Below are 57,671 nucleotides of genomic sequence, written 5' to 3' on the forward strand. Positions count from 1 at the left end.
GCATTATGCTAACCAGGCTACCCGGGGCCCGCTGATTTTGCTCAATGCCATGCCCGATGACCCTGGCCCACTGTGGGTGTTGATGTCGGCATTGATGGCCAGCGAGCAAGGCTACCGAGTACAGATGCTTGACCACTCGCTGCCACTTGAGGATCTCCCTCAGGCAGTCGCGCGGCTACACTCGTCGATGGTACTGCTGTCTAGCGGCCAGCGCGAAAGTGACAGCTATATTCGCCAAGCGCTGCCTAAAGCCGCCGAGACGCTTAATGTGCCCATCGGCGTGTGTGGTGAAGTGGCGCGCCTGCGCGAAGCCGACCTGCGCGATAGCCCGGTTCACATGCTAGGTGATGACCTGCCCCAGGCGATTGCTCGCTTGCGTCCTCTCTTACGCGAGTCTGGCGTACTGTAACCAGCCCGCTCTTACCCTGGCCGTTCGCCCTCTGGCGACCGGCCATTTTTTTGTGCCGCAGGAGCCCCTATGACAGAAAAGCCTATGAAACGTCAATTGGTTTGGCTGCGCAGCGACTTGCGTATTGATGACAACAGTGCCCTGGCTGCCGCAGCGGCCAAAGGGCCTGTCATCGCGGTTTTTTTGCGCAGTATTCCCCAGTGGCAAGAGCACGGGCACGGTGCCAACAAGCTGGACTTTTGGGCTCGCGGCGTTGCCGCCGTTAAGGCAGCTCTCAACGGTTTGAATATTCCGCTGCTTCATCGCGATATTGACCACTATAACCAAGCGCCAGACGTACTGCTTGAGATTGCTCGCGAACATGATGTTGAGCAGTTGCACTTCAATCACGAGTACGCGCTCAATGAGCGCCACCGCGACCAGGCTGTGCAAGACGCCTTCAAACAGGCCGGGATTACCGCACATGGCTACCACGATGCCATAGCGTTTGCCCCCGGCAGCCTGCTAACCGGGAAGGGCGACTACTACGGGGTGTTTACACCGTTCTCCAAGGCGTGGCACAAGCAGGTCAGCGCTGATCAGTTGGCGCTACGCGCGACGCCACAGGTACAAGCGGCGCTGGATATTCAAAGCGACCCGCTGCCTGAACTTCCCAAGCTTGATAGCTCCCCTATCGATGGACAGCTGTGGCCAGCCGGTGAAAATGCCGCGGCGGATAACTTAGCGCGTTTCCTGCGCTTTCGTGGCCGCCACTATAAAGACCAGCGCGACCTGCCCAAGGTACGTGGTACCAGCGAACTCTCACCCTATCTGGCGCTAGGCATGATCTCCCATCGCCAATGTTTACAAGCCGTGATGAGCGAAAACGACGGTCACTTAGCCGATGGCGATATCGGTCTTACTACTTGGGTCAACGAACTGGTCTGGCGCGAATTTTATCAGCATGTCGCGGTGGGGTTTCCCGAGGTGTGCCGCTATCAACCCTTCCAGGAACACACCAAGCAGTTGCAGTGGCGCGATGATGATGAAGGCTTTCAAGCCTGGTGCGAAGGGCGTACCGGCTACCCTATCGTCGATGCTGCAATGCGCCAGTTAGTCGCCACCGGCTGGATGCACAATCGGCTGCGCATGGTGACCGCAATGTTTTTAAGCAAGCACCTGCTGATTGATTGGCGACGCGGTGAAGCCTTTTTTATGCGCCACTTGGTCGACGGTGAATTCTGCGCCAACAACGGCGGTTGGCAATGGGCAGCCTCTACGGGTACCGATGCCGCGCCCTACTTCCGCATTTTTAATCCCACCACCCAATCCACCCGTTTTGATGCTGACGGTGAGTTTATTGCTCACTGGCTGCCTGAGCTTGCTGATCTTCCTGCGAAAGCACGCCACGCACCGCCCCAGGACCTGCTTACCGATGTGCCGTATCCCGCGCCGATCGTTGATCACAAAGCAGCACGTCAACGTGCACTGGACGCGTTTAAATCACTCACTAAATAATCGCTTCTGTCCCCGTTTCCTTAAGCCATTATAGTTACAAAGCTAATCAAGGAGACCGTCATGGCTGAGCCTGCGGCGCTGGAGGCGTTCTGCGCCTTTTTCAATAAACTAGACAACACCTGTACAGAAAAGCTATACGAGGTATATACTGAAAATATAATTTTTAACGACCCGCTGCACCATATTGAAGGTCGCGAAGCGTTAGCGCGTTATTTTTCAGCCATGTATGAAAATGTCGAGCAGTGCCACTTCACTTACCACACTCGGCAGTTACAGGGGCAACAAGCGTTTGTTACCTGGACCATGACGTTTATGCATCCCCGATTGGCAGGTGGCCGAGCTGTCAAGGTCGAAGGCTGTAGCGCACTCACCTTTGCCACCGATGGGCGCGTTGAACGTCATCGCGATTATTTTGATGCTGGCGCCATGCTTTACGAACATTTACCGCTGATGGGAAGCGTCATTCGCTGGTTAAAAAAACGCCTTGCCTAAGCAGTAACATCACGGCGGGGCGCACGAGGAGGCTTAATGAGTACATGGGAAACGCCCCAGCGTATTTGGTTAACCGGTGCCACGTCCGGCATTGGTGAAGCGCTTGCCCGTAAATTCATCGCCCAAGGCCACCAGGTGGTACTCAGTGCCCGCAACGCTGAGTCACTTGAAGCGCTGTGCCAAGGCCACCCCAATGCCCATCCGCTCCCGCTAGATGTTAGTGACCGCCAAGCCGTGCTTAACGCTGGCGAGACCATTGCCGAGCGCCTGGGGGCATTAGATTTAGCGCTATTCAATGCTGGCACTTGCGAATACCTGAAAGCTCAGCAGTTCGACATGGATTTAGTCGAGCGCGTTTTTAAGCCCAACTTATTTGGCACTTTGTACGGTGTCGAAGCCGCTCTGCCGCTGCTGCGGGCAGCACGGCAGCAGGGTCTGCCCGCCCGACTAGCGGCCACCTCCAGCGCCTCGGCCTATTTACCGCTACCCCGCGCAGAAGTCTATGGCGCTTCTAAAGCCGCCGTCAGCTACTTTCTGGAATCGCTGCGCTTGGATCTCGATCAGGAAGGCATTGATGTCAGCCTTATCCACCCCGGCTTTGTGAAAACGCCACTCACCGAGCGAAACGACTTCCCGATGCCCATGCAGGTCACCGCCGAGCAAGCGGCCGATGCCATTATCGCAGGCCTGGTAAAGGGTCGTCTGGATATCCATTTTCCACGCCGGTTCACCTATCTGGTCAAATTGCTGGGCATTTTGCCTCCTGCCTTGCGCCGTCAGATTGGCCTGCGCATGACCCGCGCCCAAAAGGAGTCGTCATGAGTACCGTGGTATCAAATAGTGCTGGGGCATCTCAGCGTATTGCCATTGTCGGCAGCGGCATTAGCGGCATGGCGGCTGGCTGGTACCTTTCCGCTCAGCATGAAGTCACGCTGTTCGAGGCGGATTCGCGGCTGGGTGGCCATACCGCCACGATGGACGTGGACGTAAAAGGGCAGACGTATGCGATCGACACCGGCTTTATTGTCTTTAACGACTGGACCTATCCGCACTTTCAGCGCTTGATGGCGACCCTGGGCGTTGCCTCACAAGCCACCGAGATGAGTTTCTCGGTGCATGAAACGGCAAGGGACTTTGAGTACAACGGGCACACGTTAGGATCGATGTTTGCCCAACGACGCAATTTATTTAACCCCTCTTTTTATCGCCTGCTGCGCGATATCCTACGTTTTAACAAGCAGGCCACTAAAGCGCTTGATCGCAACGAACTCCCCGAACAGATGACCCTAGGGGAATACCTGGATCGCCACCATTACAACCGCGATTTCCAGCAGCGTTACTTACTGCCCATGGGAGCCGCCATTTGGTCGGCTAGCATCAGCGATTTACGCGCCTTTCCGCTGGCGTTTTTTGTGCGTTTTTTCCGCAATCACGGCTTGCTATCGGTTAATCACCGCCCCCAGTGGTACACCCTGGTGGGCGGTTCGAAAAGCTATATCCCTAACCTAACGGCCCCCTACGCATCACGCATTCACCTCAACACACCGGTGACCAAGATTATTCGCGAACGTGCTGGAGAGCGTGCTGGCGTTACGATTACCACTCCCGCTGGCAGCCAGCACTTTGACCAAGTGGTGCTGGCCTGCCACGCCGACCAAGCCTTGGCGATACTGGGTGACGCCAGCGAGGACGAGAAAGCGGTACTCGGTGCCATGCCGTATCAGGATAACGAGGTGGTACTGCATACCGACACCTCGCTGCTGCCGCGGCGCAAACGTGCCTGGGCGAGCTGGAATTACCGCTTGGATCAGCGCGATAGCGAGGCACGGGTATCGGTCACTTACGACATGAATATTCTTCAGCGGATAGAGAGTGACACTACGTTTTGCGTGACCCTGAACGACAGCGCCAGCATTGATACCGATAAAGTACTGGGGCGTTATACCTACGCGCACCCGCAGTTCACCTTGGCTGGCCAGGCGGCACAGGCGCGCCACGCTGAGATATCGTCGACGGCGCAGCGTACGCATTTTTGCGGCGCCTATTGGCGCAACGGTTTTCACGAAGACGGGGTGTGGAGCGCCCTGCGCGTCGCCCAGGCCTTGGGCTGTGACGAAGCTGCCCTGCCTCCCGCGGAGCCGCTGGCGCTACCTGCTCATGAGCTGCTGACACCGCAAGGTGTCGAGGGACTGGGATGATTGCCGCACCGCGTTCGCGTATCTATCGTGGCACCCTGCGCCACCGCCGCTTCACGCCCAAGTCCCACGCATTCAGCTATCAGGTATGGATGGCGTGGTTGGATCTGGACGAGCTGCCCGACCTGTTCGACAAGGTGCCCGGCTTTAGCGCCCGCAGGCCTGCCCTGGCGCGTTTTCGGCGGGAGGATTACCTAGGCCCGGTGGATCGCCCGCTTAAAACCGCCGTGCGCGAAGAGCTCGTTCGTCAATTAGGCAGCGCCCCCACGGGGCGGATTTGCGTGCTTACTCAACTGCGCACGCTGGGCTGCATGTTTAACCCCATTTCCGTCTACTACGCCTATGACCATTTGGGTAGATTGGCAGCCGTATTGAGCGAAGTCACCAATATGCCTTGGCGTGAGCGTACCCGTTACGCCAGCGCGGTGGACCCTTCACGTCACAGCCACCAGGCCCGTTTCGACAAAGACCTCCACGTTTCGCCTTTCAATCCCATGGATATGACCTATCGGTGGAAATTTAACGCCCCCGGCGAAACGCTCTTTTTGCATATGGAGAACTGGCGGGAACAGCAGTGCCATTTTGATGCCACCCTGACCCTGAACGCCTCCCCCGCTACTCGTGGCGCGCTGATAAAAGCCCTGGCGCGCCAGCCATGGATGAGCCTGAAAACCGTCGCGGGCATTCATTTTGAAGCGTTACGCCTGTGGCTGAAGCGCGTCCCCGTTTATAACCACCCCAAGCAGCGCAAGGAGACTTCAAAGTGACGACCCTGCGTTCTACGCCGCCAAATATTCAACCGGTTGCCCAAGACCGTTTAACCAAGTGGCTTAAACCGCGCCTAGTGGCCCAACTGGATACCTTTCGCGGTGGTCGTATTACCCTCATTGAAGGCGACCAGTGCCACCACTTAGGTCAGGGAGGACCGCTGCAGGTAACCGTGGTAATCCGCCACTCGCGCGCCTGGAAGCGGCTGGCCTTCGGCGGTACCGTCGGTGCTGCCGAGTCTTATATGGATGCTGATTGGGACGCCGACGACCTGGTCGCCCTGGTCCGCCTGTTTGCCGCCAACCTGGAACAGGTCAATACCAAAATGGAGAACGGCAGTGCCCGCATTGCCCGTTGGTTATTGGGTGCCGCCTACCGTTTTCAGCGCAACAGCCTAAGCGGCTCTAAGCGCAACATTGCAGCCCACTACGATATTGGTAACGACCTGTTTTCGACGTTTTTGGATCGCCACCACTGGATGTACTCCAGCGCCGTTTTCCCCTACCCGGAAGCTAGTCTGGAAGAGGCCTCAACCTACAAACTGGATTTGATGCTTGAAAAGCTTGATGTCCGGCCAGAGCATCACCTGTTAGAGATTGGCACCGGCTGGGGTGGTCTGGCGATTCATGCGGCAAAAACTCGTGGTTGCCGTGTCACCACCACGACCATTTCCGATGAACAGCACGCTCATACTGCTCAGCGCATCAAAGAAGAGGGGTTGGAAGACAGAATTACCCTGCTCAAACAGGATTACCGTGAATTAACCGGCCGCTACGACCGGCTTATTTCGGTCGAGATGATCGAGGCCGTGGGGCACCAATACCTCGATACCTACCTCAACAAGCTGGATAGCCTGTTAACCGACGACGGGCAGGCCATGCTGCAAGCCATCACCATCCGCGACCAACGCTTTGAAGAGGCTAAGCGCGACATGGATTTTATCAAGCGCTACATTTTCCCCGGCGGTTTTCTACCCTCGCACCATGCCATGTTAAGCAGCGTAATGCGTAAAACGTCGCTGAACGTGGTCGCGCTGGATGAAATAGGCCCGCATTATGCCCGCACTCTGCGTGAGTGGCGCCATCGCTTTGAAGCAAGCTTGGAGCAGGTACGCACGCTGGGGTACGACGAGCGTTTTATCCGTATGTGGCGCTACTATTTATGCTACTGCGAAGGCGGTTTCATCGAGCGCTCTATCGGTACCTGCCATCTGCTGTTGGCGAAACCAGCGGCGAAACCCATACCGCTCACCGGCGCGCTCTAAATGGCATCACGCAAGTGGCAGACGCTGCTGTTCAATGCCCTGCGTTTTGAAGCTGGCTGGCTGCTATGCGTAGTAGGTGGTTCAAGCGTTGCCGCGCTGGCGGGCGGAAGCTTGCTAGCCTGGCATCTATGGCGCTGCGCCCTACCTGGAGAGTGGCGGTTTATCGCGGGGTTTGCACTGCTCGGGCTGGTGATTGATGGTGGCTTGCAGCAGTTGGGAGGCTTTGATTTTAACGATCAGGCACTGGTGCTGGGGTTATTACCCCTTTGGCTATGGATGCTCTGGCCGCTGTTTGCCACGCTGGTCTATCATTCGCTGGCGTGGCTGTGGCGTTATCCGCTGCTAGCCGCGCTGTGTGGCGCTATAAGCGGCCCGCTCTCTTATTATGGCGGCGCGCTACTCGCCGAGGTGACGCTTGCCCCTTGGCTGCTGCCAGCCCAGGCGCTGATATGGGCGGTACTGTGTGTAGGCATTAGCCGTTTTTATAAGTGTTAAGAAGCGACAGAGGCAGTGGCTGGCTCAGGCAGCAAACGCATTTCCAACTCCGCGGCGGGGAGCGGTCTGGCAAAGTAGAAACCTTGTACGGACGTACACCCGGCATCCACCAAAAACTGACACTGCTCTTTGGTTTCAACGCCTTCTGCAATCACTCCTAGTCCCATGCCTTCCGCCATCGCTAAGACCGCCTTCACGATCGAGGCATCCGCCTGATCATGTGGCAATTCTTTAATGAATGCCCGGTCGAGCTTAATTTTATCTACTGGCAAGCGCTTCAAATAACCGAGTGACGAATAGCCTGTCCCAAAGTCATCGATGGCAATCGCAAAACCTTGGTCGCGCAGCGCTTGTAGGCGTGGCCCCATATCGCCAGCGCGTTCGTCAAGCAGCACTGACTCGGTCAGCTCTAAACCAATTTGCGAAGGTTTCAACTGATAGCGCTTTAGACAGGTCGTCAACTGGCTTTCTAGGTCCCCTTGAAAGAGCTGCAGTGCCGAAATATTGACCCATATCGTCATTTTTGGCATGCCGCCAGTGCGCCTGTTGGGCACAGGCTTTTTCGATCACCCAGGTGCCCAGCTGGCTCATTAAACCGTGCCGCTCGGCCAACGGAATAAATTCGCCAGGGGAAATCATGCCATCAGTGGGATGACGCCAGCGCAGCAGTGCCTCCATACCCACCAACTCGCCGCTAGCAGGCTCATGCTGGGTTTGATAGTGCAGCTCCAATTGGTCACCTGAAATAAGCGCGGCGCGTAAATCACTGACCAGCGCCAGTTGAGGATTGTCCTGCTTATCCAGCGCCGGACGAAAGCGCTGGCTTAAGTTACGCCCCAGCCGTTTAGCGCTGTAAAGCGCCGACTCTAAGCGCTGGAAGAGCACGCCTGAGTCGTTACCATCCTCGGGCACTCGGCAACTACCGATCGACAGTCCTAAGCGCAGCGATTGGTCGTTAATTTCAAATGGCCGACTCATATGCTCACGCAGGGTGGCAACCCACTGGTCATGATCGTCAAAAGTGGTGGTGCGGATCACCATAAACTCATCGCCGCCCAAGCGACCCACAATACTGCCCGCCACATAGCTGGTTAAACGTTGACCAAAGCGCGCCAACAAACGGTCACCCTGTTCCACCCCCAAACTATCATTGACGGATTTCAACCCATCAATATCGACCAGCGCCATATCCAAGCTCTCTCCAGCGCGCAGATGGCGCAGCCGGGAAGCCAGCAGATCGTGAAGGCGACGACGATTGGGTAGCCCTGTGAGCGGATCTTCATAGCCGATACGGCGCAAATCACGCTCGCGGGCTTTTTGTGCCGAAATATCGGTAAACAGATTAATAAAATGAGTAATGTTGCCTCGTTTGTCGGTCACGGCGCGTACTTTTAACCACTCAGGATACTCATCGCCGTGCTTACGGCGGCTCCACATTTCACCTTCCCAGCGGCCGGTACTTTTCAGCGTGCTCCAAAACGTTTGATAAAAGTTTTTATCGTGCCGTGGCGCTGCCAGCGTCTCCAGTTTCAGCCCCTGAATCTCTTGGCTCGAGTAACCGGTCACTTCGGTGAAGGCGGGATTAACCACGATGACGTGATTTTGCGCATCGGTAATCACCATGGCATCGCTGGTGAGCCCTAACGTATCTTGGGACAGACGCAGGCGTAGCCGTTGCTGACGCACTTGGTTCCAGGCATCCCATAGCCCTAACGTGACCAACGTCGCGGCAACTAGACGCAGCGTCGCATCGGGTATCCAAACACAGGCAGGGAGCGCCGTCAGCGCGACCCAAACTAACGGACGATTGAGAGAAACAGGAAGCCACATGGCAATTCGCTATACCCTATACAAATTAATCTAGATAAAAAATTTAGCGCTAGGAGCCATGTTGATCATGCCGCCTAATCAAAAACTTGGATACTCTATATTACGGCAATGCGACATTTATTGTGCATAAACGACAGCTTTTGAATAAAGTCTTCGACTATAGTGCTATCGGCCAAAATGCTAAAATCTTCAGATATAAGCGATAAATAGCCAGTTACGTGCATTCAGCGGTTTCGGGAAGTAGACTAGCCTAACAACCATTTTGATATTCGGAACGATTCAGTGACCAAGCAACACTCCTTTGATCGCGAAGAACTGCTGGCCTGCTCACGCGGCGAGCTATTCGGCCCCGGTAATGCACAGCTCCCAGCGCCTAATATGCTGATGCTTGATCGCATTAAGCACATTCATGAAGAAGGCGGAGAGCATGGCAAGGGCGAACTGATCGCCGAGCTGGATATCAGCTCTAACTTGTGGTTCTTTGACTGCCACTTCCCTGGAGACCCCGTTATGCCTGGGTGTTTAGGTCTAGATGCCATGTGGCAGCTAGTCGGCTTCTATCTGGGCTGGTTAGGCCACCCAGGGCGCGGACGTGCACTCGGCTGTGGCGAGGTCAAGTTCAGCGGGCAGATCCTGCCGGATGCACAAAAAGTGACCTATAGTATTAATATTAAGCGTATTATTACCCGACGACTCATCTTGGGTATCGCCGACGGCACAGTATCCGTCGACGGACGCGACATTTATCAGGCTAATGATCTGCGCGTTGGCCTATTCACCTCCACTGCGAATTTCTGAACAGGAGGCTCCCATGCGACGAGTGGTAGTCACCGGCCTTGGCATCGTATCGTGCCTTGGCAACGACCAACGACAGGTCCTGGACGCGCTCAAAACTGGGCGTAGCGGTATTCGTTTTAAGGAAGAGTACGCCGAGCGTGGCTTCCGTAGCCATGTGGCTGGCAGCGTCGATATCGATCTTGACGCACTCATCGACCGCAAACTGCGCCGCTTTATGGGCGATGCAGCTGCCTACGCCTATGTTTCAATGACCCAGGCCATTGAAGATGCGGGGCTCTCTGAGGAGCAAGTCTCCAACGAGAGAACAGGGCTTATTGCTGGCTCCGGCGGTGCTTCAAGCGCCAACCAAGTTGAAGCTGCCGACATACTGCGTGAAAAAGGCCTGCGTCGCGTGGGCCCTTATCGCGTGACGCGGACAATGGGCAGCACTGTTTCCGCCTGTTTGGCGACACCCTTTAAAATCAAGGGCGTGAATTACTCTATCTCCTCTGCCTGCGCTACCTCAGCGCACTGTATTGGTAGCGCGATGGAGCAGATTCAGCTTAATAAGCAGGATGTAGTGTTTGCAGGTGGCGGTGAAGAGGAACACTGGACGCTCTCCTGCCTGTTTGATGCCATGGGCGCGCTCTCAACGCACTATAACGATACGCCAGAGCAAGCCTCGCGCCCTTACGACAACGCCCGCGACGGTTTCGTGATTGCAGGCGGTGGCGGCATGCTGGTGTTGGAAGAGCTTGAGCACGCTAAAGCGCGTGGTGCCAAGATCTACGGCGAGTTAGTTGGCTACGGCGCCACCTCTGACGGCCACGATATGGTGGCTCCTTCAGGTGAAGGTGCTATGCGCTGCATGCATCAGGCAATGGCCACCGTAGAGGGTAAGATCGATTACATTAATACGCACGGTACCTCTACCCCCGTGGGCGATGTGGCCGAGCTAAAAGCAATACGTGAAGTGTTTGGTAATACGACACCCGCGATGAGCTCAACCAAATCGCTGACCGGTCACTCCCTTGGCGCTACCGGCGTCCAGGAAGCGATCTATTCGCTGCTGATGATGCAACATAACTTTGTCGCTGCATCGGCGAATATCGCCAACTTGGATGAGCAGGCCGATGGCTTTGATATTGTCACCAAACGTCGAGATAACGTGACAATAGAGCGTGCCTTGTCTAATAGCTTCGGCTTTGGCGGCACTAATGCATGTTTAGTCTTCCAGCGCTTTAACGATTAACGCTGATAAGACAACAGGCATGCTGAAGACAACAATGGCGCCCAGTGGGCGCCATTGTTGCTTAATAGTCTAACTAGCTCGGTATATCGCGTCAGCTTTGACGAGTGGTAGGCCGCGGCACATCAGAAATTTCCTGTAACTGCGCTTCGATCCACACTTCCACTTCTGCGAGCACTTCATCGGGCATGCGCCCCGCCGTCTCAATAGGCTTACCGATACGCACCCGCAATACGCCTGGCCGCTTAACCCAATGACGCCCTGGCCAACGCTCACCAGCGTTGTGAGCTACCGGCAATACCGGCACCCCCGCACGACACGCCACTACGCTACCGCTCTTGTTATAGCGTTTGCGAATGCCTGGGTCCACCCGCGTTCCTTCTGGAAAAATCAGTACCGACAAGCCGGTACCAAGACGCTCTACACCTTGCGTAAGCACTTGTTTCATCGCCCGCGCCGGTTTAGAGCGGTCCAAGCTGATCGGGCGTAGCAAACGTAATCCCCAACCGAAGATGGGCAGGCGCAGTAACTCTCGCTTCAGTACGGTACACACAGGCGGCTTCATCACCTGCAGAAACACCGTTTCCCATTCACACTGGTGATTGGCTTGAATGACACAGGGGCCGCTGGGTAGATTTTCACGCCCTTGAATGTCATAGCGGACGCCACAGGCGATACGAAACCACACCATCAAAAAGTAGTTATACAGATTGAGTAAGCGGTAGCGGCCAGAAAGCGGAAGAAACGGCGCAATGGGTAGAAACAAAATGCCAATCATCAGCATGGCAAAAAAATAGCCAGCATAAAATACCAGGCTGCGAACCACATTTATCAAGCCGATGCTCCTGTATCGCTGACACGATTATTCTCACGGATTAAACACCACGCATCCAACATACGCCCAGCCTCTAACCGCCATGGCTTTTGATGGACACCAAAGACATCCAACACACGGCGACAATTTAAGACGCGCCGAAGCTTGGCATCATGATGGTGCTTAAGCGGCTGGACCTCACCGAGAGTAATCTGCTCACCGCGGCCTTCAAGATGGGTTAACAGCTGGGTCCGCACCATGGAGGTAAAGGTAAAGGCGCTGACCGGCTCGGTGCCAGCGAGATGATAGGCGCCCCATGCACCCGCGCCGCTGGCCTGCTGCTGTAACATACCAATCAGCGCCATGGCGACGGCATCCGCCGATGTCGGGCAAAAGATCACGTCTTCTGCAGCCCGCACTGGCTTCCCGAGTACTAAGTTACCGATGATGTCATTGAGCCACGCATGACTACCTTCCAAAGCAAACAGCGGGCCTAGACGCACAATCAAATGCCGCTGATACTCCGCCCGTATACGGTCACCGGTTTGTACCAGACGGCGCAGGCTGTCGTCTCGTGGTGCAGGCACTACATGCTCATCAATAGGGACTTCCAGGCCATCTTCGTAGAGCTGATCAGACACACACCATACCAACGCTACATTTTGAGATAGGCAAGCATCTAAGCAGCTATCGACTGCATCCGCATGAGCAGTGACATCCGCTGGCGCCATATTTAAGGGATGTGCCAACGGTGGAATAACCACTGCGTCAGGCGCAATCGCTTCAAGGCGCGACGGCGTGATGGTTGTCCCTTGCTCAATGACTAATTCTGTATCGGCGCGACGGCTTGCTTCCCGGGCCAGTGCCAAGCTTAAGCAGTGTCCGGCATCCAATATAAGCAATTTCAAGACGCTTTCCCCTTACTCACGCTCAGCTCTACACTATTGGGTGAATAGTGCACTTAAAACGGTATCTCATCGTCAAAGTCGTCGAAGTTACCCGGGTCAGGCGCACCGTAGCTGCTGTTCTGCTGGTTGGGCGGCGGTGCTTGGTTGCCCTGCTGGGGCGCTGGCTGTGCGGGGCGAGGCTGCTGTGGGCTCTGCCCGCCTGAGTAGTTTCCGCCCTGAGGAGCACCACCCTGCTGCGGATAACCGCCGCCTTGGTTATTGGGGGCCGGCGCATTTTGGGGCGCATTCTGAGGAGCGTTCTGGGGATAGCTGTTTTGCCCAGCGCCAGCGCCTTGGAAATCACCGCTGCGACCATCAAGCATCTGCATATCGTTGGCGACAATCTCTGTCGAATAGCGATCCTGGCCGTTTTGATCCTGCCACTTACGTGTTTGCAGGCGCCCTTCAATATAAACCTTGGAGCCTTTTTTCAGGTACTGCTGGGCAATTTCGGCGGTCTTATTGAACATCACCACGCGGTGCCATTCGGTGCGCTCTTGGCGCTGACCGCTCTGGCGATCCATCCAGGTATCGGTGGTCGCCAAGTTCAAGTTGGCCACGGCGGTACCGCTGGGTGTGAAACGCACCTCTGGATCCTGCCCGAGGTTGCCAATCAATATGACCTTGTTAATGCCGCGAGCCATAAGACGCTCCTTTAATAGCTGTCATGTAGAGTTTATTGCCAACCACCGTCACGCTTTTATCGGCCGGGCTGGGTTAAGATTTGGGTGGCGCCATCAGACGAGTTAACGCTGCCTGATCAAGCTGTTGACGGTTCACCTTTAAATAGACTAAACGCTCTTCCGGCACCACCATGACGTCTTCTACACCGACCACATCGGCTAAATGTTCCATCAATAGGTCGAGTGCGTCTGCCTGTGTCTCGTGCAGTGCCACCACTTCGCTGGAGAGCGGGGGTGGTGAAGGCATCCGCCACATGGCGATCCACCAGCATAGCGCAAGCCCTGCACAGCCAATAAAAACCGCGTTGAGGCCACCATAATGCGCCAGTAAACCGCCTAGTGTACCGCCTAAAAAAGCGCCTAAAAATTGACTGGTGGAATACACGCCCATGGCGGTTCCTTTCGCGCCCGCTGGGGCCAGCTTACTGAGCATGGAAGGTAGCGTGGCTTCCAGCAAGTTAAAGCCGGTGAAGAACACAAACAACCAGACAAATAGCCAATAGCCCGGCGACAGTGGCAACCCCAGCCCCGCTAAGCTAATCACAATAGCGCCGATCGCCCCCAGGCACATCAACCGCATGCGTTGCTGCTTCTCGGCCACAATAATCAGCGGCACCATCGCCACAAACGATAGCGCCATAATGCCAAGATACGCCAGCCCGTGATACTCAATCACCACGCCAGCGTTCAATAGCCGAAAAGGCACCGCGACAAATATCGCCATCAGCACCAGATGCAGGGCAAAAATCGATAAATCCAACCGCCATAAATCGGGGCGGGTGATCACGCTTTTAAACTGCTGGCGATCCATACCTACATCACGGTGACGACGCCGCCGCGGCGCGGCAGGCACCCAGCGCCACAGTACCAGCAACCCTACCAGCGTCAGCAGCGCGGTAAACCAGAACACGCCAGCCAGCCCCGCCCAGGCGGCAAGCCATGGCCCCAGCACCATGGCAATGGCAAACGAAACGCCAATTGAAAGCCCAATGGTGGCCATGGCGGCAGTGCGGATTTCCTCACGGGTTTGGTCCGCGAGCAGGGCCATGATCGCTGCCGCTACGGCGCCGCCGCCCTGCAACGCTCGCCCGGCGATTACGCCAGCAATGCTATCGGAGAGCGCCGCGACCACGCTGCCGAGTGCAAAAATGACCAGCCCCATAGCAATCACCCGCTTGCGGCCAATGCGGTCAGAGAGTAAGCCAAACGGGATTTGCAGCGTCGCTTGGGTTAACCCATAGATGCCCAGTGCAACGCCCACCAATAGCGGTGTCGCCCCCGCCAGCGTATCAGCGTAGAGCGCCAGCACGGGCAGCACCATGAACAGGCCCAGCATGCGAGACGCATAGAGCCCGGCCAAACCGCTGATCGCACGGCGTTCAGAAGCCAGCAATAGTGCGGAAACCTTGCGCATAATGCCCTTTTATATGGTGGATAAGCATGGGGTGAGTCAGCATGGATCGAGACAATCTGCCTATTCTAGCGGTTTGGGCTTGCGCTGGAAACGGCACGAGTTGCCGCAGGTTATGAAAGCCGTTTTGCCGGGAGGGGGCTTGCAAACGTATAATCGCGCTTTTGCCGCGCGATTCGAGGTGTTGATGGACAGCATTCTGGTCAGGGGTGCCCGCACCCACAACCTCAAGCAGATCGATGTGGAGCTGCCCCGTAACAAGCTAATTGTGATTACCGGCCTATCCGGCTCGGGAAAATCATCATTAGCGTTTGACACTCTTTATGCCGAGGGGCAGCGCCGCTACGTGGAATCACTTTCCACCTATGCGCGCCAATTCCTGTCGATGATGGAAAAGCCCGATGTGGATCACATCGAAGGGCTGTCACCTGCGATCTCTATTGAGCAGAAGTCCACCTCCCACAACCCGCGCTCGACCGTGGGCACCATTACTGAAATTTACGACTACCTGCGCCTGCTGTTTGCCCGTGCCGGGACGCCCCGCTGCCCGGAGCACGGTGAAGACTTGGAAGCCCAGACCATCTCGCAGATGGTCGATCAGGTGATGAATCTCGCCGAAGGCACCAAACTGATGCTGCTGGCGCCGGTAGTCAAAGGCCGCAAAGGCGAACATTTACAGCTATTAGCCGAGCTACGCGCCCAGGGCTTCGTACGCGCGCTGATCGATGGCCAAGTGCTGGAACTGGACGACATCGCACCGCTGGATAAGCGCAAAAAACACGATATCAGCGTTGTCGTTGATCGCTTCAAAGTGCGCGACGATCTTGCCCAACGTTTGGCGGAGTCCTTTGAAACGGCGCTGAACCTCGCCGACGGCACCGCCATGATTCACTTTATGGACGGCGAGCGCGACGATATTGCTTTTTCGTCGCGCTTTGCCTGCCCGGTATGTGGCTACTCGCTGGCAGAACTTGAGCCACGCATGTTCTCGTTCAACAACCCGGCGGGCGCCTGCCCCACTTGCGATGGGCTGGGCGTTCAGCAGTACTTCGACCCGGACAAGCTGATCAGCCACCCAGAGCTTTCGCTTGCCGAAGGCGTCATCAAAGGCTGGGATCGGCGCAATATTTACTACTTTACCCAGCTCCAGGCACTGGCCAAGCACTATCGCTTTGAGCTGGAAACGCCCTGGCAAGAGCTTGCCCGCCACGAGCGGGAGGTTATCTTAAACGGCAGCGGCGACGAGCAGATTCCGTTTGTCTACGTGGGCGACCGCGGCCGTAAAGTAACCCGCGAACATGCCTTTGAGGGCGTGCTGCCTAATATGCAGCGCCGCTATCGGGAAACCGAATCCAACATGGTGCGCGATGACCTGGTCAAATACATCGCGGTGCAGCCTTGTGCCACCTGTAATGGCTCGCGACTGCGCAAAGAGTCACGCCATGTTTATGTGGATGATCACAACATCGCCGACATCGTCCGCTTCCCAATTGGCGAGGCGTGGCGCTACTTTGCCGATCTAACACTACCCGGCCGTAAAGGCGAAATTGCCGATAAAATCGTTCATGAAATTCACGCTCGGCTAGAGTTTTTGGTCAATGTGGGGCTGGATTACCTTAATCTGGAGCGCAGCGCCGACACGCTTTCTGGCGGCGAGGCCCAGCGTATCCGTCTGGCCAGCCAGATAGGCGCAGGCTTAGTCGGGGTCATGTACATTCTTGATGAGCCGTCGATTGGCTTGCACCAGCGCGATAACGACCGGCTGTTGAAAACCCTTGAGCGGCTGCGCGATTTGGGCAATACCGTGATTGTGGTAGAGCACGATGAAGATGCTATTCGTGCCGCCGACCACGTGCTGGATATCGGCCCCGGTGCAGGCGTGCATGGCGGTGAAATCGTCGCTCAGGGCACGCCCCAAGACATAATGGATCACGCCAACTCGTTGACCGGCCAGTACCTTTCCGGCACACGGGAAATCGCCGTACCGCCTTACCGCATTCCCGGCAACCCAGAAAAGCAATTAGTGCTACGCGGCGCCACCGGCAATAACCTGCAGGACGTGACGCTAACGTTGCCGCTGGGGCTGTTTATCGCCATTACCGGCGTTTCCGGCTCGGGTAAATCGACATTGATTAACGGCACACTAATGCCGATTGCGGCTCGCGAGCTAAACCGCGCGACCACGCTGACCGCCGCGCCTTATGAAAAAATCGAAGGGCTCGATCAACTCGATAAAGTGATCGATATTGATCAAAGCCCGATTGGGCGTACACCGCGCTCCAACCCGGCCACCTATACCGGTATTTTCACGCCGATTCGCGAGCTGTTTGCGGGCACCCAGGAAGCGCGGTCGCGGGGCTACAAGCCAGGCCGTTTCAGCTTTAACGTGAAGGGCGGTCGCTGTGAGGCGTGCCAGGGCGAAGGCATGATCAAGGTGGAGATGCACTTTCTGCCCGATATCTATGTGCCCTGCGATGTCTGTAAAGGTAAGCGCTATAACCGTGAAACGCTGGATATTCACTACAAAGGCAAAACGATCCACGAAGTGCTGACCATGACCGTGGAAGATGCGCTGGAATTCTTTAGCCCGGTGCCCGCTATTGCCCGTCGCTTGCAAACCTTGCTCGATGTAGGACTCTCCTATATCCGCCTGGGGCAAAGCGCTACCACCCTGTCGGGTGGCGAAGCGCAGCGGGTCAAACTCGCCCGTGAGTTAGCCAAGCGCGATACCGGCAAAACGCTGTATATTCTCGATGAGCCAACCACCGGCCTGCATTTTGAAGATATTCGCCAATTGCTGACGGTGCTCCACCGCCTGCGTGATCATGGCAATACTATCGTAGTGATTGAGCACAATCTGGATGTGATCAAAACGGCCGATTGGATTGTTGATCTCGGCCCCGAAGGCGGCTCAGGTGGCGGGCAGATTATCGCTGAAGGCACGCCGGAGCAGCTCGCAAAACAGAAAGTCTCGCATACCGGGCATTTCTTGGCACCATTGCTAGCGCGCGGTAAACGAGCAACCAAGCGCTAACCTTTAGGTCTTTTTTCGGAGATGGGCGCGCACGCGCCCCTGACTAAAGGAGCCCACTGCCTTACGCATTGAACAACGCAGTACGCCGCCTTATTGTGTAGTGCGGCGAGCAGATAATAGTTAGTTACATTAAGTAAACCTCTCTTAGAGGGATAGGCCATGAACGAAGAAAAAAGCTGTATTATCAAGCACTTCAGTCACTATTGCTCGTTGACGGAGGAGGAGAAAAAATTACTTCTCTCGCTTGAAGAGAGTCCAAGCAATATAAAATCCGGCACGATCCTATGGGAAATGGGCGATGCGGCTAATGAGTTCTGCACGCTGAAAAGCGGCTGGGCCTATTCCTACCGCCACTTAGAAAATGGTGATCGGCAGATTCTGGAAGTGTTTTTGCCTGGTGACATTATTGGCCTGCGCGAGTTTGCTTTCTCCGAGCGCCTCGAGAATGTGCGCATGATTGATGACGGCGTGGTTTGTCACTTCCCGCATAAACGTATGCTGGATATTTTCCGCCAGTCACTTCCCCTTACATCAGTAATGTTTGCTATTGGTAGTCGCCAACAGGCGCTGATGACCGAGCGGCTGGTCACCTTGGCAAGGCGCAGTGCCCGCCAGAAAATGGCGCATTTTCTCTACGAGATGTATTTGCGGCTACGCCAAACTAATCCCGATATTAGCAATCAGTTTCGCCTTCCCCTCTCTCAAGAACAGTTGGCCGATATACTTGGCCTCAGTCCCGTTCACGTGAGCCGAACGTTTACCGCACTCAGTGAAAGCGAGTTAGTATTCCGTGATCGTCATCACCTCACCATTCCGGACTTAGCGGCGTTATGCGCCGAAGGCCAATTTGATGACTGTTATCTTACCGACAACGTCCGCCCCCTGTTAGGTGATACTGCATAAGTTAGCCTTCCCTAAATAAAAAACCGCGTGCTAACTAAATAGCACGCGGTTTTTTAAATAACGCCTAAGGCCAACTTAACCGCACTTGGACCAGCCGCAGCCTGCGTAACAGGTGGGGCAACCATCCATCATGATCAGCTCACCGCGGCACTCAGGGCAGTTACCCACCGTGGCTGGGCCGCTGCCTTCAGGCTTTTTTTCCGCGGTAGCCTTTTCACCGATCGGCTCTACTGCCCCCGTTTCAACGGGTGCGTCGGCCGTCTCCTCGTCCGGCTGCCACGCATGGCCATGGGTCATGCGGTGGGCGTAGCGCTCGACCAACTGCTCAACCGGCACTTGGTTGCCATCCCGATCCAGAAAACCACGACGATAAAGAATCTGCTGAATCGACCAGGCAATCGCCGCCACTTCCGAATCGTGGAACATCGGCTTGTTCCAACGGTTCATGCCACAGCGCACCAAGCCTTTGTCCCACGCCACTTTACGCAGATCCGCCACTGCCTGGGTAACGTAACCACCGCGGGCCGCCAGCGAGAGGCTGCGCATGGTGGCGGTGATCCACTGGTGCTCGCTGGAGAGCTGTCCCGACGGGAAAAAGAACTCTACCGGGCGCTCAATCACCACACGCTTACCACCAATCACGCCTTCCACCGGCATAAACGACACCAGCAGATAAACTTTCTTACGCCCTTCCGCCCCCACGTAGGAAATCTTTTCTGACACGGCTTCTAAGGTGCCTTCCGGGCGTGACGGAATCCGCACCGTCAGCGGGCTTTCATCTTGTAGCGCAGGAACGGGCGCGGCCTGCTCCTGCTGCTTGATACGGTAACCAACAATTTTTGAGGTAATTTCAACAGCCATGGTGTTCTCCATCAGCAAAGGCAATGCAAAGGTAATCGGGCGATTTTTGTCAGACGCAGCGCGTTACCATTTGCCGTAGGTGCCTTCTTTTAAGCCATCAAACAGGTTGGCAGCGTTATGTTCTTCGCCGTCATAAACCACCTTTTCATCCCCGGTCAGTTCGAGGGTTTCGCCATTTTCCAGCTCAAACACGTAGGTGGTGTTTTTAAGATCATCCTCACGCACCAGCACGCCCTGGAAGGCTTCGGGGTTAAAGCGGAAAGTCGTGCAGCCTTTTAAGCGGCTTTCATAGGCCTGCAAATAGAGGTTCTGGAACTGTTCAAACGGGAACTCGGTGGGCACATTGACCGTTTTCGAGATCGCTGAATCCACCCAGTGCTGGGCGGCGGCCTGAACGGCGACGTGCTGCTCGGGTGAGATCGCATCGGCGGTAACGAAGTAGTCAGGCAGGTCGCTATCCACCGCATCAGCGGCAATAAAGTGACGGTAGGCGGCGAGCTCGAAAGAGACGACTTCTACCTGCTCTTTGGTCTTCTTGCCCGACTGGATAATGTTGCGGAAGTAGCGGTGCGAGAAAGAGGGTTCGATTCCGTTGGAGGCGTTGTTACCCATCGACAGGCTGATCGTGCCGGTCGGCGCGATCGAGCTGTGGTGAGTAAAGCGTGCGCCATACTCGGCCAGCTGTGCGACCAGTTCGGGTTCAAGCTCGGCCACTTGGGCCATATACTGGCTGTAACGGGCATGCAGAATACGCCCCGGCACTTGATCGCCCACTTCGTAGCCATCTTTAGCCAGTTGCGGGCGCTCGCGCAGCATTTTAGGGGTAATGGTGTGCTCCTGCTCCAGCACCGGCGCCATGCCTTTCTCTTTAGAGAGTTCCAGCGCCTGCTTCCAGCCCTCAATCGCCAAGTGGCGGCTCACTTCATCGGTGAACACCAGTGACTGCTTCGAGCCATAAGGAATTTTGAGCATAGTGAGCGTCGACCCCAGGCCCAAAAAGCCCATGCCGTGGCGGCGCTTGGCCTCAATTTCACGCTGCTGCTGGGGCAGCGGTAAGCCAGCAATTTCCACCACGTTGTCGAGCATACGAGTGAAGATCGCCACCACTTTGCGATAGCGCTCCCAGTCAAAGCGCGGTTCGGCGCCGAAGGGATCGATAACAAACTTGGTCAAGTTGACAGAGCCCAGCAGGCAGGCACCTTCCGGCGGCAGCGGCTGCTCGCCACACGGGTTAGTGGCGCGGATATCCTCACAGAACCAGTTATTGTTCATGCGGTTGACTTGGTCGATCAGGATGAAACCTGGCTCGGCGTAGTCATAGGTGGAGGACATGATGGTGTCCCATAGTTCGCGCGCTTTGATCACTTCCACAATACGGCAGGCCACGCGGCCTTCGGCATCCACCGTGTAGCCCTCTTCCACTACCGGCCAGTCGCGATAGAGCAGGTCTTCCGCTTTAACGTCGTCTTTCTCACCAGGGTGCAGCGGGAAAGCGAGCGGCCAATCAGTATTGTTTTTGACCGCTTCCATAAACTCATCGGTGATTAGCAACGACAGATTAAACTGACGCAAGCGCCCAGCTTCGCGCTTCGCCTGGATAAATTCGCGCACGTCCGGGTGGCCTACATCGAAGGTGCCCATCTGGGCACCACGGCGGCCACCGGCAGAAGCCACGGTGAAACACATCTTGTCGTAGATATCCATAAACGCCAGCGGGCCATTGGTGCCCGCGCCAGCACCAAACACAAACGCACCTTTATAGCGTAGTGTCGAGAAGTCGTAACCAATTCCAGCACCGGATTTCAGCGTCATGCCCGCATCGACAACGGAGTCGAGAATATCGCGCATGGAGTCGCGAATAGTGCGTGAGACGGTGCAGTTGATCAGGCTTACCGCTGGCTTATAAGCCTCTGCACCCGCGTTAGAGAGAATGCGACCAGCAGGAATAGCGCCCTGTTCCAGCGCCCAGCGGAATTTCGGCAGCCACTCTTCGGCCTTGTCGCCTTCCACCGCTGCAAGGGCGCGGGCAACACGCTCAAACGTAGCACCGACGTCTTGGTCGACAGGCTGGCTATGACGATCCTTGAGGCGATACTTGGCATCCCAGATCTCCCGCGAGGGGGCCTGCATCGGGACGTCATTAGAGGTCTTGATAGCCTTAGCAGCGGTGCTCATGTCGCAAAACTCCTTCACAACGGGGGTGAATATAGTGCTCAAATGCGGCGATTATACGTGGCATCGGAGTGAAGTATAGACTTGACTTTCCACCATATGAGGCACTTTTTTAACTATTTTCTACCATATATAGAAAAATCAGCGCGTTACTCTTTTGCCAGCTTCGACCACTCGATAGACTAAGGATTTGGGTTAATAACAATGTTACTACCGATAGCAATAGCGGCCTCTCTGTTAGTCACAGCGACCATGTCTACCGCAGCCACGTTTAATACTGAAGGCGTAGCCACCCACGATCATTGGCAGTCGATGACACTGTCATTGGGAGGTGAGCGACACTACCGGGCGGTAGAAACTCATAGCTATTCTGATGCCACCCTAAGCCTGAACACCACCGCAGGCGTTTGTGATTTACCCTGGCTGGAGATGCGCGTCACGCTTGAGCATCAGCAAGGTGAAAGCCGTGCGGTGAACTTAGTACCCGCCCGGCTTCGCATTGATGAACAGCCCGTGATTGATACCATGGCGGAATTCATCACCGAGCGCGGCGATGACGGTTTTTATGCCCACTTTTACCTGAGTGACATGCCAGCGCTGATGGCTGATATGCGTGCAGGCGAACAGTTGTTCCTGGGCTTTGACCAGGAAGAGCGCGAGCCTTGGTATATGACCTTTAGCCTGCAAGGGGCCGACGCGGCGATTCCCCGGATGCTGGCTGAATGTGAAGGCGCCGAAGTTCAGGAGTGATGAAAACAGCGCCTTCATGAGAAAACAGTGTCTTAATGAATAGGTGATAGGTGGTCAAGCGCCATTTCAACGCGGTTACGCCCGCCATGTTTAGCGCGGTACATGGCATCGTCTGCCCGCGAGATAATGGTTTTGCAGCTGTCGCCTGCCTGCCAAACGGCCACACCAATACTCACCGTCACCGTTTGATCAAGCCCCTCAATACGCAGCTCAGCCACCAGCATGCGCAGCCGCTCGGCCAAGCCAAGGGCGGCATTAATGTCTGAGTGAGTCGCTAGCACAATAAACTCTTCACCGCCCCAGCGCCCCAAGTGGTCGCAGCCACGCAATGAGCTTTCTACCAAGCGTGCCAAGGCCACTAATACATCGTCACCCACGCTATGTCCGTGGGTGTCATTGATCTGCTTGAAATTATCTACATCAAACAGCAACAGAGAAAAGGCGGCCGCATAGCGTTTGGCGGCCACCAGCTCGGCATTGATCGCCTCTTCAATGCGGTAGCGGTTCCATACGTTGGTTAAGGGATCAAAATGGGCTAATTGCTCAAGCCGTTGATTGGCCTCCGCCAGGGCTTTGCGCTCACGCTCTAAGTGCATATTCAGAGAGCTAATTTCATAGGCTGAAATGGCCAGCGTCAGGTCTTCCCCCAAATCTACCGCTGCTAACCGCTCTACCCATTGCCACGCTTCGCTCTTGCCCACCACTTCTTCATACCAAGCCACCGAGGGGATCGCTATCGCCGCCGGTTGTTGGTCAGTGGCGGGTTGCATCGCCCAATACAACGTTTCTACCTGCTCAGGACGAAAAAAGAGCAACCACGCACGCTGGGTCGAGTTCATTAGCAACGGTACGGCTAAGGCACCGCACTGTTCTGGCATCGCTAATGAACAAGTTAATGGCTCTTTGGCAAGCTCACGTGTGTGCCACGGCCCGCTATGTACGTGGGCTCTTTCTAGACGCAGTACAAACTGGCTGATAGCTTCAGGGGCAGGCGTGACGCCCGCTTGATAAGCACCGCCATTCAACCAGAGCACCACACCATGGGCACGAAACAGCTTCATCCAGGTAGCCGCCTGTTCATGAAGTAGCTGCTGGGGATTTTTCGGCTCGCTGCGTGCTCCGGCACTCAGCACCAGACTGTCCTGAACGCGCTGCAGGTAGCGTGCTTCTTGACGCGCCCGCAGTAACAGCATGCGTTGCGTCGCCATTTGCACCAAGGTGCGCACAGCATCACGCACGGGCGGCTCCACCGAATGCGGGGTGGCTGAATGGCAAAACACTAACCCCCACAGGCCCGTGTCGCCCTGCATCGCCAGGCTGAGCGAGCCGCGCACTTCCATGCGCTTTAAATAGCGCTGTCTTTCTGGGGCCGGGGCGCGTAAAAAGCTGCCGCTTAGGTTGGCCGTTGGGCAGGGGGGCGCCAGCGTTTCGGGGGGTGCCTTAACATCTTCAATTAGCCGCACGGGATATTTTTCGTAGCTCTGCCGCAAGGCGGCGGGAAAGTCACTCGCAGGAAAGCGTTGACCTAGCAGCGAGGGCAACGCTTTGCCCGGGGCTTCCGCGACCATCAAACCATGCCAATCACTATCGAAATGACACACGGTAACGCGGTCATGGCCTGTCAGTTGCTGGATCGCCTTCACCAGGTAATCAAGCAGCTCCTCCTGATGGGTCGCTTCAGCCAAGTGCATCAGCCGCTCATTCACCGTACCCAGTAGACGGCGCTTACCCAGGGCTTTGAGTGGCTCGATCTCAACAATGACCTGCTCATCCACTCGGTACGCATGCAGCTGAAAACGTACATTGCTGTGCTTAGAACGCATAAACGTGAGGGGGCTTGGGAGCCGCTGGTGCCCCCGAAGCTCGCGGCGCACGCGCTGACTCAGGCGCTTGCCGAGCACACAGGCAAGGCTGAGCGGCCCATTTTCAGGGCGCTCAACACCGATCAAGCGGGTTAAATTAGTGCTAGCGGCTTGGATGCATCGGCTATCGGCATCTAATACCAGCAGGACACCAAACGACTGCAATAGTGGGTGGTACTGTTTCTTGGACACACAAGTGGCCTCGACAATCTATTCACCCTTCGAGCGGTTGCCTCAACAACAGCTCTACGCGCCGGTTGGCAGCTCGGCCATCCGCGGTTGCGTTTGGTTCCATGGGTTGGGTATCAGCATAGCCGACGGCCCGCATATGAGAAATATTGAACCCTTGGCGCTCTAAATGACGCACGACGGCAATAGCTCGCGCGGATGAAAGCTCCCAATTAGAGGGAAAGCGCGCTGTCGAAATGGGTACGCTATCGGTATGGCCTTCCACCGAAATCTGGCCGTCAAAACTGGCTAATACATCGATAAGGCTTTCCACCACGCCACGCCCCTGGGGTGTTAACACTGCTTGGCCACTGGCAAACAATAGGCTGTTATCAATCCGCAGTGTGACCCCTTCACGCCCTTGCGACACGCTCACACCAGGAATATTGAGCCCGGAAAACTGCGGCTGCAACCCTTGGTGGCTGGGCTGTATACCCGTGGCAAGTGACGCTAGCGGCAACGATGATACAGCGCTAGCTGAGCGCATGAAAGCCGTATCCGCCGCTTCACCACCCCCGGGCGGCGTGAGTGAAAGCAGGAGTACAAAGAGTGTGATGAGCAGCGTCAGCACATCAAGATAGCTGGTTAGCCACCCCTCTTCGCCCTCCCCAGGCGAGACCGGTATTTCCAGGGCGTGACGGGTATCACGGTCTAACATGATTGCTATCCCTTCGCCGCCGAACTAACCGAGGAGTCTGGTCTTGGTTTGACGCTGTTATCACGAATTTCATCGTGGTAATTAGCCACAAACGAGTTAAGGGTCTCTTCAATGAACGAGGGCAGACGGCGTTTAGTGATCAGTGAGATGCCTTCCAACACCATGTTCATGGTAATTAAGCGTTCTTCGGTCCGGCGCTCTAATTTCACTGCAATCGGCTTAAACACCAAGTTAGCGAGTAAAATACCGTAGAAGGTGGTCAGCAGTGCCACCGCCATGCGTGGGCCAATGACCTGCAGGTCGCCAGCATCCATGACTTCCAACATGTTCACCAGTCCCACCAGTGTGCCGATCATGCCAAACGCAGGCGCATAGGTAGCCATGGTGCGAAATATTTGTGCTTCGGCATGTTCACGCGCTTTCAGGCGGGCAATACGCCAGCGCAGCATGTCAAAAATTTCATCCTCTTTGGTGTTGGCGATCACCAGTTGAATGCCAGTGCGTAAAAACGGATTGCGGGTATGCTCTAGCTCGCGCTCAACCGCCCGCACGTCGCCTTTAAACCATAGCCGTGACATATCGACCAGTTCCCGGATATCGTCACGCATATAGGTGTTTTCGCGCCGGAATACTAGCCCCACCAACCGCACCACACGGAGGACTTCTCTCAGCGGATAGCTGATAAAGGTAGCCGCCAACGTACCGGTCACCACAATGGCCAGACCCGGCAAATTGATAAAGCTGGAAGGGGACTCTGCGGTCAAAAACAGTACACTGACCAGCAGCAATATGCTGGCAAATATGCCTATCAGCGTCGAAGGATTCATCCACGGCTCCTTGCCGGTCACAAGTGAGTAAAAAAGAGGTGTTATGCCGAGTCGTGTAAACGCGCACGTAAACGGCTGACGGCCTGGCTGTGTAATTGAGAAACGCGCGATTCCGTTACGCCCAACACAGCCCCTACTTCCTTGAGGTTGAGTTCTTCCTGGTAATACAGTGCCATGAGCAATTTTTCACGCTCTGGCAGTGCGTCAATCGCATCAATCAGCGTTTGCCGCTGCTGGCCATCAAGCAGCTGCTCGAACGGTGAGTTGTTCAGTTCATTACTGACCGGCTCGCCGCCATCGGCCACCAACTCTTCAAACGGCAGCAGTTGGCCACTGTTGGTGTCATTGAGGAGCTGCTGATATTCACTCAACGGCATTTCAAGATGGTGGGCAATTTCGTTCTCTTCCGGTGCTCGCCCCAGCTGTTGTTCTAACTGGCGAACGGCATTGTCTACTGCTCGCGCTGAACGACGTACACTGCGGGGCAGCCAATCGCGGGTGCGTAATTCATCCATCATCGCACCGCGAATTCGTTGGCTGGCAAACGTCGCAAAGGTCGCACCTTGGGTAGCATCAAAGCGACCGAGCGCTTCCAGCAGCCCTACCATCCCTGCTTGAATAAGGTCATCGAGCTCAATGCTGGCTGGTAAGCGGACCTGAAGCGTCAAGGCCTGACGTCGTACCAGTGGCATATATTGCGTCAACAGCTCACTCTGTTTGATCCTACCTTGTGCTGTGTACATCCTTTCGCCTCGCGGCTATACAGCCTTCACTGATAGTTCACAATCATTTGCAGCCCCTGCACTCGAACCGGCCGTTGGCCTGGGCGTAAGGCGAAACGAAAATGCAATGGCGCACCTGCCATTCGCCCTGCCAATGCGGTCGTGGACCCGCGCATGCCGGTTAACGCAACGCACTGCTCAGGATGGCACAACCAAGCGTTTAACAGCGCACCGGGAGGATGGCTGAACTGCCACTGAATACGCTCAAGCTGCTTTGTTCGAAGATTCGCCGCGGCGGGCGGAGAAGCGTTTTGACTAGCGCTTGCCCGATCACTCATCGCCACCATCAGCCCAGGGAGTTGGGTGCTCCAACTGCCGGTAGCGGCCTGGGCACTCGTCGTTAGTCCTGTCAGCAGTAGCGCAATCAGCGGCAGTGCCCCTCTTACCGGCCAGCTTAGCATGCTTGGTCACCTTGGCGGAGTATGCTCATCGTGCAAGTACCAGTAGTTCCATATTTAAGTAGTATTCGGCGGCACCACGCAAGTTGTCGAGCAATCCTTGGCGCGGCAAATGCGGTTCATGAAGCGCTAGCAAACGACGCGGCCCACCGCGTTCCTGTAGTTGGCGCAAGGTGCTGTACATGGCAGCAAAGGCATCGGCATCGCTATTGATCCATAGTGCCCAACGGCTGTATTGAGCATGTAACTGAGCAAGGTCAGCCGTGTCTGCCGCCACGACACGCACATCCCAGTCTTCAGGGTCACCGGCCCAGCTTCGACCTAACGTGGACCACTGCCCCAGACGTGCTTTGACTTTGTTTACCTGAGAGGCACCGCTACCGGGCAGCCCAACCACTATAAGCGGAATTTTGGGTCTGGGTGGCGCTGTCGCCTCAGGCGCTTCTGCTGCTGCAGCCGTAGGCGTTAATAACGATGGGCTCTGTTCTGGTTCTGGCACATGCTCGGCCGCCGCGACATCAACCGCCGCCCCTTCAGCCTGCTGCTGGCGCTGCAGGTTTGCCCACTTACGCAGCCCTGAGGCTTGATCTTGATCGCTCACGTCACACCCTCTCGGCTCACACTGCCCATTTGGCGAATCGCATCGCGGGCCATAAACGCGTAAACCAGCGCATCAAGCATGCCAGTATCGCGACGCCGACGGCTCGTGCCTAATAAATTGAGCAGGTCGCCGCGCAGCGTCTGCGCCTCTTCATCATCGGCAACATCAAGATGCCCGGCGACGGATGCCACGCCGCTGGCCATGAGTAGGCGCACTTCGGCATTAACATCGCCGCTGTCGGCCTCTTTTAACTGCTGCCAAGCGCGGCGTGTTAATGCCGCTAAGCCATCGCTTTGAAGTTGTGTTAACAGTAGCGAGAGCACCTCGGCTCCCAGCCGAGCAGGGGTAAGCCAGTAGCGGCGCGCTACCACTTTGGCGCTTTCCGGATCACGCACTTCACCGTACCAAGCAAGCAGGGCATAACCCGTCGCATCCTCTACTTCGGCGTAGGCGGTCCACAGCTGCACGGATTGACCACGAAAACGAACGCCCACTTGGTGCGTCAGCACGCTGTCATTAAACAGCTGTCGAATGGACTGGCGCTCGTGGTGAAAGCGTACCCGATGACTAGGGGATACTTGGCTGACCCAGGTCAAATGCTCGGCTTCCAGCCACGCCAACGCATCGGGCTCGGGTAAGCGCGGCAATAAATGCACCGCGACGCCGCTTGATTCCGTCAGCGCGGCTAAGCGCGGCTGCCACCCAGCAGCATGGCGATGCTGTAACCAGGGTAGCGCCAGCCAAGCGCCCTCTGTGTCCAGGCCAATATCGGGCATTGCCCAGTCGCAGCCGCGCTCATTCCGCCGAGCTGACCACGCCATACCCAACGTCGTATTCACGGCGGGATAGTGGACGAGCAATGCGTCCAAACGCTCTTCCTGCAGTCGGCTTGGGAGTGACGCTAAATCCCAGATCGCTTCTAATTCCGTAAATCCCGTCACGCGTTGGCGCAGCCGCGCCAGTAGCGACGACAAGCGGCGCCCTTGCCCGAGCACATCCCGCGACCAGCGCGGCATTCCCATTGGGGCATCAGCATTTTGTGTCTGCTCGCGCTGCGGTGTTGCCGTGCTTAGCGCTTGATCCACGAGTGCTTCAGGGGAAGCAATGGCCATATCTTCAGGCACCTGCTGACCATTTGAACCAAACAGCACGCGCATCCCGTGGCGCATGACAATGTCGAGCACCGGCGCTAGGCGCCCTGCTTCATCCTGTTTAGTAATAATACAGTCGTCTAGCTCTGCCCCCGCAGCACGGGCAGCCTGGCGATAACGCAGCACGACCTCTTCGAGGGTTTCCGGCTGGCTGGCGGCATTGAGCAACAGCACCAGACGCACGCGCGAGCGCCCCCCTTGCAGGTGGGCAATCTGCTCAATCACCCGCTGGTCACGCTGGCTCATGCCGACGGTATCGATAATCACCCACTGTTTGCCCTGCAAGCGGCCCAGCAAATCATCAATCGGTTGCTCGGCATCCAGTGCGTACATGGGCGTGTCCAGCAAACGCGCATAGATGCGTAGCTGCTCATGGGCTCCGATCCGGAAACTGTCCGTCGTCACCAGCGCCACCGGGCGGGTACCATGCCGCATCACAAAACGGGCGGCTAGCTTCGCCGTGGTGGTGGTTTTCCCCACCCCCGTCGGCCCTACTAAGGCGACAATACCGGTTTGATCGAAAAAGCTTGCTTCATCACTCAATACACAGAGCCGTGCCATTAACTGTTGACGCAGCCACTGCAACGGCGCGTCGCTATCACCACTTAACGCCGCTAACGGTTCAGGTAACCCCGCCAGCAGCTCATCGGCGAGCTCACTGCCAAAGCCGACATTCCAAAGTAGTTGGCGCAGCCGCGCGACCGTCCCCGTTGGCGCTGCCTGGGGGGGGGTGGCGGCAGTGGTTGGCTGGCTGTTTGCCAGCAGTGCACGCATATCCTGCATTTCCTGTAGCAAGCGTTCACTCACTGCCTGCATGGGGTCTTGCACTGGCTGGGCTGGAGCTACCGGTGTTTGGGGAGCAGTCAGTTCGGGAGGAGTAGATTCGGGCGAGGGCTCGAAGTGGTCAATGGCTTCATCTGCCATCGCCAATATTTCAACGCCCCCTTCGGTACGCCGGTTAGCAACTATCAGGGCATCTTCGCCGAGCGCCTCGCGCACTTGGCGCATCACATCACGACTGTTGGCTCCCACGAAACGTCTAACGCTCATGACTTACCCTTTGCCTGTACTGGAAATGAATGACGTTAGCCTACCACGGCATGCGATTATCAACGCCCGCCTACCAGCGTGGTCACTCTTAATGTGCGGTCATCGGGGATCTCAGCCTGGGACAGCACCGACATATGGCGCAAGCGACGGCGTAAAAAGCGCGATAGCACTGCTCGCAACGAGTGCTGCACCACCAGCACCGGCGGCTCGCCTGAACTTTCATGCCGCTCCAAGGCCTGTTGCGCCTGGGTCATTAGGGTCTCTGCCAATCCGGGCTCCATCGCACCGTTCCCGTTCATGGCCTGCACCAGTACCTGTTCCAACTGGGCATCCAGCCCCAGGACATTAAGCGTCTCCTGCCCGGCAAACCACTGTTGGACAATTGCACGCCCGAGGGAGACGCGTACCAGTGCCGTCAGCTCGTTAGGATCTTTTTGCTGCGCGGCATACTCTGCCAACGTATCGAGTATCGTCCGCATGTCGCGAATCGAGACATCTTCATCAAGCAGATTTTGCAAAATGCGCTGTAGTACCGTCAATGAAATGGCTTTAGGAATGACCTCTTCGACCAGCGCCTTTTGATCCTCGCCCATTTTATCCAGTAGCTTCTGCACCTCCTGACGGCCCAGCATCTCAGGCGAATGACGGTGCAGTAGATGGTTCAAGTGAGTCGCGATCACCGTGCTGGCATCCACCACGGTGTAGCCGTAGACCTGAGCATGTTCACGCTGATTGCTGTCGATCCAGACAGCGGGCAAACCAAAGGCCGGGTCTTGGGTGGGAGTGCCCTGCAACTCACCAGACACCTGCCCAGGATTGATCGCCAACCATTTACCCGGCTGCGCCTCGGCACGGCCAATTTCGGCGCCTTTCATGGAAAGCACATAGGCGTTGGGCGGCAGCTCCAGGTTGTCGCGAATATGCACGACTGGCGGTAGAAAGCCGACTTCTTGAGCAAACTTTTTACGCACGCTCTTAATCCGCCCAAGCAGCTCGCCTTTTTGACGCGAATCGACCAGCGGTATTAAGCGATGCCCCACTTCGAGCCCAAGAGTATCGACCAGCTGCACATCTTCCCAACTCGCTTCGGGGGTCTCTTGGACAGGCACCGGCTCCGTGGCAATCTCGTTTTTAACCAGCGCCTGTTCTTTTTGGCGCGTAATAAACCACGCCAAACCCGCTAGCAGCGCCGTAAAGAATAGAAATACAAAATTGGGCATGCCGGGCACCATGCCCAGCAGCCCCATTACAACGGCGGCCAGAATCAGTACCTGGGGATTCACGAATAGTTGGCTGAGCATTTGCTGGCCAATGTCTTCATTCGTGTCGGTACTTACCCGAGATACCGTGACACCCGCTGCGGTCGAGATCACCAGGGCGGGGATTTGTGCCACTAGACCATCACCAATCGCCAGCAGCATGTAAGTCTGGCCAGCAGCGCCAAAGCTCATATCATGCTGCAGCATACCAATCAGCAGCCCGCCGATGATATTGACCACCATGATCACCAGGCCGGCGATGGCATCACCACGGACAAACTTACTTGCGCCGTCCATCGAACCAAAAAAGTCAGCCTCTTGAGCGACTTCAGCGCGACGCTTTTTGGCGTCATCTTCACCGATTAAGCCAGCGTTAAGGTCGGCATCGATAGCCATCTGCTTGCCGGGCATCGCATCCAGCGTAAAGCGCGCACCGACTTCGGCAATACGGCCAGCACCTTTGGTAATGACCATAAAGTTGATGATGACCAGGATCAGGAAGACCACCAGGCCAACAGCGAAATTACCGCCAACCAAGAACGCCCCAAACGCTTCTATTACCTTACCGGCGGACGCACCACCTTGGTGGCCTTCCATTAGTACGACGCGCGTGGAAGCGACGTTAAGCGATAGGCGCAGCAACGTCGTGAATAGCAACACAGCGGGAAACGCCGCAAAATCCAGCGGCTTCTGCGTAAACATGCTGACCATCAACACCATAATGGCCAGCGCAATATTGAAGGTGAAAAGTAAATCGAGCGCGAAAGGGGGCAAGGGCACAATCATCATGCCCAAAATCATCAGGATGAGCAGCGGCCCGACCAGCAGCTTCATGCGCACATCGCCCATCCAATCGCGCTTACCTATTAGCTGACTCAAGCCTTTCATGGTTGCGCCTCATTACCACCGGCGCTACGCCCGGGGTTTTCCATTTCCGGGGGAACCGGCAGGTTATCAGGAGTTGGGGGCACCTCGCCCCCTTGTTGAGCGACTTGCTTAAGACGGTAGGCCCAGGCCATGACTTCGGCCACCGCGGTATATAAGTCAGCGGGCACCTCCGCATCTAGGTCTACGTGATGATACAAGGCGCGCGCCAATGGCGCTGCCTGCAGCCGTGGTACACCAGCCTCTTCACCAATTTCACGAATGCGCGCAGCTACCGCATCGGCACCTTTTGCCACCAGCCGTGGCGCGCCCATGCTGCCTTCCTGGTAAACCAGTGCGATCGCATAGTGAGTAGGATTGGTAATGATCACGTCCGCCTGGGGTACTTTGCTCATCATCCGCCCGCGCGCCATAGCCTGCTGTTGCTGGCGAATGCGTGCTTTTACGTGCGGGTCACCTTCCGACTCTTTGTGCTCGCGCTTAACCTCTTCCTGGCTCATGCGCAGCTTCTTGGCATTGTCCCAAAGCTGGAACGGGACATCGATCAAAATGACCACGATTAACACCAGCACCATCAGCCCAGCCGCCTGAGCCGCCATGCTTAGAGCGTTGGTAAGCGCTTGCTGGATAGGTTGATCCATTAGCGCCATAAATTTGCCGATGTTGTAATACAAAAACGTTGCGGCGACGCCCCCTACCAGAACCGACTTAGCGATAGCTTTAGCCAACTCAATCAGCGCCTGGGTTGACAATATGCGTTTTACGCCCTTAATTGGGTTTAGTTTGGAAAACTTGGGCTGCATCGATTTCCCCGATATCAGCCAGCCTCCCATCAGGCCTGGGGCCACTAACGCGATAATCACTAACAACAAAAACAGCGGTATCATGGCGAATAGCGTGCGCTGTCCAAGATCCAGCGCATTGACCAGCATCGGCGTGCTTTCCATTGCTTGGCGACGTTCAAACAGGAAGGCCTGCTCCATCACTGCACCTAACTGGTCATAGAGCATACCGCCCATGCTATAGAGACCAATCACGCCACCCAACAGAAGTAAGAAAGTGTTTAACTCGCGGGAACGGGCAACTTGACCCTCTTCGCGGGCTTTTTCTTGCCGCCGAGGGGTGGCCTCTTCGGTCTTTTCCTGGTCGCTATCATTATCTGCCATGCGGTCATCCGGCCAGGTAAGGCGAAGCTTATCACGTATTCAGCCGTCCATAGGGACGGCTGAATGGCGTACTTGCATGCCCGTAGGGCGTTTAATAGCGCGCTTTAAAAGCCTAGCTCATCCAATAAGTCGTCAACTTGATCCTGCCCAGTGACGATATCAGGTGCATTGTCCCTTACTTGCGGCCCATTCAAAAGCTCTTCGTTACGCCGTGCATTGTCGCTTTTCCACTGATCCTCGACCTTGCGCTGCATCGTTTCTCGTGCATGGGCGCCCGGCGCGTTTTCGATCAGCACCTGTACCAGCTGATGTTCGATCTCTTGGATCACGTCCATCATCTTCTTAATCACCTGGCCGGTCAGGTCTTGGAAGTCCTGGGCCATCATAATTTCCATCAACTCTTTGTTGGTCGCTGAGGCCATATCGGGCACGTCACTAAGATAAGTCCGTGTCTCAATGACCAACGCTTTGGCCTCATCCAGCTCTTTGGGGGCTTCAAACCACTCGGCCCAGCGTTTATCCAAGGCGCTGGCACGGTCCGACAACTGATCCTGGAGCGGCTGCGCACGATCAATGGCATTGAGCGAGCGGTCTGCTGCCTGTTCTGTCATGGTAGCGACATAGTGCAAGCGGTCACGCGCATCCGGAATGGCTTCTGCCGCTTTCTCAATCTCTTTATCCAGCCCCAGCTCACGCATATTTTCGCGCAGCATGCGCGTTAATTTGCCAATGCGGTGAATTAGGTCTTCAGCGGCGTCTTCAGACAGCTGGGCAGAACCGGGCTGCTCATTCTGACTCATTATGTGGTCTCCTCGTTAACCAGGCACGCAGGCCTAGCCGCTTTATTTACCCATTTTGTCGAAGATTTTATTGAGCTTCTCTTCAAGGGTAGCGGCAGTGAACGGCTTGACGACATAGCCGTTAGCGCCCGCCTGAGCGGCCGCAATGATATTTTCTTTTTTTGCTTCAGCGGTCACCATCAACACAGGAAGTCCCTTCAAGGCCTCATCCTGGCGGATCTCCTTAAGCATCTCTAAACCATCCAAATTCGGCATATTCCAATCGGAAACGACGAATTCAAAGTTGCCTGCACGCAGCTTATTGAGCGCGTCTTGACCATCTTCTGCTTCATCCACATTGGTGAAGCCCAGTTCCTTAAGCAGGCTACGCACGATCCGACGCATGGTAGGAAAGTCATCTACAACCAGGAAACTCATATTCTTATCTGCCATCGGTCATCCTCTCGTCAATACATGGCACATGGGGTGACTGGTAAGTACAGTCAGGGGTTAAAACGCTTCCTTAAAATTCTTCCCACTCTTCGTGGTCACTGCGCTGCGCGGCAGGCCGACGGGCTGGCTGGTCGGCTCTGGCGGCAGGCATTGTCTGAGAGGTCGAAGTCGCTGACGGTAGCGATTGATGCGCCGCCGCCTGCATACCCAACAGTTTGAAGACTGCAACGGCCTGCTCTAAGCGATTGGCCTGCTCTTCCAACGAAGCCGCAGCAGCAGACGCTTCTTGCACCAGCGCAGCGTTTTGTTGAGTGACTTGATCCATCTGGCCAACGGCTTGGCTGACCTGTTCAATGCCGTCGCTCTGCTCTTGGGAAGCGGCAGAAATTTCATCCATGATATCGGTGACCCGGCGTACCGCGGTGACGACATCAGACATCGTGGTACCGGCCTGTTCGACCAGGGTGGAACCCTGCTGAATCTGCGTTACCGAGGCATCAATCAGGGTTTTAATCTCTTTGGCCGCATCGGCACTGCGGCTGGCCAAATTACGCACTTCCCCCGCCACGACCGCAAAACCACGACCTTGCTCACCGGCACGCGCCGCTTCTACCGACGCATTGAGAGCCAAAATATTGGTTTGAAAAGCAATCGAATCTATAACGCTGGTGATATCGGCGACTTTTTTCGAGCTGGTAGAGATGCCGTGCATGGTCTGCACGACCTGAGCGACCACGTCACCACCGCGCTCAGCGGTGGTGGAGGCGTCTGCCGCTAATGTGCTGGCCTGACGGGCGTTGTCGGCGTTCTGTTTTACCGTCGCGGTCATCTCTTCCATGCTGGCGGCAGTTTCTTGAATCGACGCGGCCTGCTGTTCAGTGCGCGAGGAGAGATCAGCGTTGCCGCTGGCGATTTCACGGGTGCCGTGGTGAATTTCGTTACTGCCTTCGCGTACGCGCACCACGATGTCATTGAGGTTGCCCTGCATCCGCTGCAGAGCGGTATAAAGCTGACCAGTTTCATTTTTACTGCCAGGCGGAATCGGCGTGGTGAGATCTGCATCGGCAATGGTGTTGAGGGTGCTTACTGCTTGATTTAATGGACGTACCACAACACTGCGCAAACCCAGGTAAATCAGCAGAACCAGTAATAGAGTGAACGCCAGGATGGCCCACTCAACAATACTGTAGAAAGCATTAATCTCGTCCAAATCTTGCTGGAGAGCATCACCCCGCCCTGAGGCATAGCGCATAAATTCGGTGAGTGCTGCCTCCTGTTCGGCGGCAATAGGCGCCATCTGCTGACGCAACGCGTTAAACCCGGTGGTATCCATCTGATCTAGCGCGTCGGCCTGCTGGCGAGTTAGATCAATAACCGCGATAAAAGCTGTATCGATTTCCGCACCCTGTTGAGCACCTGCCTCAGTGCGCGGCACCGCTGCGAAGTTATTAAAGCGCTCTTCTGCACGATTGACCTGATCCCGGGCGGATTCAATGCGAGCCGTCGCTTGGCGGCTACGCCCCAACATAAATTCGTTGGCGGCGATTTCCAGGTCGACCAGCGCACCGCTCCATAGCGCGTCAGCACGGTTAATCTCGTTCAGCTGCTCTACATTTATGCGTTCAAGTGTCGACAGCGTACGATTGGTCGCTTGCTCGGCTAAAAAACTCATCGCCACATTGGCGACCATCGCCAATACAAAAAAGAGCAACGCGGCAATGACCGCAGTATTGACACTTAAATTACGTAACATTTGGGTCATACGATTTCCTTTTATCCCTGTCAAACAGCTGACTTTTGTTGTCGTTATACCCGCTGCGCACGGCCTGAGGCTGCGATTAGCGCCATCATGCGCGTGGGAATGTCGTCTAACGCCACCACTTCCACCGCGCCACCCACCGCAATGGCTTCACGGGGCATACCGAAAACCACGCAGGTTTGCTCATTCTGGGCAATGGTCGGCGCGCCTGCTTGGCGCATCTCAAGCAGCCCCGCCGCGCCGTCTTTGCCCATGCCGGTTAGAATCACCCCAATGGAATTTTTGCCAGCGTGCTGTGCCGCCGAATGAAACAGCACATCGACCGATGGCCGATGGCGGTTTACCGGTGGGCCGTTGTCTAACCGCACCACGTAGTTAGCGCCGCTGCGCGCCAATTTAAGGTGCTGGTCGCCTGGGGCAATGTAGGCGTGCCCTGGTAAAACCCGCTCGCCATCGGTTGCCTCTTTTACGGTAATCCGGCACAGCCGGTCTAAGCGCTCGGCAAATGATCGGGTAAAGCCGCCAGGCATATGCTGAGTAATCAAAATAGCGGGGGCGTTAGCTGGCAAGGGTTCAAGCACTGATCGAATCGCTTCGGTGCCACCGGTCGATGCACCAATAATAATCAGCTTCTCGCTGGTGACTAACGGGGCCTTTAAGGCCACAGGTGGTGGGGCATTTTTATGCCGCGCCTGGCGAGGTCGTGAGCGCGCCGCAGCACGCAGTTTTTCGGCGATCTCGTCGGCGTACTCCATCATGCCGTTGCGAATACCCAGGCTTGGCTTAGCGACAAAATCAAGCGCACCAAGCTCAAGCGCGCGCAAGGTAATTTCCGAACCGCTTTGGGTCAGCGACGACACCATGAGCACCGGCATAGGCCGCAGACGCATTAAGCGTTCGAGAAAATCCAGTCCGTCCATGCGTGGCATTTCGACGTCTAAGGTCAACACATCAGGATTGTGCTGCTTGATCAAATCCCTGGCGGCAATAGGGTCAGGCGCTACCGCAACGACTTCCATATCAGGCTGGGAATTAATAATCTCCGTTAATAAATCGCGAATTAGCGCCGAATCATCGACACACAGTACTTTGATCTTGGCTGCGCTCAAAGCACGCCTCCTCTTGCTGTAGACGCCTGATGTGTGATTGCAACCGCTGGAGCCACAGCGCCTGAAGCGATCATAAAGACACGACAATTGTTCATTTTTTTGCCAGGGTATAGACGGTCTGGCCGCGTAGTTTGAAAGCATCGCTGATATAAGAGAAGTTTTCTGAGTGACCGGCAAACAGCAACCCATCAGGCTTCATCAGTGGCGCAAATCGCTTGAGTATTTTTGATTGAGTATCTTTATCAAAATAAATCATGATGTTCCGGCAGAACACCGCATCAAAAAGGCCCTTAATTGGCCATTGCGGCGCCAGCAGGTTAAGTGGCTGAAACTCGACGAGGGCCGATACTTCAGGCCGGATCCGTGCAAAGCCCGCATGGTTACCGGTTCCTTTCTGGAAAAAACGCTTTACCCGCGCTTCATCAAGCTTGCGCACCTGTTCTAGCGGATATACGCCTGCGCGGGCTCTGGCCAACGCATCCGTATCGATATCGGTGGCAATCACTTTGGCTTGTGACGCTTTAGCGCCTAACGTTTCCAAAAGTGTCATGGCTAGTGAGTAGGGCTCCTCACCAGTGGAGGCTGCCGAACACCAGATTGTGACCGGGTCTTGCTTATTTTTTACATGCTCAGCGAGCAGCGGAAAATGGTGCGCTTCACGAAAAAAAGCCGTGAGATTGGTCGTCAGGGCGTTGGTGAACGCCTCCCACTCCTTAGCCTCAGGCTGGCGCTCCAGGCGCTGCAGATAATCGGTAAAGCGTGTCAGACCGTGGTGGCGCAGCCGCTTGGCTAGGCGGCTATAGACCATTTCACGCTTATGTTCTGCCAGCACAATCCCGGCACGCTGATAAATCAGCTCACGAATACGCTTAAAATCCGCATCAGTGAGTATCAGATCTCGCTCGATCTGATTATTGGATGCCCACTGACCAGCATCTACAACCCCTTCACGTTGTTCGGTCAAAACGCTTCCCACTCCTCTACTGAGGCTGCTTGCCGTTTAACGGGCGAATTAGGCGACGTTGCACTAGGCGGCTGAGCGGCTAGTGCGCTGGGCATCTTCGCGACGGGGTTGGTTGCTGTTAGCACAGGCGGACGTAAAGCGCCGTTGCTATTTAAGCGAAATGCTTCCACTGATAGCGCTAATAGTCCCGCCTGTTTCTCTAAGGAAACAGCCGCGCGGGCCGTCTCTTGAACACGCAAGGCATTACGCTGTGTCGCTTGATCCATTTCTGCCACCGCCTGGTTGACCTGCGTAATCCCATTACTCTGCTCTTCAGAAGCGGCCGAAATCTCATGCATAATTTGAGTCACGCTACGTGCAGCTTCTGCCACTTCGCCGATCGCCTCTTCAGCTTTGGTTACCAAACTGGAACCGGCGCTAACCTCGCGATTAGAGCCATCAATCAAGCCACGAATTTCTTGAGCAGCACCTGCACTGCGGCCCGCCAGATTACGCACCTCTTCGGCGACCACCGCAAAACCGCGCCCATGCTCGCCAGCACGTGCCGCCTCTACCGACGCATTCAGCGCCAGAATATTGGTCTGAAAAGCTATTGAGTCGATCACATTGATGATATCGGCCATCTGCTGGGAGCTTTGGGTAATCCGCTGCATATTGTCGACCAGCTGTGCCATTAGCTCGCCAGTATTTGTTACCTGGATAGCATTGTTATCGGCTAAGCGGCGGGCTTCTTGAGCATTTTCGCTGTTTTGCCGCACAGTAGAGGTCATTTCTTCCATGCTGGAAGCCGTCTGCTGCAGAGAGGCCGCTTGCTGCTCAGTGCGCGCCGATAGCTCTTCATTACCAATGGCAATGTCCCGGGCAGCAGGAGTGACAACATCAATACCCCCTTTGACGTCGGCGATGATGCTGCTGAGGCTCTTGCGCATGGTGTTGAGCGAGTCCATTAACTGGCCCACTTCGTCACGCCTCGGCGGTGGTACTTTTGTCGCCAAATTTCCGCCTGCAATTTGCAGCGTAAAACGCGCTGCACTTTTTAAGGGACGAGTAATCGAACGCAGCGTCAACACGCCAATCAAAATGAGCAACAATAAACCAACGCCAAGCACGATGGTTTGCGCACCGAGCATGGTGGCTTGCCCTTGCTGGGCGTCAACGGCCATGGATTCCGCTGCTTGTTGTTTCTGGGCAATCAGTTGATTAACCATTCCTGACAAGTCGCGACCATCGCTGTTCATCACGTTGATGACTGCATCTAATCCGGTAAAGGCTTGATAGGTTTCTTCCGCTTGCAAAACACTGGCAGCTTGGCCCATACCATTGTCTAAAAATGCCTGTAACTGCTGATCAAACTCACCGGCGAGTTCGGTTTTATTGACGTCTCGAGAGTAGTATTCCTGCCATACGGCGGCGACTTCTGCAGTGCTCTCTTCAATACTTTCGCCCATTTCAAAACGCTGATTGATGAGATCCATACGTTCCGGCTCAATCATCGCTTGCCGGGTTTGGGCGATGGTTTGATCAATTTGCTGCAAGCGAACGACGTCGCGCAGACCGTCATTATTTAGTTGCGCCAAGCGCTCGCCGGAGGCATTTAAGCCATACAGCCCCAAGCCGCCACTAATGAGCAGCAGCAGCCCAGCCACAACAATCATGCCTGCCAATCTTGCCCGAATGGTATCGAGTCGCACTCGTGCCAGACGGCTGAACACACCTTTCTGACGTAGACGACCTTTATCCAAATAGAGCCGTTTATTGCGCCCTTCTCGTAGGTCAGCGTAAGCCCGCTCCGCTTGCTCTATGGCCTCCCGTGCGGCTTGAACACGTACCGAGGTGTAACCCACCACTTGTTCATCTTCGATAATCGGTGTCACGCTGGCATCCACCCAGTAGTGGTCACCATTTTTGCAGCGGTTTTTAACCAGCCCGCGCCACGTTTCTCCCGTTTGCACGGTTTGCCAGAGGTTTTCAAAGGCTGCTGGCGGCATATCGGGGTGACGTATCAGGTTGTGCGGCGCACCTATCAGCTCTGTGTGATCAAAACCACTAATATCGATAAACGCGGGGTTGGCATAGGTAATACGCCCTTTGGTATCGGTACGTGAGACTAAGAAATCATCTTCTTTTAACTCGATTTCACGCTGAGAGACTGGCTGGTTATTCCGCATGATCTACCTTTTTAGTGTTTTATTGTTCATTAAGAGCGTGCCTGCCCTACCAGACACATTAAAACGATGTCCACTCTTCGTTGTGTTCGGCTGATTGTTGGTGACTCGCTAGGGACGAGCGCGCTACTGCAGCCAGGGCTGGCGTAGGCATAGCAGAAGAAGAGTGATGGTTTGATGTTTCAGTGACACGGAAGCGCTCCACTGCTTCACGTAAACGAGCCGCTTCACTTTCCAGCTCATTGGCACTTCGCGCCGCCTGCTGAACCAGTTGGGCATTTTGCTGCACCACCTGGTCCATTTGTGCAACAGCTTGATTCACTTGGCTAATACCGCTGCTTTGCTGTGCAGAAGCGGCGGCAATATCATCCATAATGTCACTAACGCGCTGAACAGCCGCCACTAGATCTTGCATCGTTTGCCCGGCTTGATTGACGCGCTGGGTGCCGGTATCGACTTTATTGAGCGAGGCTTCAATCAGCGTACGGATCTCTTTTGAAGCAGCGGCACTGCGGCTGGCCAGGCTACGCACTTCCTGTGCGACCACCGCGAACCCCTTACCATGTTCGCCAGCACGAGCAGCCTCTACTGAGGCATTCAGCGCCAAAATATTGGTCTGAAACGCAATATTATCGATAACCGTTATGATATCCGACACTTGGTGTGAGCTAGCGCTGATCTCTTGCATGGTATCAACGATTTGCCCGACTTCTTCACCGCTACGTCGTGCAGTTAACGTCGCGCTACCGGCCAGTTGGCTGGCTTGGCGAGCATTCTCAGCATTGTGGCCTACCGTAGAGGCTAACTGCTCCATGCTAGAGGCGGTTTCTACTAACGAAGATGCCTGCTGCTCTGTGCGTGAAGAGAGGTCGTTATTACCACTGGCAATTTGCTGGGAGCGCTCATAAATCGATGTGCCGCTAGTGCGCACAGTGCCTACCGTATGGGAGAGAGAGCCCTGCATGTGCGCCATCGCACTGTAGAGGCGCCCAATTTCATTATTACCCGGCGAGGTAATACGTTGGCTTAAATCACCCTGCGCCATGCGCTCAAAATGACCCACCAAGCGATCTAACGGGCGCAACACGTTAGCGGTTACTCCCCAGATCACCACGATGACTGTAATCACCGTCATCGCTACGATGCCAATTAACGTCCAACGTATCGTGGTAGCAAATGCACTGAAGGCGGCTTGCTGGGTCTGCACATCGTTCGATGCTTGCACGATTGCCGCGCCATGGTGCAATGCATAAAGGCCGATACCACTGGCAACTAAGACGAGTACTGATAGGGTCGCAAGCACTAAGCCCCAACTTAAACGCACCGTCATATTATTCATTAATTGCCGCATTTGCTGTGTCACGCCCTTTTCTCCACGCACAACCTGCGCTCTCGGTGCTTTCCATAGCGCGAGAGTGCATCATTAGGTAGAACGTAACCGGCATGTCCCTTATGCCTTGTTGTTTAGGTTTAGTGACTGCTGGTGCTGTCGACTAGCGCCATCTCTTCGCTGGTCAGCAGCTTGTCGATATCGACCAATACCAACATGCGATCATCTAGGCTACCTAAGCCACTCAGGAAATCAGACGAGAGCGTAACGCCAAATTCCGGTGCGGGCTTGATCTGATCGGGCGTCAGCGTCATTACGTCCGAAACGCCATCGACCACGATGCCGACCACGCGGTCTGCGACATTGACGACGATGACCACCGTCTGGCCGCCGTACTCGACGTTTTCAAGATGAAATTTAATACGTAGGTCGACAATCGGCACAATCACGCCGCGCAGATTGGTGACCCCTTTGATAAAATCAGGCGCATTGGCGATCCGAGTCACGTTTTCGTACCCACGGATTTCCTGCACTTTCAAAATATCAATGGCGTACTCTTCATCACCCAATGAAAACACGAGAAATTCGCGGTTTTCGGCTTCTGCGGCTAATACCGCCCCACTGTTGGCTTGACTCATAACGGCTCAGCCTCCTTGAAAAATGAAAAGTTTTGATTGTTCACTACTTTTTTGCCTGCTTCTTTTTTGTACCGGCTTAAGCGATGTAAACCGGTAATATCCAGAATTAACGCAACACTGCCATCGCCTAAAATGGTAGCGGCCGAGATCCCCGGCACTTTGCGGTAATTGTCTTCCAAATTCTTAACCACGACCTGCTGCTGCCCAATCAATTCATCCACCAGCATGGCGTAACGACGGCCTTCGCCCTGCACAATAACGGCAATGCTTTTGGTGGGATCGGTAATGGCGTTCTCAACATCCAGCACTTCGTGAATAGCGATAACGGGCAGGTACTCATCGCGCACTTTGATGACCACATCGTCGCCAGCCATGGCGTACATATCGTCTTTAGAGGGCTGAAGCGACTCAAGCACGGTTGACAGCGGCAGTATGAACGTTTCACCGCCGACTTTAATCGACATACCGTCCAGAATCGCCAACGTCAGCGGCAATACGATGCGCGTATTGGTCCCCTCACCTAGCTTCGACTGAATTTCGACGCGACCGCCCATGCTTTGAATGTTGCGCTTAACGACATCCATACCCACACCACGGCCGGAAACGTCGGTGACCTCTTTGGCGGTAGAAAAACCAGGGGCGAAGATAAGCTGAAAAACCTCTTCGTCAGACATGGAGTCAGAGACGTTAATGCCATTTTCACGGGCTTTAGCAAGCAGACGGTCACGATCCATACCGGCACCGTCATCGCGCACTTCAATCAAAATATTACCGCCTTGATGGCGCGCCGATAGCGTTAATTTACCTACACGCGGTTTGCCAATCGCTTCACGTACATCAGGCATTTCAACGCCATGATCAAGGCTATTGCGCACCAGGTGGGTTAATGGATCGGTGATCCGCTCCACCAGGCTCTTATCCAATTCGGTAGACTTGCCTTCGGTAACCAGCTCAATCTCTTTACCTAGCTTCCCGGCGGTGTCGCGCACTACGCGTGGAAAGCGACTGAAGACAAACTCCATGGGGATCATACGAATCGACATGACCGCCTCTTGGAGGTCACGCGCATTGCGTTGAAGCAGGCTCATGCCATTTTGCAATGAGCTATTACCCACTGACTGATCTTCTAAATCACTAACCGTTTGATCAAGCATCGACTGGGTGATGATCAGCTCACCCACCAAGTTGATAATTTGATCGACTTTATCCACAGAGACGCGGATTGAAGATGACTCGGCGGCGGCTTTTTTAGGTTTCTCTTTGGTCGCTGCTTTTGTCGGGCTCGCCTTTGAGGCTGTTTTTTCCGCAGGCGCTTGCGGCACAGGAGCCGAAGCTTCTGGCTCAGAGGTTGCTGGCGCGGAGTTTGATGACTCAGCAGCAACGCCCTCGACAGCCGTAATCTCAATCTGATCTGGCTCGATAATAAAGCACATGACCGCTTCAATATCGTCTGCACTGTCGCTACTTTTAAGGATGACTTCGTAGCGCTTTGCGTCGCCGGATTGGGACTGCACTTCGCCAAGCTGCTCTAACTCTTCAACCAGCAAAATGCGGTCTTTATCGACAACATTCAGCAGTGCCACTAACAGAAGTCCGTTTGCGCCTTGCTCTTCGCTACTGCTTGCTTCTGCGCTGTTTTCGCTGGTAACAGGTGAAGCCTTGGGCTCAGCCGCTGGAATAGCGGGTCCATCTAACTGTTGCCCAATTTCATCCAGGGCAATCTGTTGTAGCGTTTGGCAAATGCGCTCAAATGCCTCTTGGTTTGGCTCCTCTTCGCTACGGTAGGCATCGAGTTGCTCATGCATGATGTCTTTAGCCTCTAAAAAGGTATCCACGAGGTCGGCGCGCAGCGTTAGCTCACCTTTACGTGCGTAATCGAGAAGGTTTTCCAAAATATGCGTGGTTTTCTGTAACACGACAAAACCAAAGGTCCCAGCTCCCCCTTTGATCGAGTGGGCGGCACGGAAAATAGCATTGAGCTGTTCACTGTCTGGATCATCAACATCCAGCTCCAACAAATGCTGTTCCATATCCGACAGCAGCTCTTCTGCCTCTTCAAAAAAGGTGTCAAAAAAATCCGCTATATCCATTCACCGCTCCACCCTTAACGTCGCTTTTATGAAAGGCTCTGACAGGCTCAGGTCACTCTGGGTCTTGCGCCTGAGGCTCGTCTTGTTGTGGTAATTCTGTTAGCGCTTCAGACGCATCGTCTGGCAGTGAAGCTCCCGGGCCCATAATGGCTGGATTACGGATCGCTTCGGCTATTTCTGGCAGCAGCACCACCAGCTCTATGCGCCGATTAATGGGGTCTGTTGGCTCAGTCTCCGGCAACATGACACGGTCTGCAAAGCCTGATACGCGAAGCAATTGATCTGGGTCAAACCCGCCGGCAATAAGCTCTCTACGCGACGCGTTGGCGCGATCATTGGAGAGTTCCCAGTTGCTATAGCCGCTATAGCCTCCCGCATAGGGAACGCTATCGGTATGGCCCCCAATACTTAGTTCATTGGGTAGCTCGTTAAGTAGTGGTGCGATAGTACGCAGTAGGCTGCGCATATAAGGCGCGACTTGGTCGCTACCCAACTCAAACATGGGCCGCTGATCCGTATCTAATAACTGTATGCGAAGCCCTTCTCGAGTGAGGTCAAAGCGCATCTGAGAGCGCAACTGACGTAGCTCGGGATCTCGCTCGATAGCTCGCTCAATACGCTCTTGCACATTCATAAAGAAGCGTCGATCCTGCGAACTAGGGCGAGAGCGCTGAAGGCTATCAATCATTGCCCGCTCCCCATCGCTATGAGTGGGATCCGGCCCACCGCCAGGAATCGCACTGGTACTACCCGAACGATCGCCCCCCGTAATGGCGCTAATCAGTGGGGTACTGAAATACTCTGCTACGCCCCTGCGCGTCTCTTCGCTGGAAACGCTCAAAAGCCATAGCACCAAAAAAAAGGCCATCAGAGCGGTCATAAAATCCGCTAGGGCAATTTTCCAAGCACCACCGTGATGGGTATGGACGACTTTTTTGCGTCGAATAACGATTGGACGCTTGTCACCACCCTTACTCATGCGCTACCGGCCTTTTTTGCATCTCTCACATACTCTTCAAGCTCTATAAAGCTCGGGCGCTCGGCGGTAAAGAGTGCTTTGCGGCCAAACTCAACGGCCAACTGCGGCGCGTACCCATGCAAGCTTGCAAGCAATGTAATGCGAATACACTGCAGCATTTTTTCGGCTTCTTTAGCCTGCCGTTCGATGTAGCTTGCGAGAGGGCTAACAAAGCCATAGCCCAGCAAAATACCCAAGAAGGTGCCCACTAGCGCTTGGCCGATCATTACGCCCATCTGAGCTGGCGTAGCATCGGCATAGGTGAGTGTTTTAACGACCCCCATCACCGCCGCCACAATGCCGAAGGCAGGCATGGCATCGCCGACTTTGGCAATGGCATCAATGGGGATATGGGCTTCCTGCTCGAAGACTTCAATTTCATGTAGCATCAACTCATCGATTTCCATAGGCTCCATCCCGCCACTGACCATTAAGCGCAGATAGTCCGTCAGGAAATTCATGATGTGGGGATCAGCTAATACCGTTGGGTGCTCTTGAAACAGAGGGCTCTCTTGCGGGTTATCAATATCGCGCTCAATGCCTAGCATGCCCTCGCGGCGAATTTTGGACAGTAGCTTGTACTGCAGCGCCATGAGCTCCATATAAAGCGCTTTGTTATATTTTTTCGCCCGTTTGAGCCGCGGCAGAATTTTAAACGTTGCTTTGATCGCTTTGCCATTGTTGGCAGCGATAAATGCGCCTACCCCAGCACCGCCGATGATGAGTAACTCTAGCGGTTGGTAGAGAGGGCCTAAACTGCCGCCTGCCAGTACATAGCCACCAAATACAGATAGCAATACGATCACATAGCCTAGAGGTATCAGCACAAGCAAGGTCCTTGCGGTATTCAGTGTTAAGTAAGGGAACCAAAACTTAGCCACCTGATCTGATGGTTAAGAAATGTTCCATCCAAAGCACAATTTAGACCCATTATACTAGGGCTAAGCTGCTGTTTAATGAAAAAGTATCATTGGCTTTTGCGTCTATCTACGCCATTGCACTCATATTTTATTATTAAGTATCTATCCCTACGTCTTATACCTTAATTACAGCTAATGGGCGCGTAGTAGATTGAGTTGTTACATTTTTTCACTATTCTCCTGCTGTGCTTTGCCTGTTTTTCCCGCCCGTGAAGGTGGCTGGCATATGCCACATACGTAGTGCTGAGCAGGACTATGCGCATGCGCCACAAACTGGCCGGTGCAACGTGTACATTGATTGCGCTGTAGCAAATCGCTTTCAAAAAACCGTACTAATGTCCAAGCGCGCGTCAACCCAAGCACCGGCTCCACCTTTTCCAACGACATTTGCTCGTCATAAAGCCGATATGCTTTAACGAAGGCATCAATTCGTTCACAACCTGCGGTCTCTTTTAGGCTTATATAAATGTTAAAAAACAGCGACGAATGAACGTTGGGTAGCCAAGTAATAAACCAATCAGTAGAGAACGGCAGCATCCCCTTGGGGGGCGACATGCCCCGCACTTCCTTATACAGCTTGATCAAACGCGTGCGGCTTAATTCCGTTTCTGTTTCCAGCACCTGCAAGCGCGCGCCCAGCTCAATCAATTCGATTGCCAGTTGCACTTGGTGCATTTCATCGACCAAGCTTTTCTGGCTCACTTCACTTCTCCTGACGGCATTGGCTCAAATGGTTCACTAGCCAGCAGCAGCGAAGCATGGAGCCCAGCCAAGCCCTGGTCACGAGGGTTGTCAGTGAGTTGGCGCAGACGTTCGGCACTCGTTTGACTGAACCGGCACAATAGCTGGCTGGTGCGTGCCAGCTTGGTAAGCTGACGAGCATTGAGTGACACAAGTAGCTCGGCAACCTCGCTATCTATTTTCAGGCGAAACATGGCGGCCTCGCGATCTTCATCAAGCAAGCGCTGCGCCAGAAGTAAATAAGCTAAATTTATTTCCTGAATTTCATCGAGAAAGTTGGTTTGACTCATGATGTCCCATTAAATGACTCAGGCGCGATATGTTGACCATTGTACTGGCGCCATTAATGACTTTTTATTACCTATCCTCATGGTTGCATACAACGTCTGTAATTGGCTACTCAGGTATTTCACGATGACTTAGCCCTTCTTCTGAAAGCTCAAACACCCATACCAAGAGTTCCGCGACAATTTGATAAAGTCCGGCGGGGATTTCCGCGTCCAAATCTAGCTGCATTAAGAGCGCTACCAGCTCGGGCGCATCGTGCACATAAATACCCTGACGTTGAGCCTCTGCCATAATGCGTTCGGCCAGATCTCCATAGCCTTTCGCCACAACACGAGGGGCGCGATCATTCTCTTGATAAGCCAGCGCAACAGCTTGACGACGACGCTCACCCGGCGTGGCCATGGGCTACCTCCGCTTCGACATAACGTGCGCGAAGCTGCACTTTCTGTAGGTCTAAAGCACTCAGGCGCTTCTCTAACGCTGGTAACCCAGCGTTAATTCGTTGATGAGCCTCTGTGCTTTCAGTGGTGAAATCGATACTCAGCACATTTCGGTAGAGCCATAACGACGCATTGAACGCCCCCAAGTTAGGAACGTCTAGCTGCATATCAGAACGCCCACCACCCTCTGGCTCACCCTCTTGCTGCTTGTTCTCTTGCCCCTCTTCACGAGCGGGCAAATTAATCACTAAGGCCATAAAAATACCTGCCCAAACATCGCCTTCCCAGCGAATAGTGGGCATCACCAACATCTCAAGCTGCTGACGCACTAGGCTCTGTAGGCTTTCATGCACGACATCCCGCGCTGGACGGTTAGCTATCAGCTCAGTCACTTCCCTTGCGTGACTTAGATCTACTCTTGCTTGATTACTCTCAGGCGCTGAACTGGGCATAGCAGCTGAAGGCGCCTGGGTAGCCGCACCTGGTGAATTCATAAGCGGAGCAGCCGCCACTAAATTCTGCCGAGGCGCCAAGCCATTTTCTTGAGTCACCGGTACTAACGGCACGTTAGGCAGGATAGTTACCCCTTGCCCAGCCGCCTGAGCCCCCGGTGTGACCAATGGTGCTAATCCCGTTAACCCATTGGTGACGCCCAACCCAGCGGGTAACAAGGGCGCCAAAGGGCGCGGCCCAGGCTGCATTTGAGGTTCATTCATTAACTGTTGGCGGGTTCCCGCGCCCTGGAACCACCGTTTTAAATGCGACTCGTAGAACAGCCCGCTGTCGCGGATGCTCGCTTCCAAGCGGGTCGCAACGGCGCTGACTCCGGGTGCTTCTGGGCTGGTGAAAAGAGGCGCTTCGGGTCGCATGACGGAGGGAGGTGCTGGAAAGCGCAGCAGCACGTCAGCAATAGTTCGTGCAGCGGGGCTAAAATGGGTTTGGGTTGACCCCGGCGGAGAAGGCAGCGGCTCACCGCGGGGTAGCGCTTTTCCACCATCAAGAGGAAGGGGCAAGCGCTTTAAATCATTTAATGGTGTCGCTGGCGCTCTTCCATCTAAATTAGCGTCACGCATTACGGCACGCGGCCCTTCTCCAGGCGCAACGGGCTTAACTGGTTGATCTAACGCCCGCTGCAGCGACACCTCCCCTTGTCGCCCTAACACTTGGTTCAAGAGCGTATCAATGAGAGGGGTAATACCGCTCACGATGACCCCGTAACATCAGCATCATCGGCGGCATAGGACACCCCTGCGCCCCGCTGGGGTGCATAAGCGCGATGCAAGTCGCGCTGACGTTGCGACACCCCAATTAGCTTACCCAGCTCATCTCGACGTGCTACCAAGCGACGCCGGATATCAACATCGTGCTCAAGTATGCTCTCAAGCAACTCTGCCTTTCGTTGTTGGGCAGCACCGTCAAGCAGCACGGTCGCATCCAACTCACGCAGTTGCTCCACTAACACAACATAGTTGGTACGTTGGTCAATGAGCTCGGCCCACTGCTCAGCATTGGCAAGTTCATGCATGTATTCAACGCTGCTCAATAGCGCTTCGTAACTAGCAAGCAATGACTGTTGAGCATTTTGGTCACAAGCGGTGGTAGAAGCTAACATTATTGCCTCACGCGCTCTGCTGTTGGCCAATATCGCGCCACGCTGAGCCAATATCTTCAAGCAAACGCTCGGCTTGATTTAAGCTCTCTTCATCGTTACGCAGATTAGCCGCCAACAGCAGGCGTACAATATAGTCATACAAAGACGCTAAGCGCTCGGCAATTTCTCCACCTTTCTCCTGATCGAGCGCGGCGGCGAGACCGTTATTAACGATATCAAGCGCTTTTGATATCGATTTACCTTTCTCAGCTATATTGCCTGCCTGCATATGAATGCGGGCAGCGCGAATAGCCGCTTGAGCGCCGTCAAATAACATCACAATAAGTTGATGTGGGTCTGCCGACATCACTCCGCTTTCTACGCCGATACGCGCATAAGCGTTAGCTCCACGCCCATAGGCGGCGCCACCGCGAGAGTAAGTCATAAGCGGAACTCCTGTGCGTGGTTTGGTTATCGCCTATAGCGGGGAACCACGAAGATTAAAAGATATAAAACAGCAAACTGCACGCTGCTACTATTAACTATCGGCGCGAGCCAGAGGGACTTTAACGTCTCGCAATGCTTTTTTACCCAGGCCTATTTGACGGCAACGAATGGCTAACCATTCACTAGCGCTTTTTGCACTTTCAGGTAGAAACAGCGATTTCGCCTACCGTTCGCCCAAGCCGCTCAGTGACATCGTCCTTTACTATCGCCCCGACATTGTCACGCATGGGCGGTTCAGCTTGCGGTGCAAGCAACACCTCGGTGGGATTACCCTTTGCATCTAGGCGCAATATCCAACCCTGTTGCTGGCTGGAAAAACGCGCCAGCGAACCCACAGGTAGCCCCTTGAAATGCTCGATATAGCGCTTGATCCAACGCATATCGAATTGATGTGGATGCTGTAATAAATGACGATAAATTTGCTGTACCGTTTTAGCGGGACGATCAGCGCGGTCACGCCTCATCGCCTCGACCACATCAACAACAGCACTGGCTTTCGCTAACTCACTGAGCTCAGTCCCACCTACTCCCTCAGGATAACCACTGCCGTCCATACGCTCATTAATCCCTCCAATAACGGCCTGCACAATCGCCACTGACAGCCACTGACAGCCGTGCAAGCGATCTAACAGCAACTGGACATGCTCGCTGACTACTTTTCGATGACTTGCCTCAAAATGCGGCGCCTTAAACAACACCTGGGGAACCAGCGCCTTGCCAAGATCATGAATAAGACCACTGGCGACAATCGCTTTGCGCAATTCTCGCGGCATACTCGCGCCCACAAAATCAAGCAAATGAATGGCCACTGCAATGCCGTGGCGCACCACCAAAGGCTCTGGAAATAAGCAGCGGGAGGCAAACAGCAAGGCTTCACGATCCTCATCGTGAAGATCCAATATTCGATCAGCATAACGAGAGAGCTGGCGCCCATCGATATCACTGCCTTGCTGCAACGATAGTAGCTGCGCATCTAAATAGGCGGCTACCTTTACCAGTCGTCGCGCCATCGGCGTGGCGTAACGCTTAACATCTCGTCGCCCCAGTAGCTCGTCTGCGCCAGAACGCTTATTCGGTAATACAAACAGTGGAGAGGGCTGGCGCTCGTCCTGTTGCTCTTTGTTATAACGGGCAGCCTCACGTTCAATTTCACACACAAAATACCAAATTTGGCGTTCTTGCTCCGCGCTGCACTCAACGAAGTTAAAACCAACACGCAGCAGGTGCCGTTCAGCATCAGTTTTTTGATGCCGGGCATCGCCAAGCACTTCAAAATAAGTGCCGTCAGGAAAGGTAAACGCCAACTTTAGCGAGTTAGCATCTTCTGCCAATAGACCACTGGCCGCTAACGGCAACTCAAGTTGGCAGCCGTCTTGGGAAAGGTCTTTTAGCTCGCCAGCCACCTCGGCATCCCCACTACCCAAACTGGCCGCCACCACCATCCCCATTCGCAACTCGGCGCGAAAGGATTCACGGCGCTGAAGTACGTCTAACGTCGCAGGGTAATCACTGCAACACAAAAAACGCCCACCTGCATGGCGCGTTTCCGTCAAGTGCAAGAGAGGTGTTTGAACCACTTTCCCCTGAGCCTGCCCGCGCAAGTAGAAAGCAGCACCGCCCTGCAAGTGGTGAAGCAAATAATCAACCGAGGAGAGATCCATCACCAAGGTTTGGTCCCGATGCTGCTCCATCAATACAATAGGTTCTGGACGCGCATCAGCCGTGGCGAGACACAGGGATACTCCGCCCGTTTCAATTAGCGCGTTCAGCAGAGACTCAATTACCGTTGTGCTTGCTACTGTTTCAAACTCATCCTGCTGCGCTGCCATGCTCGCCTCACTTACTCTTATGCGTTAATTAGTTCACCGCAAAGCGCAGAAGCATATCAGATGCCAACAGCGGGGCGTATGCACAAAAAGCCATCATTCCTATGCTTATTAAAAGACTATAGAAGCAGAGGCAGAAGAATATGTATCTGGCTCTTGCGCCAACAAACAGCCCCCCCCCCGGTGCAGCATAAAGTTTTTCTGCGCCATGCCGATAAAAAGGTAGAGGCGTATATTGATAATTAAAAATCCAAGCTGAAGCCGCCGTTACTCGCTGCTGCACCACAACCGGTTGCCAAAGCTAACTAAAGAGGAATGTGCCCCATGAGTTCATTACCCCCTGCTGAAGCAACCAAGCCGCTGACCTCGGTTCTCACCAACCTAAACCCGGGACAACGGCTAGAAAACACGCTGGCCCAGCTAGCGCCAACGAACATTCAAATTAAAAATATCGACCAAGACGAACGAGAAATCTCCGCTGACAAACTTATCGAGCCCATTCAACGCATTAACGAAGCGATGCGCCCACGCGGCTTAGAGTTTGAGTTAAGCGAAGAGACATCACGCGTCATTACACGAGTAATCGACCGAGAGTCTGGAGACGTCATACGCCAAATTCCCGCGGAAGAAGTACTAAAAATTGCTGAGCGGCTAGAGGCAATGCAAGGGCAGATCATCTCTTTGGAAGCCTAAAGCTCTACACTTGCATATTCATAACGTCACGATATGCAGACACTAAGCGATTGCGAACCTGAAGCCCCATTTGAAAAGCAACGCTGGATTTCTGCATATCAACCATCACATCGTTGAGCTGCAAGTTAGGGTCACCCGCCTGGAAAGCCATCGCCTGGCTGTTAGCCGTTTGCTGAAGACGGTTAATACGCTGAATGGAAGCCTGTAATTCACCGCCAAAACCGCCGTGCCCTACCGCTGTTGTCGCCTGAGCACCGCTAAGAGGCTGCGTGGATGCCGCCTGAGTTGCCAAGCTTTGCATTTGTTGTAGCGTAGCCTGTATTGCGGGAGTGCTCATACGCTTACCTCAATTCGCAAAAATGAACTAATGCAAAAAGCCTAACACTGAAGTGACTAACCTCATACGGACAAATGCGCATAAAAAGCGAAGCTTATCGCTCCTTTAGGCTGGACTAGTCACCGGATAATGGCGGCCATCACAATTCCGCTTCATCATTTTGGCGGATAACCGCGATTGACGGATATAGCCTATGCCTTCTTTGGTGATGCGCCTGGGCCGACGCCAGTTTTGCCTGCCCCTTAGGAGGGTCGCATGAGCGAAACCGGTGCAACGGCAGGCCGTCAAACTAGTACGAATCAAGCCGCCCCTCGCAGTGGCGGTACAGCTAATGGAAGTACCGAACGTGATGCCGCCAGCGACTCGGCCTTTGGGCGTACGCTGAAGCAACTGCGTGGCAATCCATTGGTGGCGCTACTCATCGCCGGCGCCGCCTCTATTGCCATTGTGGCAGCCCTCTTCATGTGGGCCAGCAGCCCAGAGTATCGCGTTCTTTATAGCAACCTGAGCGAAGCCGATGGCGGAGGCATCATCAACGAGCTTGATGCCCGCGGCATTCCCTATCAGTTCAGCGAGGGCGGCCAAGCATTAATGGTGCCTAGCGACCAAGTCCACACCTTGCGCTTGCAACTAGCTGAACAGGGCCTTCCCCGTGGCGGCAATTTGGGCCTGGAATTGATGGATAGCCAGGCGTTTGGGATTAGCCAATTTGCTGAGCAGATTAATTATCAGCGCGGTCTGGAAGGCGAGCTGGCGCGCTCAATTGAATCACTAGGCCCAGTAGAAGGCGTTCGCGTCCACCTCTCCATGGCCAAGCCATCGGTGTTTATTCGCGATCGTGAACCTGCGAAAGCATCTGTGGTGCTCACCCTATTACCCGGCCGCGTGCTGGGTGAAGGGCAAGTTAGCGCTATCGTCCACATGGTCTCAGGCAGCGTTCCCGACCTTGCCGCTGAAGACGTCACCGTGGTTAATCAGGATGGTCGCTTGCTGTCTGCCGAAACAGGCAGCGGAAACGATCTCGATGGTTCGCAGCTTGAGTATATTGTCGAAGTTGAGCGCTCCTACCAGCAGCGTATTGAACATATTTTAACGCCCATTTTAGGTCGCGATAATGTGCGTGCCCAAGTTGCCGCACAAATAGACTTCTCACGACGCGAGGAAACGTCTGAACGCTACGGCCCCAATCAGCCACCTAACGAAGCCGCCGTGCGTAGCCGTCAGCTCAGCCTTGCCTTCGATGGCGAAGACCCATTGGCCACTGGCATTCCAGGTGCGCTAAGCAATACACCGCCAGGCACCCTGCCCTCCCCTATTAATGAACCAGCGGAAGAGGGCGACCCAGAAGTTGACGACCAGCAAGAGGACGCGCCCCCTGAAGCGCTGCGTAACTTACGCCAAGACGACGTTATCAACTACGAAGTTGATCGCAGCATTGAGCATGTGCAACACCGTCTCGGCCAGATCGAGCGGCTATCCGCCGCAGTGGTCGTAAACTACCGCTCGGAAATGAACGATGAAGGCGAGTGGGTTGACGTTGCGCTAACCGATGAAGAAGTTGCCCAGATTGAGCGCTTGGTTCGTCAAGCAATGGGCTTTTCGCAGCTTCGTGGCGATGAGGTAGAAGTCGTCAATTCACCCTTCGCGCGCAGTGTTGATGAAACCACTGACGTCGTGTGGTGGCAGCAACCCAACACCCTTTCAATAGCCGCCACTGTAGGTCGCTACTTGCTGGTTGCGCTGGCTATCTTATTACTCTACCTACTGATTTTGCGCCCCTTAATTAAGCGCTATACCCAATCCCCGGTTATGGCAACTGCAGTACCTGGCGGTACGTTGGCCGCGAGCGTAGGCGACGAAGAAGATGGCGAAGAGGGTGAAGAGTCCTCTGATGAGGGCGATGAGACCTACGCTAAGCCCAAGCGGCGGCGTAAGACCTCACTTTATGAGCATAACCTCAATGACCTGCGTGAAATGGCCCAGGAAGACCCCCGCATGGTCGCGATGATCATTCGTAGCTGGATGCATGCTAATGAGTAGTTCAATTGCTGAAATGAGCGGTGCCCGCAAGAGCGCCGTCTTATTGCTTGCACTCGATGAAGACAGTGCCGCTGAGGTCTTTAAGTACCTTGGTGCCAATGAAGTGCAAGAAATTAGTATGGAGATGGCCCGTCTGAATCAGGTCTCCCATGACGACATGAAAGCGGTGCTCGAAGCTTTCCATAAAGAAACCGAAGAGTTTGTAGCGCTTAACCTGAATTCAAGCGACCACATCCGCTCGGTGCTGACCAAAGCACTGGGTAGCGAACGCGCCACTAGCCTGATCGAAGATATTCTCGAAACGACGGGCGGTAACTCTGGCATCGACGCACTCAATCTCATGGAAGCCTCCATGGTGTCTGAGTTGATTCGCGACGAACATCCACAAATTATTGCGACTATTCTGGTTCACCTGGATCGTCATCAAGCTGCTGATATCCTGGAGCTATTTGAAGAAAAGCTACGCAATGATGTCGTTCTAAGGATTGCCACCTTTAGCGGCGTTCAGCCCGCCGCCTTACAGGAACTGACCGAAGTGCTTACCAGTATGCTCGACGGCCAGAACCTCAAGCGCAGCAAAATGGGCGGCGTAAGAACAGCGGCCGAGATTCTTAACTTAATGAACTCTTCTCAAGAAGAGACCGCCATCGAAACCGTTCGCTCGCACAGCGAAGATTTGGCACAGAAAATCATCGACGAAATGTTCCTATTCGAGAATCTGCTCGACCTCGACAACCGTGCCATTCAAATGGTGCTTCAGGAAGTCGATACCAACTCGCTGGTGGTGGCCCTTAAAGGTGCTCAGGACGCCTTAGTGGACAAATTCCTGCGCAATATGTCGCAGCGCGCCGCCGACTTAGTGCGCGAAGATATGGAAGCCCGTGGCCCCATCCGCGTCTCTCAAGTGGAGACCGAGCAGAAAGCCATTTTGCAGGTTGTGCGGCGCTTAGCTGATTCAGGTGAAATTGTCCTAGCAGGTGGAGATGATGAGTATGTCTAATACTCACTCGCCTAAATTTGATCGCCATGGCGATTGGCGCCGCTGGCAAATGGATGAGCTGGCCACCACGGCTGAGCGCGTTGCTGATGGCGAGGTACCCACGACTCACCAACGCAAGGTACAGGCGGCGCAAAAGGCAGCCGAACTGGCGCGCCAGCGTGAAGAGAAAGAGCGCCAGGAACTCCATGACCGTATTCGCCTGGAAGCGGAAGAAGAAGGCTATAAGGCAGGCTTTGAACAGGGCCACAAAGAGGGAATGGAAAAAGGCTTGTCAGAAGCCGCTGAGCAGGCACAAGTGGAGTTACAAGAGCAAATTCGGCTAACCGTTACTCCGCTGAACAACCTCGCCAAGCAATTTTCTGATGCACTAGAGCGCATTGACGACACCATCGCCCATGACCTGGTTGAGTTAGCGCTAGCGACCGGCAGACAGCTTGCCAGTGATGCCATACAGGAAACGCCTGAGCAGATTTTAGCGATGGTGCGCGAACTTCTGCACACCGAGCCGCCCTTGGTAGGTCAGCAGCGCTTGTGGCTCAATCCCAATGATCACTCTTTGGTAGAAGAACACTTAGGTAATGAACTTAAGGCCGCCAACTGGAAGCTGCAGCCCGATGATCAACTTGCCCGTGGCGGCTGCCGGGTCACCAGTGCTCAAGGGGAAATTGACGCGACTTTCGAAAGCCGCTGGCAGACCATTCAAGCTCAGTCGCGCAAACGTGGCCTCAATTCACCACCACCTTCTAACGTCCCCACATCCTAGGCACATACGCTATGGCAGATACTACCTGTCCCCATCAACATCGCTGGAATAAGGCAGTGCGACGCACGCAGCAGCGCGTCAGTCATTTGCCGCGTTACCGCAATAGCGGTCGCGTCATTCGCGCGACAGGTATGGTGATTGAGGTGGTCGGGTTACGGGTGGCCGTCGGCAGCGCATGTCGCATTGAATTACCGGGCAGTGATGGTCGCTTGGCTGATAGTGACAAACACGCTGAAGCCGAGGTGGTCGGCTTCGCCGGTGACAAACTGTTTTTAATGCCGCTAGAAGAGGTTTCCGGGTTAATGCCTGGCGCACGCGTCTCCCCATTGGATGAAGGCGGTAGCAACAGCGCACGGCGATTCCCAGTAGGCGAAGATTTGCTAGGCCGCGTGCTTGATGGCAACGGCAATCCGCTTGATGATCGCGAAAACTTACTCAAAAACATAGAAGAAACCCCTCGTGCAACACTCAGCACGCCCTCCCTTAATCCCCTTTCACGCGCCCCTATTGAAGAACAGATCGATGTCGGCATCCGCGCGATTAATGCGCTGCTAAGCGTAGGGCGAGGGCAACGGATGGGGCTTTTTGCAGGTTCAGGGGTGGGTAAATCGGTACTGCTAGGGATGATGGCCCGCTATACCAAGGCCGATGTGATTGTTGTTGGCTTGATTGGTGAACGGGGCCGTGAAGTACAGGACTTTATCGACAATATTTTGGGCCCGGAAGGTCGGCGGCGTGCCGTGGTAGTGGCAGCCCCCGCTGATACCTCGCCACTGCAACGCTTACAGGGCGCGGCTTACGC

The 57,671-nt window shown here is 54.8% G+C and carries 52 protein-coding genes and 1 pseudogene (2 of these 53 cut by a window edge); 18 read left to right on the forward strand and 35 right to left on the reverse strand.

The features are described from left to right. The 8 genes from V8L71_RS04090 to V8L71_RS04125 form a co-directional block, all read left to right on the forward strand. A protein-coding gene (locus V8L71_RS04090; protein WP_176303406.1) for a MerR family transcriptional regulator crosses the window boundary here: on the forward strand, nucleotides 1–409 show its 3' end. Its footprint begins 512 nt before the window's first position; only the last 409 of its 921 coding nucleotides appear in the window; its start codon lies beyond the left edge, outside the window; its stop codon occupies nucleotides 407–409. A gap of 84 nt (nucleotides 410–493) precedes the next feature. Next, nucleotides 494–1,906, forward strand: a complete 1,413-nt coding sequence (gene phrB / locus V8L71_RS04095; RefSeq protein ID WP_336273292.1) for a deoxyribodipyrimidine photo-lyase — start codon at nucleotides 494–496, stop codon at nucleotides 1,904–1,906. Nucleotides 1,907–1,966: 60 nt separating this feature from the next. Then, nucleotides 1,967–2,398, forward strand: a complete 432-nt coding sequence (locus V8L71_RS04100) for a nuclear transport factor 2 family protein (RefSeq protein WP_336273252.1) — start codon at nucleotides 1,967–1,969, stop codon at nucleotides 2,396–2,398. Nucleotides 2,399–2,434: 36 nt separating this feature from the next. Beyond that, nucleotides 2,435–3,220, forward strand: a complete 786-nt coding sequence (locus V8L71_RS04105; RefSeq protein ID WP_336273253.1) for an SDR family NAD(P)-dependent oxidoreductase — start codon at nucleotides 2,435–2,437, stop codon at nucleotides 3,218–3,220. Then, nucleotides 3,217–4,596, forward strand: a complete 1,380-nt coding sequence (locus V8L71_RS04110; protein ID WP_336273254.1) for an NAD(P)/FAD-dependent oxidoreductase — start codon at nucleotides 3,217–3,219, stop codon at nucleotides 4,594–4,596. The genes V8L71_RS04105 and V8L71_RS04110 overlap by 4 nt, the downstream gene beginning before the upstream one ends. Continuing rightward, the gene (locus V8L71_RS04115) at nucleotides 4,593–5,360 is read left to right on the forward strand and encodes a DUF1365 domain-containing protein (RefSeq protein ID WP_176303410.1); all 768 of its coding nucleotides are present in this window, start codon (nucleotides 4,593–4,595) and stop codon (nucleotides 5,358–5,360) included. The genes V8L71_RS04110 and V8L71_RS04115 overlap by 4 nt, the downstream gene beginning before the upstream one ends. After that, nucleotides 5,357–6,625, forward strand: coding sequence for a class I SAM-dependent methyltransferase (locus tag V8L71_RS04120; protein WP_336273255.1), 1,269 nt, complete (start codon nucleotides 5,357–5,359; stop codon nucleotides 6,623–6,625). Before V8L71_RS04115 ends, V8L71_RS04120 begins: the two co-directional genes overlap by 4 nt. Further along, nucleotides 6,626–7,120, forward strand: a complete 495-nt coding sequence (locus V8L71_RS04125; protein ID WP_176303412.1) for a DUF2878 domain-containing protein — start codon at nucleotides 6,626–6,628, stop codon at nucleotides 7,118–7,120. It begins immediately after the preceding gene. On the opposite strand, the pseudogene V8L71_RS04130 reads toward V8L71_RS04125, so the two are convergent. Next, nucleotides 7,117–8,950: pseudogene (locus tag V8L71_RS04130) on the reverse strand (putative bifunctional diguanylate cyclase/phosphodiesterase). The gene V8L71_RS04125 and the pseudogene V8L71_RS04130 overlap by 4 nt on opposite strands. 282 nt (nucleotides 8,951–9,232) lie before the next feature. Between V8L71_RS04130 and fabA the strand changes: the two are divergent. After that, on the forward strand, nucleotides 9,233–9,748 hold the full coding sequence (fabA, locus tag V8L71_RS04135) for a 3-hydroxyacyl-[acyl-carrier-protein] dehydratase FabA (protein ID WP_008959204.1): 516 nt from the start codon (nucleotides 9,233–9,235) through the stop codon (nucleotides 9,746–9,748). Nucleotides 9,749–9,761: 13 nt separating this feature from the next. Then, complete coding sequence (gene fabB, locus V8L71_RS04140) at nucleotides 9,762–10,979, forward strand: beta-ketoacyl-ACP synthase I (protein WP_336273256.1); 1,218 nt, start codon at nucleotides 9,762–9,764, stop codon at nucleotides 10,977–10,979. A 91-nt stretch (nucleotides 10,980–11,070) separates the two neighbouring features. Here fabB and V8L71_RS04145 read toward each other — a convergent pair whose 3' ends face one another. The 4 genes from V8L71_RS04145 to V8L71_RS04160 all read right to left on the reverse strand — a co-directional run bounded on the left by V8L71_RS04145 (nucleotide 11,071) and on the right by V8L71_RS04160 (nucleotide 14,834). Further along, nucleotides 11,071–11,811, reverse strand: a complete 741-nt coding sequence (locus V8L71_RS04145) for a lysophospholipid acyltransferase family protein (RefSeq protein ID WP_176303415.1) — start codon at nucleotides 11,809–11,811, stop codon at nucleotides 11,071–11,073. Next, complete coding sequence (locus V8L71_RS04150; RefSeq protein ID WP_176303416.1) at nucleotides 11,808–12,698, reverse strand: sugar nucleotide-binding protein; 891 nt, start codon at nucleotides 12,696–12,698, stop codon at nucleotides 11,808–11,810. The genes V8L71_RS04145 and V8L71_RS04150 overlap by 4 nt, the downstream gene beginning before the upstream one ends. A gap of 53 nt (nucleotides 12,699–12,751) precedes the next feature. Then, the gene (locus tag V8L71_RS04155) at nucleotides 12,752–13,381 is read right to left on the reverse strand and encodes a single-stranded DNA-binding protein (protein WP_176303417.1); all 630 of its coding nucleotides are present in this window, start codon (nucleotides 13,379–13,381) and stop codon (nucleotides 12,752–12,754) included. A 73-nt stretch (nucleotides 13,382–13,454) separates the two neighbouring features. Beyond that, complete coding sequence (locus tag V8L71_RS04160; RefSeq protein WP_101146642.1) at nucleotides 13,455–14,834, reverse strand: MFS transporter; 1,380 nt, start codon at nucleotides 14,832–14,834, stop codon at nucleotides 13,455–13,457. Nucleotides 14,835–15,018: 184 nt separating this feature from the next. On the opposite strand from V8L71_RS04160, the gene uvrA reads away from it, so the two are divergent. Then, complete coding sequence (uvrA, locus tag V8L71_RS04165) at nucleotides 15,019–17,865, forward strand: excinuclease ABC subunit UvrA (RefSeq protein WP_336273293.1); 2,847 nt, start codon at nucleotides 15,019–15,021, stop codon at nucleotides 17,863–17,865. A gap of 159 nt (nucleotides 17,866–18,024) precedes the next feature. Then, on the forward strand, nucleotides 18,025–18,768 hold the full coding sequence (locus tag V8L71_RS04170; protein ID WP_176303420.1) for a Crp/Fnr family transcriptional regulator: 744 nt from the start codon (nucleotides 18,025–18,027) through the stop codon (nucleotides 18,766–18,768). Nucleotides 18,769–18,843: 75 nt separating this feature from the next. Here the strand turns inward: V8L71_RS04170 and V8L71_RS04175 are convergent, their stop codons facing one another. Next, nucleotides 18,844–19,629 carry a ribonucleoside-diphosphate reductase gene (locus V8L71_RS04175; protein WP_336273257.1) on the reverse strand — a complete coding sequence of 262 codons (786 nt, stop codon included), beginning with the start codon at nucleotides 19,627–19,629 and terminating at the stop codon, nucleotides 18,844–18,846. 63 nt (nucleotides 19,630–19,692) lie between these two features. After that, the gene (locus V8L71_RS04180) at nucleotides 19,693–21,804 is read right to left on the reverse strand and encodes an adenosylcobalamin-dependent ribonucleoside-diphosphate reductase (RefSeq protein WP_336273258.1); all 2,112 of its coding nucleotides are present in this window, start codon (nucleotides 21,802–21,804) and stop codon (nucleotides 19,693–19,695) included. Between the two features lie 201 nt (nucleotides 21,805–22,005). Here V8L71_RS04180 and V8L71_RS04185 point away from each other — a divergent pair, with 201 nt between their 5' ends. After that, on the forward strand, nucleotides 22,006–22,551 hold the full coding sequence (locus tag V8L71_RS04185) for a hypothetical protein (RefSeq protein WP_336273259.1): 546 nt from the start codon (nucleotides 22,006–22,008) through the stop codon (nucleotides 22,549–22,551). 32 nt (nucleotides 22,552–22,583) lie between these two features. Here V8L71_RS04185 and V8L71_RS04190 read toward each other — a convergent pair whose 3' ends face one another. The 27 genes from V8L71_RS04190 to V8L71_RS04320 all read right to left on the reverse strand — a co-directional run bounded on the left by V8L71_RS04190 (nucleotide 22,584) and on the right by V8L71_RS04320 (nucleotide 52,039). Further along, nucleotides 22,584–24,605 (reverse strand): sensor domain-containing diguanylate cyclase, encoded by a 2,022-nt coding sequence (locus V8L71_RS04190; RefSeq protein WP_336273260.1) that lies wholly within the window; start codon nucleotides 24,603–24,605, stop codon nucleotides 22,584–22,586. Nucleotides 24,606–24,627: 22 nt separating this feature from the next. Beyond that, nucleotides 24,628–25,299, reverse strand: coding sequence for an OmpA/MotB family protein (locus V8L71_RS04195; RefSeq protein ID WP_336273261.1), 672 nt, complete (start codon nucleotides 25,297–25,299; stop codon nucleotides 24,628–24,630). Between the two features lie 5 nt (nucleotides 25,300–25,304). Continuing rightward, a complete protein-coding gene (locus tag V8L71_RS04200; RefSeq protein WP_176303426.1) occupies nucleotides 25,305–26,126 on the reverse strand; it encodes a motility protein A in 822 nt (273 codons plus the stop codon). A 41-nt stretch (nucleotides 26,127–26,167) separates the two neighbouring features. Beyond that, nucleotides 26,168–26,869: an RNA polymerase sigma factor FliA gene (locus V8L71_RS04205; protein ID WP_336273262.1), complete on the reverse strand. Its 702-nt coding sequence runs from the start codon at nucleotides 26,867–26,869 to the stop codon at nucleotides 26,168–26,170. Between the two features lie 26 nt (nucleotides 26,870–26,895). Further along, nucleotides 26,896–27,309: a flagellar protein FlhE gene (locus tag V8L71_RS04210; RefSeq protein ID WP_336273263.1), complete on the reverse strand. Its 414-nt coding sequence runs from the start codon at nucleotides 27,307–27,309 to the stop codon at nucleotides 26,896–26,898. A gap of 25 nt (nucleotides 27,310–27,334) precedes the next feature. Further along, entirely contained in the window at nucleotides 27,335–27,907 is a 573-nt protein-coding gene (locus tag V8L71_RS04215) for a hypothetical protein (RefSeq protein WP_336273264.1), read from the reverse strand. After that, a complete protein-coding gene (gene flhF, locus V8L71_RS04220; protein ID WP_336273265.1) occupies nucleotides 27,904–30,108 on the reverse strand; it encodes a flagellar biosynthesis GTPase FlhF in 2,205 nt (734 codons plus the stop codon). The genes V8L71_RS04215 and flhF overlap by 4 nt, the downstream gene beginning before the upstream one ends. Nucleotides 30,109–30,167: 59 nt before the next feature. Then, nucleotides 30,168–32,255, reverse strand: coding sequence for a flagellar biosynthesis protein FlhA (flhA, locus tag V8L71_RS04225; RefSeq protein WP_336273266.1), 2,088 nt, complete (start codon nucleotides 32,253–32,255; stop codon nucleotides 30,168–30,170). Continuing rightward, on the reverse strand, nucleotides 32,252–33,418 hold the full coding sequence (flhB, locus tag V8L71_RS04230) for a flagellar biosynthesis protein FlhB (RefSeq protein WP_336273267.1): 1,167 nt from the start codon (nucleotides 33,416–33,418) through the stop codon (nucleotides 32,252–32,254). Before flhB ends, flhA begins: the two co-directional genes overlap by 4 nt. Nucleotides 33,419–33,522: 104 nt before the next feature. Continuing rightward, nucleotides 33,523–34,218, reverse strand: coding sequence for a protein phosphatase CheZ (cheZ, locus tag V8L71_RS04235; protein WP_101145817.1), 696 nt, complete (start codon nucleotides 34,216–34,218; stop codon nucleotides 33,523–33,525). 42 nt (nucleotides 34,219–34,260) lie between these two features. After that, nucleotides 34,261–34,650, reverse strand: a complete 390-nt coding sequence (gene cheY, locus V8L71_RS04240) for a chemotaxis response regulator CheY (protein ID WP_009097747.1) — start codon at nucleotides 34,648–34,650, stop codon at nucleotides 34,261–34,263. Nucleotides 34,651–34,720: 70 nt separating this feature from the next. Beyond that, the gene (locus tag V8L71_RS04245) at nucleotides 34,721–36,412 is read right to left on the reverse strand and encodes a methyl-accepting chemotaxis protein (RefSeq protein WP_336273268.1); all 1,692 of its coding nucleotides are present in this window, start codon (nucleotides 36,410–36,412) and stop codon (nucleotides 34,721–34,723) included. A 44-nt stretch (nucleotides 36,413–36,456) separates the two neighbouring features. After that, nucleotides 36,457–37,518: a protein-glutamate methylesterase/protein-glutamine glutaminase gene (locus V8L71_RS04250; protein ID WP_336273269.1), complete on the reverse strand. Its 1,062-nt coding sequence runs from the start codon at nucleotides 37,516–37,518 to the stop codon at nucleotides 36,457–36,459. Nucleotides 37,519–37,609: 91 nt separating this feature from the next. Continuing rightward, nucleotides 37,610–38,482, reverse strand: coding sequence for a CheR family methyltransferase (locus tag V8L71_RS04255; protein ID WP_336273270.1), 873 nt, complete (start codon nucleotides 38,480–38,482; stop codon nucleotides 37,610–37,612). Continuing rightward, on the reverse strand, nucleotides 38,479–40,650 hold the full coding sequence (locus V8L71_RS04260) for a methyl-accepting chemotaxis protein (RefSeq protein ID WP_336273271.1): 2,172 nt from the start codon (nucleotides 40,648–40,650) through the stop codon (nucleotides 38,479–38,481). The genes V8L71_RS04255 and V8L71_RS04260 overlap by 4 nt, the downstream gene beginning before the upstream one ends. Nucleotides 40,651–40,708: 58 nt before the next feature. After that, a complete protein-coding gene (locus V8L71_RS04265; protein ID WP_336273294.1) occupies nucleotides 40,709–41,998 on the reverse strand; it encodes a methyl-accepting chemotaxis protein in 1,290 nt (429 codons plus the stop codon). 119 nt (nucleotides 41,999–42,117) lie between these two features. Then, on the reverse strand, nucleotides 42,118–42,615 hold the full coding sequence (gene cheW, locus V8L71_RS04270) for a chemotaxis protein CheW (RefSeq protein WP_101145822.1): 498 nt from the start codon (nucleotides 42,613–42,615) through the stop codon (nucleotides 42,118–42,120). Beyond that, complete coding sequence (gene cheA / locus V8L71_RS04275; protein ID WP_101145823.1) at nucleotides 42,612–44,705, reverse strand: chemotaxis protein CheA; 2,094 nt, start codon at nucleotides 44,703–44,705, stop codon at nucleotides 42,612–42,614. The genes cheW and cheA overlap by 4 nt, the downstream gene beginning before the upstream one ends. Nucleotides 44,706–44,757: 52 nt before the next feature. Then, nucleotides 44,758–45,684 carry a flagellar motor protein MotB gene (gene motB, locus V8L71_RS04280; protein ID WP_101145824.1) on the reverse strand — a complete coding sequence of 309 codons (927 nt, stop codon included), beginning with the start codon at nucleotides 45,682–45,684 and terminating at the stop codon, nucleotides 44,758–44,760. Continuing rightward, the gene (gene motA / locus V8L71_RS04285; RefSeq protein WP_101145825.1) at nucleotides 45,681–46,550 is read right to left on the reverse strand and encodes a flagellar motor stator protein MotA; all 870 of its coding nucleotides are present in this window, start codon (nucleotides 46,548–46,550) and stop codon (nucleotides 45,681–45,683) included. The genes motB and motA overlap by 4 nt, the downstream gene beginning before the upstream one ends. Before the next feature lie 252 nt (nucleotides 46,551–46,802). Continuing rightward, nucleotides 46,803–47,345 carry a flagellar transcriptional regulator FlhC gene (flhC, locus tag V8L71_RS04290; RefSeq protein WP_336273272.1) on the reverse strand — a complete coding sequence of 181 codons (543 nt, stop codon included), beginning with the start codon at nucleotides 47,343–47,345 and terminating at the stop codon, nucleotides 46,803–46,805. Beyond that, a complete protein-coding gene (gene flhD / locus V8L71_RS04295; protein WP_101145827.1) occupies nucleotides 47,342–47,674 on the reverse strand; it encodes a flagellar transcriptional regulator FlhD in 333 nt (110 codons plus the stop codon). Before flhD ends, flhC begins: the two co-directional genes overlap by 4 nt. 106 nt (nucleotides 47,675–47,780) lie before the next feature. Beyond that, on the reverse strand, nucleotides 47,781–48,074 hold the full coding sequence (locus V8L71_RS04300) for an EscU/YscU/HrcU family type III secretion system export apparatus switch protein (RefSeq protein ID WP_176303443.1): 294 nt from the start codon (nucleotides 48,072–48,074) through the stop codon (nucleotides 47,781–47,783). Continuing rightward, nucleotides 48,058–49,317 carry a flagellar hook-length control protein FliK gene (fliK, locus tag V8L71_RS04305; protein ID WP_336273273.1) on the reverse strand — a complete coding sequence of 420 codons (1,260 nt, stop codon included), beginning with the start codon at nucleotides 49,315–49,317 and terminating at the stop codon, nucleotides 48,058–48,060. Before fliK ends, V8L71_RS04300 begins: the two co-directional genes overlap by 17 nt. Further along, a complete protein-coding gene (gene fliT / locus V8L71_RS04310) occupies nucleotides 49,314–49,724 on the reverse strand; it encodes a flagellar protein FliT (RefSeq protein WP_336273274.1) in 411 nt (136 codons plus the stop codon). Before fliT ends, fliK begins: the two co-directional genes overlap by 4 nt. A gap of 7 nt (nucleotides 49,725–49,731) precedes the next feature. Beyond that, entirely contained in the window at nucleotides 49,732–50,148 is a 417-nt protein-coding gene (gene fliS, locus V8L71_RS04315) for a flagellar export chaperone FliS (RefSeq protein WP_101145830.1), read from the reverse strand. Nucleotides 50,149–50,350: 202 nt separating this feature from the next. After that, entirely contained in the window at nucleotides 50,351–52,039 is a 1,689-nt protein-coding gene (locus V8L71_RS04320; RefSeq protein ID WP_101145831.1) for an HD domain-containing phosphohydrolase, read from the reverse strand. Nucleotides 52,040–52,360: 321 nt separating this feature from the next. Here V8L71_RS04320 and V8L71_RS04325 point away from each other — a divergent pair, with 321 nt between their 5' ends. Continuing rightward, nucleotides 52,361–52,729 (forward strand): flagellar protein FlaG, encoded by a 369-nt coding sequence (locus tag V8L71_RS04325; RefSeq protein ID WP_101145832.1) that lies wholly within the window; start codon nucleotides 52,361–52,363, stop codon nucleotides 52,727–52,729. Between the two features lie 4 nt (nucleotides 52,730–52,733). Here V8L71_RS04325 and fliE read toward each other — a convergent pair whose 3' ends face one another. After that, a complete protein-coding gene (fliE, locus tag V8L71_RS04330) occupies nucleotides 52,734–53,066 on the reverse strand; it encodes a flagellar hook-basal body complex protein FliE (RefSeq protein ID WP_336273275.1) in 333 nt (110 codons plus the stop codon). A 255-nt stretch (nucleotides 53,067–53,321) separates the two neighbouring features. Between fliE and fliF the strand changes: the two genes are divergently transcribed. The 4 genes in view from fliF to fliI are tightly spaced (at most 11 nt apart) and all read left to right on the forward strand, a layout consistent with a single transcriptional unit that may run on beyond the window. Then, nucleotides 53,322–55,106: a flagellar basal-body MS-ring/collar protein FliF gene (gene fliF / locus V8L71_RS04335; RefSeq protein WP_336273276.1), complete on the forward strand. Its 1,785-nt coding sequence runs from the start codon at nucleotides 53,322–53,324 to the stop codon at nucleotides 55,104–55,106. Then, nucleotides 55,099–56,106 carry a flagellar motor switch protein FliG gene (gene fliG, locus V8L71_RS04340; RefSeq protein ID WP_101145835.1) on the forward strand — a complete coding sequence of 336 codons (1,008 nt, stop codon included), beginning with the start codon at nucleotides 55,099–55,101 and terminating at the stop codon, nucleotides 56,104–56,106. The genes fliF and fliG overlap by 8 nt, the downstream gene beginning before the upstream one ends. Next, nucleotides 56,099–56,869, forward strand: a complete 771-nt coding sequence (locus V8L71_RS04345; RefSeq protein ID WP_336273277.1) for a flagellar assembly protein FliH — start codon at nucleotides 56,099–56,101, stop codon at nucleotides 56,867–56,869. Before fliG ends, V8L71_RS04345 begins: the two co-directional genes overlap by 8 nt. A gap of 11 nt (nucleotides 56,870–56,880) precedes the next feature. Further along, nucleotides 56,881–57,671: the 5' portion of a flagellar protein export ATPase FliI gene (gene fliI / locus V8L71_RS04350; RefSeq protein WP_336273278.1), read on the forward strand. Its footprint extends 616 nt past the window's final position; only the first 791 of its 1,407 coding nucleotides appear in the window; its start codon is at nucleotides 56,881–56,883; its stop codon lies off the right edge, out of view.

This window comes from Vreelandella indica (genome assembly GCF_037070225.1).
Taxonomy (GTDB): domain Bacteria; phylum Pseudomonadota; class Gammaproteobacteria; order Pseudomonadales; family Halomonadaceae; genus Vreelandella; species Vreelandella arctica.

Bases quoted from the DNA above. Each gene is read 5' to 3' on its own strand.
- fliG (WP_101145835.1), top strand. From the start codon at position 55,099: ATGAGTAGTTCAATTGCTGAAATGAGCGGTGCCCGCAAGAGCGCCGTC.
- V8L71_RS04110 (WP_336273254.1), top strand. From the start codon at position 3,217: ATGAGTACCGTGGTATCAAATAGTGCTGGGGCATCTCAGCGTATTGCC.
- flhB (WP_336273267.1), bottom strand. From the start codon at position 33,418: ATGGCAGATAATGATAGCGACCAGGAAAAGACCGAAGAGGCCACCCCT.
- cheW (WP_101145822.1), bottom strand. From the start codon at position 42,615: ATGAGTCAAGCCAACAGTGGGGCGGTATTAGCCGCAGAAGCCGAAAAC.
- V8L71_RS04155 (WP_176303417.1), bottom strand. From the start codon at position 13,381: ATGGCTCGCGGCATTAACAAGGTCATATTGATTGGCAACCTCGGGCAG.
- V8L71_RS04265 (WP_336273294.1), bottom strand. From the start codon at position 41,998: ATGCGGCAATTAATGAATAATATGACGGTGCGTTTAAGTTGGGGCTTA.
- V8L71_RS04300 (WP_176303443.1), bottom strand. From the start codon at position 48,074: ATGGCCACGCCGGGTGAGCGTCGTCGTCAAGCTGTTGCGCTGGCTTAT.
- V8L71_RS04160 (WP_101146642.1), bottom strand. From the start codon at position 14,834: ATGCGCAAGGTTTCCGCACTATTGCTGGCTTCTGAACGCCGTGCGATC.
- phrB (WP_336273292.1), top strand. From the start codon at position 494: ATGAAACGTCAATTGGTTTGGCTGCGCAGCGACTTGCGTATTGATGAC.
- fliS (WP_101145830.1), bottom strand. From the start codon at position 50,148: ATGACTTACTCTCGCGGTGGCGCCGCCTATGGGCGTGGAGCTAACGCT.
- flhF (WP_336273265.1), bottom strand. From the start codon at position 30,108: ATGAGCGTTAGACGTTTCGTGGGAGCCAACAGTCGTGATGTGATGCGC.
- fliF (WP_336273276.1), top strand. From the start codon at position 53,322: ATGAGCGAAACCGGTGCAACGGCAGGCCGTCAAACTAGTACGAATCAA.
- V8L71_RS04175 (WP_336273257.1), bottom strand. From the start codon at position 19,629: ATGGCTGTTGAAATTACCTCAAAAATTGTTGGTTACCGTATCAAGCAG.
- V8L71_RS04180 (WP_336273258.1), bottom strand. From the start codon at position 21,804: ATGAGCACCGCTGCTAAGGCTATCAAGACCTCTAATGACGTCCCGATG.
- V8L71_RS04170 (WP_176303420.1), top strand. From the start codon at position 18,025: ATGAACGAAGAAAAAAGCTGTATTATCAAGCACTTCAGTCACTATTGC.
- V8L71_RS04320 (WP_101145831.1), bottom strand. From the start codon at position 52,039: ATGGCAGCGCAGCAGGATGAGTTTGAAACAGTAGCAAGCACAACGGTA.
- V8L71_RS04195 (WP_336273261.1), bottom strand. From the start codon at position 25,299: ATGTTAGACCGTGATACCCGTCACGCCCTGGAAATACCGGTCTCGCCT.
- flhA (WP_336273266.1), bottom strand. From the start codon at position 32,255: ATGAAAGGCTTGAGTCAGCTAATAGGTAAGCGCGATTGGATGGGCGAT.
- V8L71_RS04205 (WP_336273262.1), bottom strand. From the start codon at position 26,869: ATGTACACAGCACAAGGTAGGATCAAACAGAGTGAGCTGTTGACGCAA.
- V8L71_RS04185 (WP_336273259.1), top strand. From the start codon at position 22,006: ATGTTACTACCGATAGCAATAGCGGCCTCTCTGTTAGTCACAGCGACC.
- V8L71_RS04125 (WP_176303412.1), top strand. From the start codon at position 6,626: ATGGCATCACGCAAGTGGCAGACGCTGCTGTTCAATGCCCTGCGTTTT.
- V8L71_RS04260 (WP_336273271.1), bottom strand. From the start codon at position 40,650: ATGCGGAATAACCAGCCAGTCTCTCAGCGTGAAATCGAGTTAAAAGAA.
- cheY (WP_009097747.1), bottom strand. From the start codon at position 34,650: ATGGCAGATAAGAATATGAGTTTCCTGGTTGTAGATGACTTTCCTACC.
- V8L71_RS04100 (WP_336273252.1), top strand. From the start codon at position 1,967: ATGGCTGAGCCTGCGGCGCTGGAGGCGTTCTGCGCCTTTTTCAATAAA.
- V8L71_RS04115 (WP_176303410.1), top strand. From the start codon at position 4,593: ATGATTGCCGCACCGCGTTCGCGTATCTATCGTGGCACCCTGCGCCAC.
- fliT (WP_336273274.1), bottom strand. From the start codon at position 49,724: ATGTTAGCTTCTACCACCGCTTGTGACCAAAATGCTCAACAGTCATTG.
- flhD (WP_101145827.1), bottom strand. From the start codon at position 47,674: ATGAGTCAAACCAACTTTCTCGATGAAATTCAGGAAATAAATTTAGCT.
- cheA (WP_101145823.1), bottom strand. From the start codon at position 44,705: ATGGATATAGCGGATTTTTTTGACACCTTTTTTGAAGAGGCAGAAGAG.
- V8L71_RS04210 (WP_336273263.1), bottom strand. From the start codon at position 27,309: ATGCTAAGCTGGCCGGTAAGAGGGGCACTGCCGCTGATTGCGCTACTG.
- fliE (WP_336273275.1), bottom strand. From the start codon at position 53,066: ATGAGCACTCCCGCAATACAGGCTACGCTACAACAAATGCAAAGCTTG.
- V8L71_RS04200 (WP_176303426.1), bottom strand. From the start codon at position 26,126: ATGAATCCTTCGACGCTGATAGGCATATTTGCCAGCATATTGCTGCTG.
- V8L71_RS04325 (WP_101145832.1), top strand. From the start codon at position 52,361: ATGAGTTCATTACCCCCTGCTGAAGCAACCAAGCCGCTGACCTCGGTT.
- V8L71_RS04345 (WP_336273277.1), top strand. From the start codon at position 56,099: ATGTCTAATACTCACTCGCCTAAATTTGATCGCCATGGCGATTGGCGC.
- V8L71_RS04105 (WP_336273253.1), top strand. From the start codon at position 2,435: ATGAGTACATGGGAAACGCCCCAGCGTATTTGGTTAACCGGTGCCACG.
- V8L71_RS04245 (WP_336273268.1), bottom strand. From the start codon at position 36,412: ATGACCCAAATGTTACGTAATTTAAGTGTCAATACTGCGGTCATTGCC.
- fabB (WP_336273256.1), top strand. From the start codon at position 9,762: ATGCGACGAGTGGTAGTCACCGGCCTTGGCATCGTATCGTGCCTTGGC.
- cheZ (WP_101145817.1), bottom strand. From the start codon at position 34,218: ATGAGTCAGAATGAGCAGCCCGGTTCTGCCCAGCTGTCTGAAGACGCC.
- motB (WP_101145824.1), bottom strand. From the start codon at position 45,684: ATGAGTAAGGGTGGTGACAAGCGTCCAATCGTTATTCGACGCAAAAAA.
- uvrA (WP_336273293.1), top strand. From the start codon at position 15,019: ATGGACAGCATTCTGGTCAGGGGTGCCCGCACCCACAACCTCAAGCAG.